This window comes from uncultured Sphingomonas sp., from assembly GCF_913777625.1.
GTDB lineage: Bacteria > Pseudomonadota > Alphaproteobacteria > Sphingomonadales > Sphingomonadaceae > Sphingomonas.
This window is the reverse complement of the sequence record NZ_CAJYTI010000007.1, coordinates 1-54,388: the sequence shown is the minus strand read 5'-3', so window position 1 is coordinate 54,388 and position 54,388 is coordinate 1. Positions and strand designations below refer to the sequence as shown.

The 54,388-nt window shown below is 67.3% G+C and carries 59 protein-coding genes and 2 tRNA genes (1 of these 61 cut by a window edge); 34 read left to right on the top strand and 27 right to left on the bottom strand.

Going from position 1 to position 54,388, the window contains the following annotated elements; genetic code table 11:
- On the bottom strand, window positions 1-1,308 hold the 5' portion of the coding sequence (locus QZ814_RS03735; RefSeq protein WP_294329750.1) for a TonB-dependent receptor. Its footprint begins 1,449 nt before the window's first position; only the first 1,308 of its 2,757 coding nucleotides appear in the window; it begins with the start codon at window positions 1,306-1,308; its stop codon lies beyond the left edge, outside the window.
- Window positions 1,309-1,525: 217 nt separating this feature from the next.
- Between QZ814_RS03735 and QZ814_RS03730 the strand changes: the two genes are divergently transcribed.
- Genes QZ814_RS03730 through QZ814_RS03720 form a run of 3 tightly spaced genes read left to right on the top strand, consistent with a single transcriptional unit; the run spans window position 1,526 to window position 5,135 of the window.
- Window positions 1,526-2,233, top strand: a complete 708-nt coding sequence (locus QZ814_RS03730; RefSeq protein ID WP_294329749.1) for a FadR/GntR family transcriptional regulator — start codon at window positions 1,526-1,528, stop codon at window positions 2,231-2,233.
- A gap of 59 nt (window positions 2,234-2,292) precedes the next feature.
- A complete protein-coding gene (locus QZ814_RS03725; protein ID WP_294329748.1) occupies window positions 2,293-3,648 on the top strand; it encodes a glycoside hydrolase family 27 protein in 1,356 nt (451 codons plus the stop codon).
- Window positions 3,645-5,135: a glycoside hydrolase gene (locus QZ814_RS03720; protein WP_294329747.1), complete on the top strand. Its 1,491-nt coding sequence runs from the start codon at window positions 3,645-3,647 to the stop codon at window positions 5,133-5,135. Before QZ814_RS03725 ends, QZ814_RS03720 begins: the two co-directional genes overlap by 4 nt.
- A gap of 198 nt (window positions 5,136-5,333) precedes the next feature.
- On the opposite strand, the gene tig is transcribed toward QZ814_RS03720, so the two are convergent.
- Window positions 5,334-6,941, bottom strand: coding sequence for a trigger factor (gene tig / locus QZ814_RS03715; RefSeq protein ID WP_294329746.1), 1,608 nt, complete (start codon window positions 6,939-6,941; stop codon window positions 5,334-5,336).
- 58 nt (window positions 6,942-6,999) lie between these two features.
- A tRNA-Leu gene (locus QZ814_RS03710) sits at window positions 7,000-7,084 on the bottom strand.
- A 112-nt stretch (window positions 7,085-7,196) separates the two neighbouring features.
- Between QZ814_RS03710 and QZ814_RS03705 the strand changes: the two genes are divergently transcribed.
- The 3 genes from QZ814_RS03705 to QZ814_RS03695 are packed head-to-tail and all read left to right on the top strand — an operon-like array spanning window position 7,197 to window position 8,334.
- The gene (locus tag QZ814_RS03705; protein WP_294329745.1) at window positions 7,197-7,379 is read left to right on the top strand and encodes a hypothetical protein; all 183 of its coding nucleotides are present in this window, start codon (window positions 7,197-7,199) and stop codon (window positions 7,377-7,379) included.
- A gap of 18 nt (window positions 7,380-7,397) precedes the next feature.
- Complete coding sequence (locus tag QZ814_RS03700; RefSeq protein ID WP_294329744.1) at window positions 7,398-7,586, top strand: hypothetical protein; 189 nt, start codon at window positions 7,398-7,400, stop codon at window positions 7,584-7,586.
- A 28-nt stretch (window positions 7,587-7,614) separates the two neighbouring features.
- Entirely contained in the window at window positions 7,615-8,334 is a 720-nt protein-coding gene (locus tag QZ814_RS03695; protein ID WP_294329743.1) for a Crp/Fnr family transcriptional regulator, read from the top strand.
- 6 nt (window positions 8,335-8,340) lie between these two features.
- Here the strand turns inward: QZ814_RS03695 and QZ814_RS03690 are convergent, their stop codons facing one another.
- Complete coding sequence (locus QZ814_RS03690) at window positions 8,341-8,958, bottom strand: peptidylprolyl isomerase (RefSeq protein WP_294329742.1); 618 nt, start codon at window positions 8,956-8,958, stop codon at window positions 8,341-8,343.
- A gap of 13 nt (window positions 8,959-8,971) precedes the next feature.
- Window positions 8,972-10,483, bottom strand: coding sequence for an Asp-tRNA(Asn)/Glu-tRNA(Gln) amidotransferase subunit GatB (gatB, locus tag QZ814_RS03685; protein WP_294329741.1), 1,512 nt, complete (start codon window positions 10,481-10,483; stop codon window positions 8,972-8,974).
- Window positions 10,484-10,613: 130 nt separating this feature from the next.
- Here gatB and QZ814_RS03680 point away from each other — a divergent pair, with 130 nt between their 5' ends.
- Window positions 10,614-11,570 carry a glycosyltransferase family 2 protein gene (locus QZ814_RS03680; protein WP_294329740.1) on the top strand — a complete coding sequence of 319 codons (957 nt, stop codon included), beginning with the start codon at window positions 10,614-10,616 and terminating at the stop codon, window positions 11,568-11,570.
- Between the two features lie 150 nt (window positions 11,571-11,720).
- Here QZ814_RS03680 and gatA read toward each other — a convergent pair whose 3' ends face one another.
- On the bottom strand, window positions 11,721-13,202 hold the full coding sequence (gene gatA, locus QZ814_RS03675) for an Asp-tRNA(Asn)/Glu-tRNA(Gln) amidotransferase subunit GatA (RefSeq protein WP_294329739.1): 1,482 nt from the start codon (window positions 13,200-13,202) through the stop codon (window positions 11,721-11,723).
- Window positions 13,199-13,486 carry an Asp-tRNA(Asn)/Glu-tRNA(Gln) amidotransferase subunit GatC gene (gatC, locus tag QZ814_RS03670; RefSeq protein WP_294329738.1) on the bottom strand — a complete coding sequence of 96 codons (288 nt, stop codon included), beginning with the start codon at window positions 13,484-13,486 and terminating at the stop codon, window positions 13,199-13,201. Before gatC ends, gatA begins: the two co-directional genes overlap by 4 nt.
- Before the next feature lie 147 nt (window positions 13,487-13,633).
- Here gatC and QZ814_RS03665 point away from each other — a divergent pair, with 147 nt between their 5' ends.
- A complete protein-coding gene (locus tag QZ814_RS03665; protein ID WP_294329737.1) occupies window positions 13,634-14,746 on the top strand; it encodes a DUF3089 domain-containing protein in 1,113 nt (370 codons plus the stop codon).
- Here QZ814_RS03665 and QZ814_RS03660 read toward each other — a convergent pair whose 3' ends face one another.
- Window positions 14,747-15,808 carry a Glu/Leu/Phe/Val dehydrogenase dimerization domain-containing protein gene (locus tag QZ814_RS03660; protein WP_294329736.1) on the bottom strand — a complete coding sequence of 354 codons (1,062 nt, stop codon included), beginning with the start codon at window positions 15,806-15,808 and terminating at the stop codon, window positions 14,747-14,749.
- Window positions 15,809-15,933: 125 nt separating this feature from the next.
- Here QZ814_RS03660 and QZ814_RS03655 point away from each other — a divergent pair, with 125 nt between their 5' ends.
- The 5 genes from QZ814_RS03655 to QZ814_RS03635 all read left to right on the top strand — a co-directional run bounded on the left by QZ814_RS03655 (window position 15,934) and on the right by QZ814_RS03635 (window position 20,655).
- Window positions 15,934-16,395: an Lrp/AsnC family transcriptional regulator gene (locus QZ814_RS03655; protein ID WP_294329735.1), complete on the top strand. Its 462-nt coding sequence runs from the start codon at window positions 15,934-15,936 to the stop codon at window positions 16,393-16,395.
- Window positions 16,396-16,434: 39 nt separating this feature from the next.
- Entirely contained in the window at window positions 16,435-16,896 is a 462-nt protein-coding gene (gene ruvX, locus QZ814_RS03650) for a Holliday junction resolvase RuvX (RefSeq protein WP_294329734.1), read from the top strand.
- 83 nt (window positions 16,897-16,979) lie between these two features.
- Window positions 16,980-18,395: a flagellin gene (locus tag QZ814_RS03645; RefSeq protein ID WP_294329733.1), complete on the top strand. Its 1,416-nt coding sequence runs from the start codon at window positions 16,980-16,982 to the stop codon at window positions 18,393-18,395.
- Window positions 18,396-18,448: 53 nt separating this feature from the next.
- Window positions 18,449-19,438: an aspartate carbamoyltransferase catalytic subunit gene (locus QZ814_RS03640; RefSeq protein WP_294329732.1), complete on the top strand. Its 990-nt coding sequence runs from the start codon at window positions 18,449-18,451 to the stop codon at window positions 19,436-19,438.
- A complete protein-coding gene (locus tag QZ814_RS03635; protein ID WP_294329731.1) occupies window positions 19,435-20,655 on the top strand; it encodes a dihydroorotase in 1,221 nt (406 codons plus the stop codon). The genes QZ814_RS03640 and QZ814_RS03635 overlap by 4 nt, the downstream gene beginning before the upstream one ends.
- A 4-nt stretch (window positions 20,656-20,659) precedes the next feature.
- Here the strand turns inward: QZ814_RS03635 and QZ814_RS03630 are convergent, their stop codons facing one another.
- Genes QZ814_RS03630 through QZ814_RS03620 form a run of 3 tightly spaced genes read right to left on the bottom strand, consistent with a single transcriptional unit; the run spans window position 20,660 to window position 22,955 of the window.
- Window positions 20,660-21,898: a tetratricopeptide repeat protein gene (locus QZ814_RS03630; RefSeq protein ID WP_294329730.1), complete on the bottom strand. Its 1,239-nt coding sequence runs from the start codon at window positions 21,896-21,898 to the stop codon at window positions 20,660-20,662.
- Entirely contained in the window at window positions 21,895-22,236 is a 342-nt protein-coding gene (locus QZ814_RS03625) for a hypothetical protein (RefSeq protein ID WP_294329729.1), read from the bottom strand. Before QZ814_RS03625 ends, QZ814_RS03630 begins: the two co-directional genes overlap by 4 nt.
- A 5-nt stretch (window positions 22,237-22,241) precedes the next feature.
- Window positions 22,242-22,955, bottom strand: coding sequence for a ParA family protein (locus QZ814_RS03620; protein WP_294329728.1), 714 nt, complete (start codon window positions 22,953-22,955; stop codon window positions 22,242-22,244).
- A gap of 133 nt (window positions 22,956-23,088) precedes the next feature.
- Here QZ814_RS03620 and QZ814_RS03615 point away from each other — a divergent pair, with 133 nt between their 5' ends.
- Window positions 23,089-24,027, top strand: a complete 939-nt coding sequence (locus QZ814_RS03615; protein WP_294329727.1) for an SPOR domain-containing protein — start codon at window positions 23,089-23,091, stop codon at window positions 24,025-24,027.
- 13 nt (window positions 24,028-24,040) lie between these two features.
- Window positions 24,041-24,835 carry a MipA/OmpV family protein gene (locus tag QZ814_RS03610; protein WP_294329726.1) on the top strand — a complete coding sequence of 265 codons (795 nt, stop codon included), beginning with the start codon at window positions 24,041-24,043 and terminating at the stop codon, window positions 24,833-24,835.
- A 4-nt stretch (window positions 24,836-24,839) separates the two neighbouring features.
- Here the strand turns inward: QZ814_RS03610 and serB are convergent, their stop codons facing one another.
- Window positions 24,840-25,718 carry a phosphoserine phosphatase SerB gene (gene serB / locus QZ814_RS03605; protein WP_294329725.1) on the bottom strand — a complete coding sequence of 293 codons (879 nt, stop codon included), beginning with the start codon at window positions 25,716-25,718 and terminating at the stop codon, window positions 24,840-24,842.
- On the opposite strand from serB, the gene miaA reads away from it, so the two are divergent.
- The 6 genes from miaA (at window position 25,711) to QZ814_RS03575 (ending at window position 31,708) form a co-directional block, all read left to right on the top strand.
- Window positions 25,711-26,643 carry a tRNA (adenosine(37)-N6)-dimethylallyltransferase MiaA gene (gene miaA, locus QZ814_RS03600; RefSeq protein WP_294329724.1) on the top strand — a complete coding sequence of 311 codons (933 nt, stop codon included), beginning with the start codon at window positions 25,711-25,713 and terminating at the stop codon, window positions 26,641-26,643. The genes serB and miaA overlap by 8 nt on opposite strands.
- A gap of 90 nt (window positions 26,644-26,733) precedes the next feature.
- On the top strand, window positions 26,734-28,479 hold the full coding sequence (locus QZ814_RS03595; RefSeq protein WP_294329723.1) for an acetolactate synthase 3 large subunit: 1,746 nt from the start codon (window positions 26,734-26,736) through the stop codon (window positions 28,477-28,479).
- A gap of 160 nt (window positions 28,480-28,639) precedes the next feature.
- Complete coding sequence (gene ilvN, locus QZ814_RS03590) at window positions 28,640-29,155, top strand: acetolactate synthase small subunit (protein ID WP_084581822.1); 516 nt, start codon at window positions 28,640-28,642, stop codon at window positions 29,153-29,155.
- 50 nt (window positions 29,156-29,205) lie between these two features.
- Window positions 29,206-30,225 carry a ketol-acid reductoisomerase gene (ilvC, locus tag QZ814_RS03585; protein ID WP_294329722.1) on the top strand — a complete coding sequence of 340 codons (1,020 nt, stop codon included), beginning with the start codon at window positions 29,206-29,208 and terminating at the stop codon, window positions 30,223-30,225.
- A gap of 96 nt (window positions 30,226-30,321) precedes the next feature.
- Complete coding sequence (locus QZ814_RS03580; protein ID WP_294329721.1) at window positions 30,322-30,921, top strand: YceI family protein; 600 nt, start codon at window positions 30,322-30,324, stop codon at window positions 30,919-30,921.
- Between the two features lie 187 nt (window positions 30,922-31,108).
- Window positions 31,109-31,708, top strand: a complete 600-nt coding sequence (locus QZ814_RS03575; RefSeq protein ID WP_294329720.1) for a TMEM175 family protein — start codon at window positions 31,109-31,111, stop codon at window positions 31,706-31,708.
- Here QZ814_RS03575 and QZ814_RS03570 read toward each other — a convergent pair whose 3' ends face one another.
- Entirely contained in the window at window positions 31,709-34,354 is a 2,646-nt protein-coding gene (locus tag QZ814_RS03570; RefSeq protein ID WP_294329719.1) for a TonB-dependent receptor, read from the bottom strand.
- Between the two features lie 220 nt (window positions 34,355-34,574).
- Here QZ814_RS03570 and folE point away from each other — a divergent pair, with 220 nt between their 5' ends.
- The 5 genes from folE (at window position 34,575) to QZ814_RS03545 (ending at window position 38,684) form a co-directional block, all read left to right on the top strand.
- Window positions 34,575-35,198, top strand: coding sequence for a GTP cyclohydrolase I FolE (gene folE, locus QZ814_RS03565; RefSeq protein WP_294329718.1), 624 nt, complete (start codon window positions 34,575-34,577; stop codon window positions 35,196-35,198).
- Window positions 35,198-35,971, top strand: a complete 774-nt coding sequence (locus QZ814_RS03560; RefSeq protein ID WP_294329717.1) for an SDR family oxidoreductase — start codon at window positions 35,198-35,200, stop codon at window positions 35,969-35,971. Before folE ends, QZ814_RS03560 begins: the two co-directional genes overlap by 1 nt.
- Window positions 35,964-36,329: a dihydroneopterin aldolase gene (locus tag QZ814_RS03555; protein ID WP_294329716.1), complete on the top strand. Its 366-nt coding sequence runs from the start codon at window positions 35,964-35,966 to the stop codon at window positions 36,327-36,329. Before QZ814_RS03560 ends, QZ814_RS03555 begins: the two co-directional genes overlap by 8 nt.
- Window positions 36,330-36,479: 150 nt before the next feature.
- Complete coding sequence (locus QZ814_RS03550; protein WP_294329715.1) at window positions 36,480-38,210, top strand: methyl-accepting chemotaxis protein; 1,731 nt, start codon at window positions 36,480-36,482, stop codon at window positions 38,208-38,210.
- 159 nt (window positions 38,211-38,369) lie between these two features.
- Window positions 38,370-38,684 carry a hypothetical protein gene (locus QZ814_RS03545; RefSeq protein ID WP_294329714.1) on the top strand — a complete coding sequence of 105 codons (315 nt, stop codon included), beginning with the start codon at window positions 38,370-38,372 and terminating at the stop codon, window positions 38,682-38,684.
- A gap of 89 nt (window positions 38,685-38,773) precedes the next feature.
- Here QZ814_RS03545 and leuA read toward each other — a convergent pair whose 3' ends face one another.
- On the bottom strand, window positions 38,774-40,432 hold the full coding sequence (leuA, locus tag QZ814_RS03540) for a 2-isopropylmalate synthase (RefSeq protein ID WP_294329713.1): 1,659 nt from the start codon (window positions 40,430-40,432) through the stop codon (window positions 38,774-38,776).
- Window positions 40,433-40,713: 281 nt separating this feature from the next.
- Here leuA and QZ814_RS03535 point away from each other — a divergent pair, with 281 nt between their 5' ends.
- A complete protein-coding gene (locus QZ814_RS03535; RefSeq protein ID WP_294329712.1) occupies window positions 40,714-41,109 on the top strand; it encodes a BLUF domain-containing protein in 396 nt (131 codons plus the stop codon).
- A gap of 261 nt (window positions 41,110-41,370) precedes the next feature.
- Window positions 41,371-41,628: an SWIB/MDM2 domain-containing protein gene (locus tag QZ814_RS03530; protein WP_010543335.1), complete on the top strand. Its 258-nt coding sequence runs from the start codon at window positions 41,371-41,373 to the stop codon at window positions 41,626-41,628.
- A gap of 123 nt (window positions 41,629-41,751) precedes the next feature.
- Here the strand turns inward: QZ814_RS03530 and QZ814_RS03525 are convergent, their stop codons facing one another.
- Both QZ814_RS03525 and QZ814_RS03520 read right to left on the bottom strand, forming a co-directional pair.
- On the bottom strand, window positions 41,752-42,552 hold the full coding sequence (locus QZ814_RS03525; protein ID WP_294329711.1) for a universal stress protein: 801 nt from the start codon (window positions 42,550-42,552) through the stop codon (window positions 41,752-41,754).
- A gap of 80 nt (window positions 42,553-42,632) precedes the next feature.
- Window positions 42,633-43,361 carry a Crp/Fnr family transcriptional regulator gene (locus tag QZ814_RS03520; protein ID WP_294329710.1) on the bottom strand — a complete coding sequence of 243 codons (729 nt, stop codon included), beginning with the start codon at window positions 43,359-43,361 and terminating at the stop codon, window positions 42,633-42,635.
- A gap of 183 nt (window positions 43,362-43,544) precedes the next feature.
- On the opposite strand from QZ814_RS03520, the gene QZ814_RS03515 reads away from it, so the two are divergent.
- A complete protein-coding gene (locus QZ814_RS03515; protein WP_294329709.1) occupies window positions 43,545-44,219 on the top strand; it encodes an OmpW family protein in 675 nt (224 codons plus the stop codon).
- Window positions 44,220-44,816: 597 nt separating this feature from the next.
- On the top strand, window positions 44,817-45,047 hold the full coding sequence (locus QZ814_RS03510; protein ID WP_294329708.1) for a hypothetical protein: 231 nt from the start codon (window positions 44,817-44,819) through the stop codon (window positions 45,045-45,047).
- Between the two features lie 322 nt (window positions 45,048-45,369).
- Here the strand turns inward: QZ814_RS03510 and QZ814_RS03505 are convergent, their stop codons facing one another.
- From QZ814_RS03505 to QZ814_RS03475, 7 genes are all read right to left on the bottom strand, one after another.
- Entirely contained in the window at window positions 45,370-46,224 is an 855-nt protein-coding gene (locus QZ814_RS03505; RefSeq protein ID WP_294329707.1) for a flagellin, read from the bottom strand.
- Between the two features lie 149 nt (window positions 46,225-46,373).
- Window positions 46,374-46,553: a hypothetical protein gene (locus tag QZ814_RS03500; protein ID WP_294329706.1), complete on the bottom strand. Its 180-nt coding sequence runs from the start codon at window positions 46,551-46,553 to the stop codon at window positions 46,374-46,376.
- A 109-nt stretch (window positions 46,554-46,662) separates the two neighbouring features.
- A tRNA-Arg gene (locus QZ814_RS03495) sits at window positions 46,663-46,739 on the bottom strand.
- A 34-nt stretch (window positions 46,740-46,773) separates the two neighbouring features.
- Window positions 46,774-47,211: a DUF1178 family protein gene (locus QZ814_RS03490; protein WP_294329705.1), complete on the bottom strand. Its 438-nt coding sequence runs from the start codon at window positions 47,209-47,211 to the stop codon at window positions 46,774-46,776.
- A complete protein-coding gene (locus tag QZ814_RS03485; protein WP_294329704.1) occupies window positions 47,208-48,032 on the bottom strand; it encodes a carbon-nitrogen hydrolase family protein in 825 nt (274 codons plus the stop codon). The genes QZ814_RS03490 and QZ814_RS03485 overlap by 4 nt, the downstream gene beginning before the upstream one ends.
- Window positions 48,029-48,286, bottom strand: a complete 258-nt coding sequence (grxC, locus tag QZ814_RS03480) for a glutaredoxin 3 (protein ID WP_264608338.1) — start codon at window positions 48,284-48,286, stop codon at window positions 48,029-48,031. Before grxC ends, QZ814_RS03485 begins: the two co-directional genes overlap by 4 nt.
- Window positions 48,287-48,320: 34 nt before the next feature.
- Window positions 48,321-49,052, bottom strand: coding sequence for a ComF family protein (locus QZ814_RS03475; protein WP_294329780.1), 732 nt, complete (start codon window positions 49,050-49,052; stop codon window positions 48,321-48,323).
- A 43-nt stretch (window positions 49,053-49,095) separates the two neighbouring features.
- On the opposite strand from QZ814_RS03475, the gene QZ814_RS03470 reads away from it, so the two are divergent.
- A complete protein-coding gene (locus QZ814_RS03470) occupies window positions 49,096-49,923 on the top strand; it encodes a methyltransferase domain-containing protein (protein ID WP_294329703.1) in 828 nt (275 codons plus the stop codon).
- A 211-nt stretch (window positions 49,924-50,134) separates the two neighbouring features.
- Here QZ814_RS03470 and QZ814_RS03465 read toward each other — a convergent pair whose 3' ends face one another.
- Window positions 50,135-50,527, bottom strand: a complete 393-nt coding sequence (locus QZ814_RS03465) for a (deoxy)nucleoside triphosphate pyrophosphohydrolase (RefSeq protein ID WP_294329779.1) — start codon at window positions 50,525-50,527, stop codon at window positions 50,135-50,137.
- Between the two features lie 77 nt (window positions 50,528-50,604).
- On the opposite strand from QZ814_RS03465, the gene QZ814_RS03460 reads away from it, so the two are divergent.
- The 3 genes from QZ814_RS03460 to QZ814_RS03450 all read left to right on the top strand — a co-directional run bounded on the left by QZ814_RS03460 (window position 50,605) and on the right by QZ814_RS03450 (window position 51,338).
- On the top strand, window positions 50,605-50,787 hold the full coding sequence (locus tag QZ814_RS03460) for a Flp family type IVb pilin (protein ID WP_294329702.1): 183 nt from the start codon (window positions 50,605-50,607) through the stop codon (window positions 50,785-50,787).
- Window positions 50,788-50,918: 131 nt separating this feature from the next.
- Window positions 50,919-51,086, top strand: a complete 168-nt coding sequence (locus QZ814_RS03455; protein ID WP_294329701.1) for a Flp family type IVb pilin — start codon at window positions 50,919-50,921, stop codon at window positions 51,084-51,086.
- An 84-nt stretch (window positions 51,087-51,170) separates the two neighbouring features.
- On the top strand, window positions 51,171-51,338 hold the full coding sequence (locus QZ814_RS03450) for a Flp family type IVb pilin (protein ID WP_294329700.1): 168 nt from the start codon (window positions 51,171-51,173) through the stop codon (window positions 51,336-51,338).
- A gap of 67 nt (window positions 51,339-51,405) precedes the next feature.
- Here the strand turns inward: QZ814_RS03450 and QZ814_RS03445 are convergent, their stop codons facing one another.
- The 3 genes from QZ814_RS03445 to QZ814_RS03435 all read right to left on the bottom strand — a co-directional run.
- Window positions 51,406-52,356, bottom strand: a complete 951-nt coding sequence (locus tag QZ814_RS03445; RefSeq protein ID WP_294329699.1) for an acetyl-CoA carboxylase carboxyltransferase subunit alpha — start codon at window positions 52,354-52,356, stop codon at window positions 51,406-51,408.
- 11 nt (window positions 52,357-52,367) lie between these two features.
- Window positions 52,368-53,267, bottom strand: a complete 900-nt coding sequence (locus QZ814_RS03440; RefSeq protein ID WP_294329698.1) for a tyrosine recombinase — start codon at window positions 53,265-53,267, stop codon at window positions 52,368-52,370.
- Window positions 53,264-54,388 (bottom strand): hypothetical protein (locus QZ814_RS03435; RefSeq protein WP_294329697.1); only part of this gene is annotated, 1,125 nt, incomplete at its 5' end. The genes QZ814_RS03435 and QZ814_RS03440, both read right to left, overlap by 4 nt.

Below are 54,388 nucleotides of genomic sequence, written 5' to 3'. Positions count from 1 at the left end.
CGCCGGGTTGTTGAGCACGCCCTGCTGCTGCACGTCCCACCGCGGATACTTGCCGCGCAGGTCGAAATCGACGGTCAGCGGGTGCGGCGTGGTCAGCGAGGTCTGGCCCGACTGGGTGTACATCGACAGCACATGGCCGTTGCGATCGGCATTGTAATAGGAATGGAGATACTGCGCGTCGAAATTGACCTTGAGCCGGTCGGTCGGCTTCCAGGCGGCGTTCAGCGTGAAGTTCTTGCTCGCGCTCCACAATTGCTGGTCGTAGCGGCCGGTTTCGAACGCGATCGGCGCCAGCGTGCCGCTGGTCGCATAGCCTTCCTTGTTGAAGGTGAAGGTCGCCCCCGGCGCCGGCGCCGTGCCGTAGCTGGTGACATTGCCGTTGGCGTCGCGGATGTTCGAGCGGTTGCTGTAATCGTAATAATAGGCGCCGGTGCGGTTGAACCAGTATTTGGTCACCTGCGCCTGCGCCGTGATCAGCAGCGCGTCGCTGGGCTTCCACTGGATCGCGCCGGCGACGCCCAGGCGCTTGCGATCGCCCTTGTCGTCGTAGATTTCGGGGCCGTAGGGGATCTGCGCATTCGCCGGCGCACCCGCGATCGAGCCCGGCGCCACCGTGTCGAACGGGCCGATCAGCAGACCGTCCTGGCGATACTGGCTCTTGGAATAGACGGCGTTGATCAGCACGCCGAGTTCGCCCTCGCCCACCTTGAAGCGGTTGCTGTACAGGCCCGACACGGCATAGCCGGGCTTGTCGGCGCGGTCGTAATAGTTGCCGCGAACGGTGGCGCTGATCACCTGGCCGGGGGAATCGAACGGCTTGCGGGTGCGCAGATTGACCGCGCCGCCCACGCCGCCTTCGATGATGTTGGCGGGCGCATTCTTATAGACGTCGATGCCCGAAAGCAGTTCCGGCGGCACGCCTTCCAGGTCGAACGCGCGGCCGCCCGACGCGGAATAGACCGCGCGGCCGTCGAGGAAATTCTGCACCTGGGTGAGGCCGCGCACGGTGATCGCCGGCTGGGTGCGGTGGTCGAAGTCGGTCGCGCCCTCGCCGTAGCGACGCTGGATCTGCACGCCGGTGATCCGCTGCAGCGCTTCGGTGGTGTTCGCGTCCGGCAGCTTGCCGATGTCCTGCGCCTGCACCGAATCGACGATCTGGTCGGCATTGCGCTTCAGCGCAGCAGCGGAGCGAAGGCTCTCGCGCACGCCGGTGACGACGATTTCTTCCGGGCCCTGGTCTCCCGCCTGCGCGCCGCCCTGTTGCTGGGCAAAGGCCGGCGCCGAACCTGCGACGGCAAGCGCGATCACGGACGCGCCAAACAACGAAATTCGCGTGTTCACCCTCATCTGATCCTCCCTCATCCCTGGCCTGCGTGCCGCGCCTTCGCGCGTGCCTCGACCAGTTGTCTGACAATATACCGAGCTTCAATTGTAAGACAAGTATGATTCGCGTTGCGTTCATTTCCTGGGTGGTGTCGAGGGCGAAGAGCGACCAAGATCGGTCGGGAAAGCAGGGGGAACAGGATTGGCAGGCGAGAAAAAGCGCAGCCCCGCACATCGATCGATCGCGCGCACACTGGGGATCGCGATCGTTACCGGCACGTACCCTCCCGGGGCTATATTGCCGGGCGAATTCGAGCTGGCGGAGACCCGCGCGGTTTCCCGCAGCGTGGTGCGCGAGGCGCTGCGCATTTTGGCAGCAAAAGGCTTGATCGAGAGCCGGCCCAAGGCCGGCACCCGGATCCGCAACCGCGGCGACTGGAACCTGCTCGATCCGGACATCCTCGCCTGGATGTTCGAGGCCGAACCGCCGGTCGCCTTTGTCGAGAACCTGTTCCAGCTCCGCATGATCGTGGAGCCTGCCGCCGCAGAACTCGCTGCGACGTGCCGCACGACCCGCCAGATCGGGCGGATGGGGCACGCGCTGGAGATCATGGAGGAAATGGGGCTGGCCACGGCGGAAGGTCAGGCCGCCGACCAGCAGTTCCACAACATCCTGCTCGAGGCGACCGGCAACGACCTGCTGGTCAGCCTCTCCGGCAGCATCGGCACCGCCGTGCGCGCGACCGCGCTGTTCAAGGCGCGTAAGGCGAAGCAGTTGCGGGACTCAATTCCGCTGCACCGCGACCTGTTCTCGGCCATCACCGATGGCGATGCCAAGGCCGCAAAGGCAGCGTGCATCACGCTGATCCTGCAGGCGCACGAGGATACCGAATTGTCGCTGAAACCCTGAGCCAACTCCGTTGACGCTCCCTCCCCGGCTGTTTAGTCAGACAAAAAAGGGAGGCACGGATGCGCGAAGGCACTCACATCGATCGGCGCGGTCTTCTACAGGGTGCGGCTGTGCTGGGAGGCTTGGCCGCTGCGCCCGCCGCCGGCGCCACTGCCAAGACCCCGCTGCTGGCCCCTACCCCGCCAATGGGCTGGAACAGCTGGAACAGCTTTGCCACGACCATCACGGAAGCGCAGGCGCTGGAGACCGCGACGATCCAGGCGCGCGAGCTACTGCCGTTCGGCTACACGATCTTCACCATCGACATCCAATGGTACGAGCCCGAGGCGAGCAGCTACACCTATAGCGCGAAGCCGGCGCCGACATTGGATGCATATGGCCGCCTGCTCCCCGCGCCCAACCGCTTCCCCTCCGCCGCGAACGGCAAGGGCTTCGCGACGATCGCAGCCAAGGTCCATGCGCTCGGCATGAAGTTCGGCGTGCACCTGATGCGCGGCATTCCCAGGCTGGCGGTGGAGCGGAACCTGCCAGTGCTCGGCACCACCGGCATCCGCGCCGCCGATATTGCCGACAGGTCGAGCATCTGCCCGTGGAACCCGGACATGTACGGCGTCGACATGCGCAAGTCCGGCGCCCAGGCCTATTATGACAGTGTCTTCGCGCTGCTCGCCGCCTGGGGCGTCGACTTCGTCAAGATGGACGACATGAGCCGGCCCTATGACGCCCATGCCCCCGAAATCGAGGCGGCGGCCAAGGCGATCAAGGCGAGCGGGCGGCCGATCCTGCTAAGCCTCTCGCCCGGCGAAACGCCCGTGCCGCGTGCCGACCATGTTGCCCGGCACGCGCAGATGTGGCGCATCTCCGACGATTTCTGGGACGACTGGAAGATGCTGGAGGCGCAGTTCACCCGGCTCGCGAATTGGAGCCCCCACGCCCGCCCCGGCGCCTGGCCCGACGCCGACATGCTGCCGCTCGGTCGGCTCGCCCTCGGGCAGCGCGACACCAAGTTCACGCCCGACGAGCAGCGTACGCTGATGACCCTGTGGTCGATCGCGCGCTCGCCGCTGATCATGGGCGGCGACCTGCGCCATCTCGATGCGCCCACCCGCGCGCTGCTCACCAACCGCGAGGTGCTCGCCGTGAACCAGGCGAGCAGCGACAACCGGCCCTGGTTCGTCGCCGACGATCGCCGGGTGTGGACCGCGCGTGCAAACACCGGCGGCCACTATGTCGCGCTGTTCAACACGGGCGAAAAGACTGGCGAGGCGGCGTTCGACCTGCGGCTGCTCGGCCTGTCAGGCAGGGTGCAGGTCCGCAACCTGTGGGAGGGCAAGGACGAAGGACCCAGCCCGCTCCGCCTCACCCGCACGCTGCCGCCCCATGGTGCCGCCCTCTACCGAGTGATCCCGGCATGATCCGTACTTTTGCCCTGTCGCTGCTGCTGGCAGCCTCCCCCACCGCGCTCGCACAGACCATCCCCCCGCCCCCTGCCGCCGAGCCGGCGGTGACGGTGACGGTGACGCTACGGCCCGATCTCCAGCGGCCGGGTCAACCCTTCGAGGGCTGGGGCACCGCGCTTGCCTGGTTCGCCCACGTCACCGGCGGCTATCCCGATCCGGTGCGCGAGAAGCTCGCCGACCTGTTCTATGGACCCCAGGGGCTCGGCTGGACGATCGCGCGGTACAATATCGGCGGCGGCGACGCACCCGAGACCAAGCCCTATCTTCGGCCTGGCGCGGATGTGCCAGGCTTCTGGCGCCGTCCCGCAGGCGCTACGGGCACGGACTGGTGGAACCCCGCCGATCCGGCGATGTGGGACTGGTCGGCCGATGCCAACCAGCGCTGGTGGCTGGATGCGATCCGCCGCCGGGTGAAGGCGCCGATCTTCGAGGCCTTTTCCAACTCTCCGCCCTGGTTCATGACCGTCAGCGGCAAGGTCTCGGGCGCCGAGAAGGGCACCGACGACAACCTCCGCCCCGGCCAGGAAGCGCGCTTCGCCGAGTATCTGGCGATCGTGGTGGACAGGCTGCAACAGGCACACGGCATCACCTTTCGCACGCTGTCGCCGGTGAACGAGCCGAACACCGACTATTGGTTCGCCGCCAATACCCAGGAGGGCGCGCACTGGAGCCCGGCGCGGCAGGCGATGATGATCGATGCCGCCGATCGTGCGCTCAAGGCCCATGGCCTGAAAACCGTGATCGCCGCGCCGGACGAGACCAATTCGCACCTCTTCGTTCGCGACTGGCAGGGCTATCCGGCGGCGACGCGGGCGCGGATCGGCCAGCTCAACGTCCACAGCTACGGCACCATCCACCAGACCGCGGTGCGCGACATCGCCCGCGCGCACGGCATCCGGCTGTGGATGAGCGAGAACGACACCCCGCTCGACAAGGACCCGGAGAATTTCGACGGCATGGCCTCGCCGCTGGCCTTCGCCGAGCATGTCGTCCACGACCTCAAGCGGCTGGAGCCGGTCGCCTGGGTGTTCTGGCAGGCGGTGGAGCGCCAGAGCAGCGACAAGGGCGACGGCAGCGCAGGCGGCAGCAACTGGGGGCTGGTGAAGATGGCCTATACCCCCGCCGACGCCAGCGCGCATCCGATCCACCTCACCCGCAAATATTGGGCGATGGCGCAGTTCAGCCGCTACATCCGGCCGGGCTATCGGCTGGTGCCGGTGGACGACGACGACACGGTCGGCGCGGTGGCGCCCGACGGCAAGCGGCTGGTGCTGGTGCACGTCAATGGCGGCGTGGTGCCGCGACAGCTGCGTATCGGCGTGGCGGGTGCGCGGGTGGTCGAGCGGATCGTGACCGACGCGACGCACGATGCGGCGGCGGTGCAGGCGGTGGCGCTGGCGGAGCCCGGGGCCATCACGACGCTGGTAGTGGCGCTGCGCTGAGTCTGAATATTCTCCCCCGGAGGAGGAGGGGGACCGCCGCCACGGGCGGTGGTGGAGGGGTGTCCCGGCTGGGCAGGTGTACGACACACTGGCGTCTACACCCCTCCGTCGCGCTTCGCGCGCCACCTGCCCTTCCAGGGGAGGATGGAAGACCCTCAAAGAAAAAGGGCCGGAACGTTCGTTCCGGCCCCTTTCAGATCACTCGGCGTCGGCCTTCTTCTTGGCCGCTGCCTTTTTCGGCTTCGGCGCGGCTTCCTCGCCCTCGCCTTCGGCCTTCGCAGCCTTCTTGGCCGGCTTCTTCACCGGTTCGGCATCGCCCTCGGCGGCCGGCTCGGCGTCTTCGGCCTTGGCCTTCTTGGCAGCCGGCTTCTTGGCAGGCTTGGCGTCCTCACCGGCCTCGTCCGAAGCCTCGGCCTTCTTGCCCTTCTTCGGCTTGTGGTTGTCGTGATCGTGGACGTGGGTGCCCGAGGCGAAACCGTCTTCGCTCTCGATCGCGGCTTCCAGCTCTTCCTTGGTCACTTCGCGATCGGTGATCTCGGCCTTGTCGAACAGGAAGTCGACGACCTTGTCCTCGAACAGCGGGGCGCGCAGCTGGGCAGCTGCCATCGGCTCCTGCTGGACATACTGGATGAAGCGCTGGCGATCCTGCGGGCCGTACTGCTGAGCGGCCTGCGCGATCAGGCGGTTCATTTCCTGCGCGGTCACTTCGACGCCGTTGGCGGTGCCGATCTCGCTGAGCAGCAGGCCCAGGCGCACGCGGCGCTCGGCGATTGCACGATATTCGTCGCGCTCGCCTTCCAGCTCGGCCAGGGCCGCGGCCGGATCTTCCTCATGCTCGGTCTCGTGGACGAGCTGGTGCCAGATCTGGTCGAACTCGGCTTCCACCATCGACGGCGGGACCGGGAAGTCATGGCCGGCGGCGAGCTGGTCGAGCAGCTTGCGCTTCATGTGGGTGCGGGTCAGGCCGTTGAGCTGCTGCTCGATCTGGCCCTTCAGCAGGCCGGTCAGCTGCTCCAGGTCCTGGAGGCCGAACGCCTTCGCCATGTCGTCGTCGATCTTGGTCTCGCCGGCGGTCTGCACGGCGGTGATCTTGACGTCGAAGGTCGCGGCCTTGCCGGCCAGATCCTTGGCGCCGTAATCTTCCGGGAAAGTGACGTTGAGCTGCTTCTCGTCGCCGACCTTCACGCCTTCGAGCTGCTCCTCGAAGCCCGGGATCAGGCGGCCCGAGCCGAGCTCGACGGCCATGCCCTCGCCGGTGCCGCCGTCAAAGGCGACGCCGTCGACCTTGCCGACGAAGTCCATGACGACCTGGTCGCCCTTGGTCGCCGCATGGCCCTCGGCCGCATCGTCGAAGCGCTTCTGCTGGTTGGCGAGCTGCTGGAGCTGCTCCTGCACTTCCTCGTCCTTGACCGGCACGGTCAGGCGCTCGAGCTTCAGGCCGTCGATCGAGGGCGTCGGAACGTCCGGGAGCACTTCCAGCTCGACCTTCACTTCCGCGTCGCCGCCCGGGGCATAGTCGCCCTCGAGGCTGACCGAGGGCTGCATTGCCGGGCGCAGCTTGTGATCGGCGATCAGCTGCTGGATGCCGTCCTGGATCGAGCTGTTGAGCGCGTCCTGCGCGAGCGCTTCGCCGTGCATCTTGCGGACCAGATTGGTCGGCACCTTGCCCGGGCGGAAGCCCGGCATGCGAATCTGCGGCGCGACCCGCTTGACCTCGGCATCGACCTTCGAGTCGATTTCCTGGGCGGTGATCTTCAGCGTGAAGGCGCGCTTCAGGCCCTCGTTCAACGTCTCGACAGTCTGCATTCTCACGCTTTCTAAAAGAATTCGGAATTGCGGTGTACCACACATCAGCCGCGAGGACTGGTGCGGGCGAAGGGAGTCGAACCCCCACATCTTTCGATACTGGAACCTAAATCCAGCGCGTCTACCAGTTCCGCCACGCCCGCAGGGGACACCGCCGGTCGGCGGGCTCTATAGCAGTCATGGGGTTGGGGGCAAGCACGAAGCAACGTTTGGGTGTCGCGAGGCGTTGGAGCTGAAACGAACAGGAGAAGTTTCATGCCGGTAGAGCCCCCCATCCAGCCTACCACGCCGCCTGCGGAAGCACCCGCGCCGAATCCGGGTCAGCCGGGCGGGCCGCCGCCCGAGATCGCTCCGCCCGGCCCCGATATCGACGTGCCTGCACCCGAGACCACGCCCAGCATCGACCCCGGCATCACTCCGGGCCAGCCCGTCGCCTGAACCCTGAAGGAAATGCATATGCCTGATCCCACCAACGACCGCGAAGATCCCCGCTCCGACATCCAGCAGGCCGTTGAGGCACGCTCCGACGCCGCCGATGCCGCCGCCAAGGACGGCCTGCCGCTGAAGCGGGCCGTGCCGCTGGGTGCCGGCGGCGAGAACGGCGCCGACGGCGTCGTGAAGAACCAGGATCTCAACCAGCAATAAGCCCCGCGACCGGAGCCGAGCCGCCACGATGATCGAACGCCATCTACTCAAACTGCGCCTTCGCGACACGATCAGCGCGGAGGAGGAAGCGGCGATCCGCGAGACGATCGTCGATACCGTCGTCCACCCCGCCGGCCGCACCATCGTGCGCGCCGGCGAGGAACTCAATTACTCCACGCTGCTGCTCGACGGACTGGTCGGCCGGTACAAGGACCTCAAGAACGGCCAGCGCCAGATCACCCATGTGCATGTCGCGGGTGATTTCGCCGATCTCCACGGCTTCACCCTAAAGCGCCTGGACCATGCGCTGCTGGCGCTGACTCCGTGCACCATCGCCCGTTCGTCGCATACGCGGCTCCGTAAGATCACCGAGACGATGCCGCACCTGACGCGGGTGATGTGGTATTCGACGAACGTCGACGCCGCAATCCACCGGGAATGGGAAGTGTCGCTGGGCCGCCGTTCGGCCATCCAGCGTGCCGCCCACCTGTTTTGTGAACTGCATGTGCGGCTCGGCGTCGTCGGTCTCGCCGAAGCGGACGGGTATGCGCTGGCCATGAGCCAGGCCGAGCTGGCCGAATGCCTGGGCCTCACGCCCGTGCATGTGAACCGCGTGCTGCGTGAACTGCGCGAGCGCGGGTTGGTCGAGTTCCGCGCCGGCCGCGTCTCGTTCCAGGACCTGTCGGGCCTCAAGCGACTCGCCGAATTCGATCCCGGCTATCTCTATCTCGACCCGCAGGCGCTTTGACGCCCCTCAACCGGCGATGCGCCGCGCCGAGGAGATCTTCACCGGTGCTTCGGGCACCTCGCCCTTGAAACTGCCCATGATCGTCTTTGTCGGCGAGGTCGGTGCGTCGAAGATCTTGAGCAGCACCTCCTTGCCCTCGATCACCCGGCCGAACGCGGCATAGCCGAGATTGTCGCCGGGCTTGCTCGGGTCCGCATCGAACGACGGCTGGTCCCCGACCATGATGGTGAACTCGCCGCGCGCACTGCCGGGGGCGAGGCGCGGCAGCGAAAGCGTGCCGTCCAGATGCTTGACGCCGGTTTCGCTGGTCGGCTCATGCTTGATCGGCGGGAACATCTTCGCGGCTGCGTTCTGGATACCGAACTGGACGAAGCCGAAATGGTCGGCCGGCTTGACCGTGCGGTAGAACACCACCCCGTCCAGCCGCTTGGTATCGACATAGCGCAGGAAGTTGCGCGCGGAGACGGGCGCCTTGTCGAGATACACCTCCACCACCATCCGGCCGGCACTGGTTTCCAGCGCGACCTTCGGGTTGGCAGGTGGGGATGCCGGCGCGGGCGCGGTCTGCGCCGAAGCGGCCAGCGGAACCAGGCACAGGGCCAGGACGACCAGTCGACGCAGCATCCCCTCGCCTCCCTTAGCTCAGCGCCTTCTTGAGCAGCTCGTTGACCACCGCCGGGTTGGCCTTGCCCGCCATCGCCTTCATCGTCTGGCCGACGAAGAAGCCGAACAGCGCCTCCTTGCCGGCGCGGTACTGCTCGAGCTGGTTCGGGTTCTTGGCCAGGATCTCGGCGATCACGGCCTCGATCGCGCCGGTGTCGCTGGTCTGCTTCATGCCCCGCTCTTCGACGATCTTGCCCGGCGCATCGCCGGTCTCGAGCATGATCTCGAACACCTGCTTGCCCAGCGTGTTCGAGATGGTGCCGTCGGCGACCAGCGCGAGCAGCTCGGCGCCCTGTTCGGGGCTGACCGGGCTTTCGTCGATGCCCTTGCCGAGGCGGTTGAGCGCCCCGTACAGGTCCGAGAGCAGCCAGTTGGCCGCCGCGCGGGCGACTTCCTGCTCGCCCTTCTTCTGGATGCGCGCGCTCTCGGCGAGCAGCGCCTCGAACCAGCGTGCCGTCTCCGCCTCGGCGGTCAGCACAGCAGCGTTATAGGCGCTGAGCCCCAGCGACTCCTCGTAGCGGCGGCGCTTGGCGTCGGGCAGCTCGGGCAGGCTGGCGCGGCATTCCTCGAGGAACGCATCGTCCAGCTCCAGCGGCAGCAGGTCGGGATCGGGGAAGTAGCGATAGTCCTGCGCGTCTTCCTTCGAGCGCATCGACCGGGTCTCGCCCTTGTCCGGATCGAACAGGCGGGTTTCCTGCACGACGCGGCCGCCGCTCTCCAGCACCTCGACCTGGCGGCGGGCCTCATATTCGATCGCCTGCATCACGAAGCGGACCGAGTTGACGTTCTTGGTCTCGGTCCGCGTGCCGAGCGGATCGCCGGGCTTGCGGACGGAAACGTTGACGTCGGCGCGCATCGAGCCCTGGTCCATGTTGCCGTCGCACGAGCCGACATAGCGCAGGATCGAACGCAGCTTCGACAGGTACGCGCCCGCCTCGGCCGGCGAGGTCATGTCGGGCTTGGAGACAATCTCCATCAGCGCCACGCCGGCGCGGTTGAGGTCGACATAGGAACGCGTCGGATGCTGGTCGTGGATCAGCTTGCCGGCATCCTGCTCGACATGGATGCGCTCGACGCCGATCGCCTTCACCTCTGCTTCGGGATCCTTCTCGTCCAGGCTGATCGTGATCTGCCCCTCGCCCACCAGCGGGTGGAAGAGCTGGCTGATCTGGTAGCCCTGGGGGTTGTCGGCGTAGAAATAGTTCTTGCGATCGAAGCGCGACCATTTGTTGATCACCGCGCCGATCGCCATGCCGCTGCGCACCGCCTGGCGGATGCACTCGCCGTTGAGCACCGGCAGCATGCCCGGCATCGCGGCGTCGACCAGGCTGACCTGGCTGTTCGGCTCGGCCCCGAATGCGGTCGCCGCGCCGGAAAACAGCTTGGCCTGCGACGTGATCTGGGCATGAACCTCGAGGCCGATCACGACCTCCCATTCGCCGGTGTCGCCCTGGATTCGGTAGCTCGATGCAGTCTTGGTCGCCATGTGCTCTTCACAAGGTAATGGGAATATGCGTGGCTCTGCCTATCGCGCGTCGTCGTCCTCAGGTCCAGCGCCCAATTGCGCGGCGTGCCCGAGTCGACTAGGCGCCGCCGATCGGGAAGCGTCGGGGACCATGACGGTGAAGGCTGGATTTCAGGAACGGGTTGCGGGTCTGCGGGTGGCGGTGCTGCTGCCCTGCTACAACGAAGAGGTGGCGATCGCCCGCACCGTCGAGGCATTCCGCACCAGCCTGCCCGGCGCGACGGTCTATGTGTACGACAACAACAGCCGCGACCGGACGATCGAGGTGGCGCAAGCCGCCGGCGCCGTGGTGCGCAGCGAGCGGATGCAGGGCAAGGGCAATGTCGTCCGCCGCATGTTCGCCGATATCGAGGCGGACGTGTACGTCCTCTCGGACGGCGACCTTACCTATGACGCCGATGCGGCGCCTGCGCTGATCGAGCGGCTGCTCGACGAACAGCTCGACATGGTGGTCGGCGCGCGCAAGTCCGAGGTGGAGCTGGCCTATCGGCGCGGGCACCGGTTCGGCAACCGGATGCTCACCGGCATGCTGGCGCAGCTGTTCGGCCGCAGCTTCAGCGACATCCTGTCGGGCTACCGCGTGTTCTCGCGGCGCTTCGTGAAGAGCTTTCCCGTGCTCTCCGCCGGGTTCGAGATCGAGACCGAGATCAGCATCCACGCGCTGGAACTGCGCATGCCGGTGGCGGAGATCGTCACCGCCTATGCAGCGCGGCCCGAGGGCTCGACCTCCAAGCTCTCCACCTATCGCGACGGCTGGCGGATCCTGAACACGATCGTCACGCTGTTCCGGATCGAACGGCCGATCCTGTTCTTCGGCGGCATCGCAGGCGTGCTGGCGCTGCTGGCGGTGCTGCTCGCCATCCCCCTGGCGATCACCTACTGGCACACCGGCCAGGTGCCGCGCCTGCCGACGGCGGTACTGGTCACCGGCCTGTCGATCGTCGCGACGCTGAGCTTCTTTACCGGGCTGATCCTCGACACGGTGGTGCGCGGCCGGCGCGAAGTGCGACGGCTGGCCTACCTCGCCGTGCCGATCGTGCAGGGGTAGAAAGATCCTCCCCGGCACGGGGAGGTGGGACCATTCGCGCCAGCGAATGGTGGAGGGGGCCCTCCACAAGCGAGTCCCTCGCTGCGATCCCCCTCCACCACGCTGCGGCGCAGCGCGGTCCCCCTCCCCGTTCCGGGGAGGATCTTTAGATTACCACCAGGCCTTCGGACGCGCTGCAAACCCCGCGCGCTGCTCGATCGCGAGGCCGGCGTTGAGCACGCCCTGCTCGTCGAACGGCTTGCCGATGATCTGCAGGCCCAGCGGCAGGCCCGCCGCGTCCAGCCCGCCCGGCACGCTCATAGCGGGCACGCCGGCGAGGCTCGCCGGCACGGTGAATACGTCGTTGAGATACATCGCCAGCGGATCGACCTTCTCGCCCAGCCCGAACGCCGCGCTCGGCGCCGTGGGAGTGAGCAGCAGGTCGCACTGGCTCCAGGCATTGTCGAAGTCGCGCGCGATCAGCGTGCGGACCTTCTGCGCCTGGGTGTAATAGGCGTCGTAGAAGCCTGCCGAGAGCACATAGGTGCCGATCAGGATGCGGCGCTTCACCTCGTCGCCGAAACCGGCGGCGCGGGTGGCGGCGTACATGTCCTGCAGGTTCTGGCCCTCGGCCAGCTCGCGCAGGCCATAGCGCACGCCGTCATAGCGGGCGAGGTTCGAGGAGGCCTCGGCCGGGGCGATGATGTAATAGGCCGGCAGCGCGTATTTGGTGTGCGGCAGGCTGACCTCGACGATCTCGGCGCCCGCATCCTTCAGCCAGTCGATGCCCTGCTGCCACAGCGCCTCGATCTCGGCCGGCGTGCCGTCCATCCGGTACTCGGCCGGGATGCCGACGCGCTTGCCGCGCAGATCGGCGGAGAGGCCCGCCTCCCAGGCCGGCACGGCCATGTCGAGCGAAGTCGAATCCTTGGGATCGAAGCCCGCCATCGCCTCAAGCAGGATCGCGCAGTCGCGCACGTCGTGCGCCATCGGCCCCGGCTGGTCGAGCGAGGAGGCGAATGCCACCACGCCCCAGCGCGAGCAGCGGCCATAGGTGGGCTTGATACCTGAAATGCCGGTGAACGCCGCCGGCTGGCGGATCGAGCCGCCGGTGTCGGTGCCGGTCGCCGCCGGGCAGAGCCGCGCCGCGATCGCCGCCGAGCTGCCACCCGAGGAGCCGCCGGGCGCGAGCGGCGTGGTGTCGCCCTCGCCCCGCCGCCACGGCGAGATCACGTTGCCGAAATAGCTGGTCTCGTTCGACGAGCCCATCGCGAACTGGTCGAGGTTGAGCTTGCCGAGCATGCCGGCGCCCGCGTCCCACAGCTTGTGCGAGACGGTGGATTCATACTCCGGCTTGAAGCCTTCGAGGATGCGGCTGGCGGCGGTGGTCTGCACGCCCTTGGTGGCGAACAGGTCCTTCATGCCGATCGGCACGCCGGCCAGCGGCTTGAGCGTCTCGCCCGCGGCCCGCGCCTTGTCGGCGGCGTCGGCGGCGGCCAGCGCATGCTCGGGGGTCTCGACGATGAAGGCATTGAGCGCCTTGGCACCGGCGACAGCCGTGTTGAACGCCTCGGCCACTTCGCGCGCGGAGAAGTCGCCGTCGCGCACGCCGTTGCGGATGGCGGCGACGCCCAGATCGGTCAGCGTGCTCATTCCACCACCTTCGGAACCGTGAAGAAGCCATGATCGCCCTGCGGCGCGTTCGCCAGCACGGCATCGCGCTGGTTGCCGTCCGTGATCACGTCCGGCCGCAGGCGCAGCGTGTTGGGCATCACCGCCGTCATCGGCGCGACATCCTTGGTGTCGACCTCGCCGAGCTGCTCGATCCAGCCCAGGATGTTGTTGAGTTCGGGCGCGAGGCGCTCGGCGTCGGCGTCGCTGATCGCGATACGCGCCAGGTTCGCCACTTTCTTCACGGTTGCGGTGTCTACGGACATGGCATTGCGCCTAACAGCCGAGCCGCGCCCCTTCAAGCGCCCCGATCGCGCTTCGGCACTTGCGGTTGCATCCTTCGCACGCAACACTGGCCGGAACGCGATTGCGTCCCCGCCTGTTTATGCTGCATTGCACAATGGAGAGGCCGATTGGCCCGGAAATTTCTCTATGCGGTTGCGATCCTGATCATGCTCGGCGTTGCTTCCATGTTCGCCTATCGGCTCTACGGCATCCAGCTGATGCGCCAGTTCATGGTGCCCGCCGGCGAGGTCGCCGCGCTGCCCCCGGTCACCCCGCGCGACTATGCCAGGGCGGAAATGTGGATCGCGCGGCCGGACAAGCCGGGCAACCCCGCGCTATGGACGCCCGCCGGCGAGAGCCCCGCGGCGAACCCGCGCGCAGCGCTGTTCTTCATCCACCCGACCTCGTTCCTCGATACGAAGCAGTGGAACGCGCCGCTCGACAACCCGGACGCCAACGCCCGGGCCGAGCTGTTCCTGCGCGGCCAGGCGAGCGCCTTCAACGCCAGCGCCGCGATCTGGGCACCGCGCTACCGCCAGGCGACCTTCGGCGCCTTCCTCACCAGCAAGGCGCAGGCACAGCAGGCGCTCGACTTCGCCTATCGCGACGTCGCTGCGGCGTTCGAGGAGTTCCTGCACGAGGCCGGCGACCGGCCGATCATCCTCGCCGGGCACAGCCAGGGCGCGCTCCATCTCGCGCGGCTGCTGGCGGAACGCGTCGCGGGCACGCCGGTCGCCGAGCGCGTGGTCGCCGCCTATGTCGTTGGCTGGCCGGTGTCCCTGACCGCAGACCTGCCCAAGATGGGCCTCCCCGCCTGTTCAGGGTCGGACCAGGCCGGCTGCATCCTCTCCTGGCAGAGCTTCGCCGAGCCGGCCGATCCGGCACTGATCGTCGATACCTTCGATGCGACCACCGGCTTCACCGGCCAGCCGCGCGCGGGCACCAAGATGCTGTGCACCAACCCGATCACCGGCAAGCCCGGCGACTCGGCGCCCGCCAGCGCCAATCTCGGATCGCTGATCCCGGACCTGCACCTGCAGTCGGCGCATCTGGAGCCTGGCCGCGTGCCCGCCCGCTGCGACGGGCGCGGCATCCTGACGATCGGCGCCGCCCCGCCGGACTTCGGCCAATATGTGCTGCCGGGGAACAACTATCACGTGTTCGACTACAGCCTGTTCTGGGCCAATGTCCGGGCGGATGCGGCGCGCCGGCTCGCGGCGTTCGAGAAGCGCGGGGGCTGATCAGGCGGCGATCGGTGTCTTCACCCGCCCCGCGGCGATCGCCGCGCGGGCGAGCGCGTCCGCCGCTGCATGCGGAGCCAGTCCCTGCGCTTCGGCATGGTCGAGCACCGCTGCGAGCCGCGACCCCGTCGCCTCGACACGGGCCGCTACCTCCTCCGGCGCCCAGCCGAGATACTCGCCCGCCACGTTGATGATGCCACCGGCGTTCACGACATAATCGGGGGCGTAGAGGATGCCGCGCCGCGCGAGTCGTTCGCCATCCTGCGGGGTCGCCAATTGGTTGTTCGCCGCGCCACAGATCACCGGCGCACGCACCGCGTCGACCGATTCGGCGTGGAACACCTCGCCCAGCGCGCAGGGCGCGAAGACGTCCGCCCGCGCCGCCAGCACCTGCGCGCTCGACGCCACCTCGGCGCCCGTCTCCACCGCCACCCGCGCGACCCGCTCCGAATCGACATCCGCAACGATCAGCCGCGCGCCTGCGGTATGAAGCAACTGCGCCAGCGCGTTCCCGACATGTCCCACGCCCTGGATCGCCACCGTGCAATCGCGCAGCTCGCGCCCCAGGCGGCGGCGCACGGCATGCTCCATCGCCACGAACACGCCGCGCGCGGTATGCGGCGACGGATCCCCGCCCGGCCGACCCTGGCGCTGGACCAGTCCGGCAACGTGCCGCGTCTCGCCGGCTACCACCTCCATGTCCGCGACGCCGGTGCCGACATCCTCTGCCGTGACATAGCGCCCCTCGAGCCGCGCCACCGCCCGACCAAAGGCGCGGAACAACGCCGCGCGATCGAAGTCACCCACCGGCCGCCGCAGCACCGCCTTGGCGCCGCCCAGCGGCAGGCCGGCCAGCGCGTTCTTGTAGCTCATCCCCTCGGCCAGCCGCACCGCATCGGCAAAGGCGGCCTCGCCATCGGCATAGTGCCAGAAGCGGCACCCGCCCGCCCCCGGCCCGAGCACGGTGGAATGCACCGCGATCACGCCGTCCAGTCCGGCCTCGGCATCCTTCAGCATCAACACTTCTTCGACCAGGCTCTCGTCCTGCACCCGCACCACCATCGTGAAACTCCCTTTTCGATGCGGCTAATGTGGCAGGGGTGACGAGGTGATGCTTGCCCTAGTTGGGGCGCCAGAGGCATGTTTTCGGGTTATTTTTACCCAATACGCCTCTATAGTCGCAATATATGACCGATCTTGATCCGCATGAACGCAAAATTCTCCGCGAACTCCAGCAGGACGCGAGCCTCACCACTGCCGAGCTGGCGGAGCGGATCGGCCTGTCCCCCTCCCCCTGCTGGCGCCGGGTCGACCGGCTCGAACGCGAGGGTGTGATCCGCAAGCGCGTGGCGCTGGTCGATCGGCGCAAGGTGGGGCTCAACGCGCACATCTTCGCGCAGGTGAAGCTGAACGCGCATGGCCGCGCCAATCTCGACGAGTTCAGCACCGCGATCCGGGGATTCCCCGAGGTGCTCGATGCCTATGTGCTGATGGGCACGGTCGACTTCATGCTGCGCATCGTCGCCGAGGATATCGACGCCTATGAGCGCTTCTTCTTCGAGAAGCTGAGCAAATTGCCCGGCATCCAGGAAATCAACTCGGTGGTGGCGCTGTCCGAGATCAAGTCGACCACCGAATTGCCGATCTGAGGCCTCGCATGGGCGTCGTCCACGCCCTATAGCCGCGCGGTGATCACGACCATCCCCAGCGACTTCCGCGCCGCCCTGCCGCAGGGCGGCCGCCTGATCGGCCTCGACGTCGGCACCAAGACGATCGGCACCGCGCTCTGCGATGCCGGCTGGAGCTTCGCGAGCCCCGCCCAGCTGATCCGGCGCTCCAAGTTCACCAAGGACAAGGCCGCGCTCGCCGAGCTGATCGCCGCGCAGCAGGTGGTCGGCATGGTAATCGGCCTGCCGCTCAACCTCGACGGCACCGACAGCCCGCGGACCCAGTCGACGCGCGCCTTTGCCCGCAATGTTGAGGACATGGGGCTGCCGATCCTGATGTGGGATGAACGCTGGTCCACGGTCGCCGTGGAACGCACGCTAATCGAACAGGACGCCAGCCGCGCCAAGCGCGCCGAGCTGATCGACAAGATGGCCGCCGCCTATATCCTGCAAGGCGCGATCGATGCGCTTGTGAATACTTGAATATATCAGAAAAAGCCCGGTTGCGGTGACATTCCATTTACTTCGTTTCGCTACCCGATGTGGGACGGAAACGGAGATAGAATATGCTCTCAGTTCTGACCAACACGGCCGCTGCTCAGGCAGTGCGGGCGCTGAATGACGCCACGGCCGACGTGACACTGCACCAGCAGCGAATCACCACGGGCCGCACGGTGAACGGCACCAAGGACGACAGCGCGAGCTACATCATCGCCCAATCCCTCCGCAGCGATGCCGGCGCGCGGCGTGCGATCAGCCAGAACATGGCAAGGGCGAGCTCGGTGCTGGACGTCGCCGCCAGCGGCGCCGAGCGTATCAGCGACTTGGTCAACCAGATCAAGTCGAGGGCGTACGGGTTGACCGGGATTACGGACACCGGCGCCCGCAGCGCGATCTACGAAGACATCAAGGGGCTGGTCTCGCAGATCGACACCGTCGCCAAGTCGGCCGACTTCAACGGCACCAACATGCTCGCCGGCCGCCTGACCCCACATTTCAGCACCAGGACGGAAATCAGAATGACAGGCAGCCAACCGCTGCCCATGTTCGCCTATATGACGGCCCTGCCCAAAAACACGTCGCAAGCCATCATCGGCAGCACCTTCGGCACCAACCAGTCTGGCATCGAACTCGACACGTCCCTCCCCGCCGATGTGGCGACGCCGCCGCCTGCGTCGCTCGATCCGGAAACAGCGATGCAACTTCAACCGGCCACCGTACAAAACGCCGCGGCCACCTTCAGCTATAGTCCGGGTGGGCAGGCAGGGCGGATAGACGTCGCTTTCGACGCGTTCGGCATCGGCGATACTATGGAGGTGCTGCAGAATGGCACGCGGATCGCTGCCACCGGCCAGTCCTATGCCGCCGGAGGCGGGGCGGTCGGACTAGCGACAGCCGTGAGCGGCAAGCAGGTGGTCAGTTTCGATTATGATCCTGCCAAGGGACCATTGACCTTCCGGTTCAACGATGGCGGCGCCGCGCCCGGTACGGCATGGGCAGTCACCGGGATGGCCTTGAGCCCGATCGGCAGCCCGATCGTGACGCCAACCATCACGACGACGCTCAACGGCCCGGACATGCGCTACGATACCTTCGACTACGACGTGACCACCAGCCTCACCGGCGACAAATCGACCGTGCGCTCTCGCGACATCACCGCGCAGGGCCTCGGCCTGGACTCGCTCGATGGGGCCGACGTCAGCACGATCGTCGATAGGGTGACGTGGGCCCAGAGTCAGATCCAATCGGCGCTCAGCCATTTCGGCAGCAAGGCGCGTGCCTTGGACGGCGCCGCGTCGTTCAACTCCAAGCTTGGCGACGTACTCGACGGCGCCGTCGGCAATCTGGTCGACGCCGATCTAGCGAAGGAGTGGGCCGCGCTCCAGGCCGCGCAGATCAAGCAGCAGCTCGCTGCCAAGGCGCTGTCGATTGCCAACGACCAGCCCAAGATCATCCTGTCTCTGTTCGACAAGGTCGCCTGATCAAGAGTCGCGGCCTTGCCTCCCGGCCGTCGCCCCTCTAGGCGGCGGCTTTAATGCAGACCTCCGATCATCGCCCCGGTGCCCAGATACAGGGCAGCGCCGTTTTCCCGCACCGGCACCTCACCGGCATTTCGGGACTCCAGCCGCACGAGATCATGTTCCTGCTCGACGAGGCGGAACAATGGGTCGAGGCCAACCGCAGCCGCGCCAAGAGCGACAAGCGCCTCGAGGGCCTCACCCAGATCAACGCCTTTTTCGAGAACTCGACGCGCACGCTCCTGTCGTTCGAGATCGCCGGCAAGCGGCTCGGCGCCGACGTCGTCAACATGCACGCCGCGCAGAGCAGCGTGAAGAAGGGCGAGACGCTGATCGACACCGCCGTCACCCTGAACGCGATGCGCGCCGACGTGATCGTGATCCGCCACGCCAGTTCGGGCGCGGTGCGGCTGATCGCCGACAAGGTCGACTGCCCGGTGCTCAACGCCGGCGACGGCTGGCACGAGCATCCCACGCAAGCGCTGCTCGACGCCCTCACCATCCGGAGACGTCGAGGCCAGGTGGCAGGTCAACGGGTGGTGATTTGCGGCGACATCCTCCACAGCCGCGTTGCCCGGTCGAACATCCTGGCGCTCACCGCGCTCGCCGCCGAGGTGCGCGTGGTCGCGCCCTCGACGCTGATGCCGCCCGCGATGGACCGGATGTTCGTCACCCCCTTCACCGATTTCGACGCCGCGCTGGAAGGCGCCGACGTGGTGATGATGCTCCGCGTCCAGAACGAGCGGATGGACGGCGGCTACATCCCTTCGACTCGCGAGTTCCACATGCGCTACGGCCTCACCCCCGAACGCCTCGCCCGGGCCAAGCCCGATGCGCTGGTGATGCACCCTGGTCCCATGAACCGCGGCGTCGAGATCGATTCGATCGTCGCCGATCATCCGGAGCGCAGCGCGATCACCGAACAGGTGGAGATGGGCGTGGCGGTCCGCATGGCGTGCCTCGACGTGCTCACCCGGCGCGCCCGCGGCGTGGAGGGCTGGGCATGAGCAGCATCCTCTTCCGCAACGCGCAATTGGTCTGCCCCAAGGGCGGCATCTCGAAGGGCGACCTGCTCGTCCAGGGCGACACCATCGCTGCCGTCGGCCAGGTCGAAGCCCCTGCCGATGCCGAGATCGTCGATGTCACCGGCAAGATACTTGCACCTGCGCTGATCGATCTGGGCGTATTCGCCGTCGACAAGGGCGCCTGCCGTTTCGGCGGGATCGCCCGCGTCGGCCTGATGCCGGACCAGTCGCCGGTGCTCGACGATCCGGGCATCGTCCGCCGTGCCGCCGTTTCAGGCAAGCCCGAACTTTGGGTGCACCCCCTCGCCGCTGCCACGCGCGGACTGGCGGGCGTCGACCTCGCCGAGATCGCGATCAACGCCTCCGCCGGTGCCCGCGCCATTGCGACCGGGCGGCGCTGGATCGCCAATGCCGGCACGATGCGCAAGGCGCTGCTCTACGCACGCGACCTGAACCTCACCGTCGTCACCCATGCCGAGGATGGCGGGCTGGCCGACGGCACCGTCGCGACCGCCGGCGAGACCGCCGCCCGACTCGGCCTGCCGAGCGCACCCGCGATCGCCGAGGCGCTCGCCATCGCCCGCGACCTGATGCTGGCCGAGGAAACCGGCGCCAAGGTCCACTTCCGCCAGGTGACGACGGCGGCCGGCTTCGACTTGATCCGTGCGGCCAAGCGTCGGGGTGTGCACGTGACCTGCGGCATCACGCCCGCCCACCTGCTGCTGTCGGACATTGCGATCAGCGACTTCCGCACCTTCGCCCGCCTCTCGCCGCCGCTGCGCGACGAAAGCGACCGGCAGGCGGCGCTCGCGGCGGTGGCGGACGGGACGATCGACGTGATCGCCTCCGGCCACGATCCCCGCGGCCCCGAGGCGAAGCGCCTCCCCTTCGCCGATGCCGAGCCGGGCATGGCGGGAGCCGAGACGCTGCTCGCCCTGTCGCTGACCCTGGTGCGCGACGGCAAGATCAGCCTCGACAAGCTGTTCACCCTGCTCGCCGCCAATCCGGCGAAGATCCTGGGGCTGGACAGCGGCGCGCTGACGCCCGGACTGCCGGCCGACCTGATCGTGCTCGATCCGGAAACGCCCTGGGTGATCGATGCGCGCAAGATGAACGCGCGCGCCGGCAACACGCCATTCGATCGCCTGCCCACCCAGGGCCGCGTGCTGCAGCTCTACAAGGGCGGCACGCTGGTCTGAGCGATCAGCGCGCTGCGAGGCCGACGCGGGACGCGGGCTTGTACCAGCTCGCCACCGCGTCGCCCGACGCCAGCCGGACGAAGCAGGTGCCGCCACCGGTCTTCACCGCGCGGCACAGCGCGTCGGCATCGTTGCGCGCGAAGCCGCCGACCGACAGGCGATAGGTCGCCACGCCGGTGACGGGCGCCGCTGCCCCCTGGGGCTTGAGACCGTTCAGGGCCGCAACCCGGCCGCTCAGCTTCTGCCAGGCGTCGCGGGCGACACCGGCATTGGCGAAGGCGCCGAGCTGGACGACATAGGGGCCGCTGGCCGCCCGCACCGGCGCGGCCTTTGTGGGGGCAGGCTTGAGGGCTGCGACACGTACCGGCGCGGGCCGCGTGGCCGGAGCAGGCTTGGCGACCGGCGCAGGCTCGGGCGCCGCGATCGGCTCCGGCGTTAGTTGGGGCATGGGCGTCGCGGTGGGCTCGGGCTGGGGTTCCGGTGCCATCGCTACCAGCGCCGGCTGCCTGGCCAATGCCAGCACCGCCGGCTGGCCGGGATCCTGCACCGCCCGCACGCCGAGCAATGCCGCCACCTGATCATAGGCATTGGCCGGCCGGGCGAAGTTCGCCCATTGCAGCATCCGCGCATTGAGCTGGTCGGGCGCCACATCCATCGCGGCGACGGCCTTGGCCTCGCCCCAGCGCCCCGCCAGCGCGAGCGCCAGCGCCAGATTCTGCCGGGTGCGCGCGGTTGCTTCCGACGTGCGGACGGCGGGCGCCAGGATCTCGACGGCCGCGCCCGGATCCCCGGCAAGCGCGGTAGCAAGACCGCGATCGGTCGCCGGGATCTGCGCGGCGTGGGTCTGGAGCAGCGTGCGGGCACCGGCCCAGTCGCCGGTACCGATGCTCGCCAGCGCCAGGTTGAGCGCGACGCGGCCATTGTCCGGATCGAGCGCCAGCGAATCGCGCAGCGCCTGTGCGGCGGCAGTGAAGCGGCCGGCGAGCAGATAGGCCTGGCCGAGCAGCGCGCGATAATCGGCACGCTGCGGGTCGTTCGCCACCGCCTCCTCGGCACGGGCGACCGCCATATCGGCCTTTCGGGCGGCGAGCGCCTTCTGGGCGGCGCGCGCAGCGTGCGCGGCTTTCTTGGCGTTGGGCGCGACGCTGGCGAAAGCCGCGCCATGCACCACCACCCCGGTGGCGGCGGTGCCGCCGAGCGCAAGCAGTGCCGCGCCGATCGTAAGCAGTGTACGCGACGTCATAGGCATTCCCGTCCCTCCGTCGCAGCAAGGTGATGCGCGAGCGGTTCCAGTTCGGCCATCTCGGCCAGCATCGTGTCGATCGCCTCGGTCACCAGTTGCTGGGCCGAGCGCCCGGTGACGGCAGCGGCCAGTCGCAGCCGAAGACGCCGCGCCGGATCGAGCCGCAGCGTGAACGCCGCTTTTTCCTTGGTCGCGCGGGCGGTGTGGGCGAGATGCTGCGCCAGCGCATCGGGCCGCGCCGCCGCCGCACCGAGGGCGAGCGCCGACTTGCGCGCCAGCCCCTTGCGGGCGAGCAGGCCCGCGCTCAGCGCGGCCGTCGGCTTGGAAGTGTCGCGCATCGCGATCAGCTTACCACCCGGCGACCGAAGCCGCCGGCGGGGCGCGCCGCCGCGAACGGAGCCGCAGCAGCCGGCGCCGCGAACACGGTGCGGCGGAAATTCTTCTCGAGCCGGTCCGAGACATAGCTCCACAGGCTCTCGACCTCGGCGGCCGACTTGCTTTTGGCATCGACCTCCATCACCGTCCGCCCGTCGATCATCGAGGCGGCGAAATCGGTGCGGTGGTGGAGCATGATCGGCGCGACCGTGCCGTGCTGCGACAGCGCCAGCGCCGCCTCGGTGGTGATCCGGGCGTTCTGGGTGGCCGCGTTGACCACGAACAGCAGCGGCTTGTGGGCGCGCTCGCAAAGCTCCACCGTTGCGCCCACGGCGCGCAGGTCATGCGGGCTGGGGCGCGTGGGGATGACGATCAGCTCGGCGAGCTGAACGACGGTGAGAATCGCCTGGGTGATGGCGGGCGGGGTATCGATCACCACCAGCTTGAAGCCCTGCTGGCGCAGCACCTCGATATCGGCAGCGAGCCGCGCCACGCTGGTCTGTGCCAGCGCCGGCAGTTCGGCCTCGCGCTCGTTCCACCAATCGGTGAGCGAGGCCTGCGGATCCAGATCGATCATCGCCACCGGCCCGGCGCCGCTCCGCTGCGCCTGCACCGCGAGATGGCCGGACAAGGTCGTCTTGCCCGATCCACCTTTTTGCGAAGCCAGCGCCAGGACGCGCATCTACCCTCTCGACATCTACGAAACCGCCCGTCTGCTTGGCACGGGTGCGGATAAGATCGAGTTAACGCAGCGCACGGAACTCGCTAAGCCACGGCGCTCGCGTCGGAACGACCGACCAAGAGGGGGATTCGTCATGCGCCTACCTGCCGCCCTGTTGCTCCTGGCGAGCCTCGGCCTGTCTGCCCCCGCCTCGGCGCAGAACGCGGCGGTGCAGGCCGGGGTGGAGGCCTATAACCGCGGCGACTATGCCGCCGCGATGCAGGCCTGGCGCCGGGCGGCCGACAAGGGCGACGCCGACGCGCAGTACAATATCGGCCAGATCTACAAGCTGGGCCGCGGCGTACCCGTCGACCTAGCCGAGGCGGAGAAATGGTATCGCCTGGCCGCGCTGCACGGGCACGAGCTGGGCGAGGCGAACTACGGCATGCTGCTGTTCGAGAACGGCAAGCGCGAGGAAGCGGTGCCGTGGCTCGAACGCGCCGTGGCGCATGGCGAGCCCCGCGCGCAATATCTGCTGGGCGTGATGCTGTTCAACGGCGACGGGGTCGCGAAGAACTGGGTGCGCGCCTATGCGCTGATGCTGCGCGCCTCGGCGGGCGGGCTCGACGCCGCGACGCGCACGCTGGAGCAGATGGACCAGTATATCCCCCTCGCCGATCGTCAGGCGGGCAAGACGCTGGCGAGCCGCTACGCGAAGGACGAGCATGCATCCGCGCCCGCCGGAAGCGCGCCGGCGCGGGGCCCGGCGCTCAGTGCCGACGCCACCCTCGACACCGCGCAGCCCGCGCGCTCCTCCGCCCGCATGCCGCGCCCGCCGCGTGCCGATCCGGCCAAGCCGGCAGTTGCGTCCGCAGGGGCCGCCGGCCCGTGGCGGCTGCAGCTCGGCGCCTTCGCCACCCCGGGCAATGCCGAGAAGCTCTGGGGCCAGGTCCGCCCGCGCTTTCCCGGCCGCCAGGCCTTCTATCCCAAGTCGGGCGCGCTCACCCGGCTGCTGGTCGGGCCGTTCGCCACCAAGGCGGACGCCGAAAAAGCCTGTGGCGCGATCAAGCCCTGCATGGCAGTCCAGCGATAGAGGGAGATCCACCATGCAACGCCACATTCTCGTCGCCGGCGCCCTGTTCGCCTTCGCGCTGCCCGCCCATGCGCAATCGGGCGAGGAGGATGACGGGCCGCGGCGCACGCGCGTCGCCATTGGCGCGCAGGTGGTGCCCAGCTACCCCGGCGCCGATCACAACGCGGTGCGGCCGCTGTTCGATTTCGCGAGCGCGCGCGGATCTGCCCAGTTCGACTATGAAGCGGCCGACGAAAGCCCCAACGTCACGCTGTATCACCGTGACGGCCTCGAGGCAGGCATCGCCGTGGGCCTGCAAAGCGCTCGCACCCGCAAGCGCGCCGGCGCGGACCTGACCAAGGTCGGCTTCACCGTCGAGCCCGGCGTCTTCGTCGGCTATTATCTGGTGCCGCAGCTGCGCGCCTATGGCGAGCTCCGCCAGGGGGTGAACGGGCACGAAGGCGCCGTCGGCTTTGTGGGGCTGGACTATGTCCAGCGCGATGGCGATCGCTGGCTGCTGGCGGTGGGCCCGCGAGTGATGCTCTCGGACACAAAGTACCGGCGTGCCTATTTCGGCGTGAGCCAGCGCGATGCGGCCGCGGTCGGCATCCCGGTGTACCGGGTCGGTGACAATCCCGTGCACAGCGTCGGCCTCGCGGCGACGGGCTTGCGCCAGCTGACCCCGCGCTGGGGCCTATACAGCTACCTCGCCTATGACCGGCTGACCGGCGACGCCGCCCGCTCGCCGATCACCCAGCGGCTGGGATCGAAGAACCAGTTCTCGGGCGGCCTCGCGCTCAGCTACACTTTCGGGCGCGGGGTCCGCTAAGTCCTCAGGCGGTGACCCACTCGGCGCGGGCGATGCCCTGGGCATAGAGCAGCGCCGTCAGGTCGCCATGATCGATCCGCGCGCCTGCCGCAGCCGCCACGATCGGCTTGGCATGATAAGCGACGCCGAGCCCCGCCTTGCGGATCATCGCCAGGTCGTTGGCGCCGTCGCCCACCGCCATGGTCTGCTCGGGCGCGAGGCCCAGCTCCGCCATCGCGCCGAGCAGGGTGGTTTCCTTGGTGCTGCTGTCGACGATGGGCTTGGTGACCGTGCCGGTGAGCTTGCCGTCCTCGATCTCGAGCACATTGGCGATGCGCCGGTCGAAGCCGATGCGGGTACCGACCGGCTCGGCAAAGCGGGTGAAGCCGCCGGACACGAGGATGGTATGGGCTCCGCGCGCCCGCATCGTCTTCACCAGCGCTTCGGCGCCGGGCATCAGCCGCACGCGTTCTTCCAGGCACTGGTCGATGGCGCTCTCCGAAAGTCCCTTGAGCAACGCGACGCGGGCATCGAGCGCGGCGGCGAAATCCAGCTCGCCGCGCATCGCCCGCTCGGTCACCTCGGCGATCTGCGGCTTGATGCCGGCATAGTCGGCGAGTTCGTCGATGCATTCGACGGTGATCATCGTCGAATCCATGTCGGCGACGAGCAGCTTCTTCTCGCGGTGTGCTGCGGGCTGGATGACCAGATCGGTCCGGTCGAAATGCGGCGCCAGGACACCGGCTGCCCAATCTGGATCTTCCGCGAAATGGATGTCGGCAGCCCGACCCTCATCGAGCCAATTCCAGCTGCGGACCTCGCAGAGCGGATGCATCTTCCCGATCGCATCCAAAATATCGCGTTCGACGATCGATTCGGCTGCTATCAGCGTCGCAATGAACATGATTTCCCCTGGGCTACCGCGCGTGGCGCTCATTGCAGGGCCGACGGCCAGCGGCAAGTCTGCGCTGGCGCTCGCGCTCGCCGAAAAGCATCGCGGCACCGTGATCAACGCGGATTCGATGCAGGTCTATGCCGATCTCCGCATTCTCACCGCCCGCCCGTCGCAAGAAGAGGAAGCCCGCGCCCCCCACCGGCTGTTCGGCCATATCGACGGCGCCGAAGCGTGTTCCGCCGCCCGCTGGGCCGCCGAGGCGCGCGCCGCGATCGCCGAGGCCCATGCCGAGGATCGCCTGCCGATCCTGGTCGGCGGCACCGGCCTCTACCTGCGCACGCTGATCGACGGCATCGCGCCGATCCCGGAAATCGACCCCGCGATCCGCGCCGAGGTCCGCGCGCTCCCCGTCGCCGAGGCCCATGCCGCCCTCACCCTCGCCGACCCGGCCGCGGCGGCGCGGCTCAACGCCACCGACACCACCCGCGTCGCCCGCGCGCTGGAGGTGATCCGCTCCACCGGCCGCACCCTCGCCGACTGGCAGGATCGGCGCGAGGGCGGGATCGGCGACAGCGTCCACCTTGCGCCGCTGATCCTGCTGCCCGACCGGGACTGGCTCGGTGAACGGATCGACCGCCGCTTCGGCACGATGCTGGCGACCGCCGAAGAGGAGGTCCGCACACTGCTCGCGCGAACCGATATCCCGTCCGACGCGCCCGTGCTGCGCGCGATCGGCGTAGAGGAAATCGGCAGAGTCCTGCGCGGCGCATGGAGCGCGGATAGGGCGCTCGCCGCGGGGGCCACCGCCACCCGCCAATATGCCAAGCGCCAGTACACCTGGTTCCGCCGCCAGCCTCCCGGGGGATGGGAGGTGACGACGGAGACAGATACATACACAAACCTGAGCCAAATTGAAAGGAAATTATTTCCTTAGGGGTTGACGCATCATTTTCGTGCGGGTAGCAGCGCCACTCCGACGGCATTGTCCGTTCTGTACACCATTTTTGATTGCGTGGAGGCAAAGGTGACCGAGAAGAGCGGCGCAGACATCCTGATCGAGGCATTGACCGACCTCGGGGTGGAAGTCGTGTTCGGCTATCCGGGCGGTGCCGTGCTTCCGATCTATGACGCCCTGTTCAAGCAGGACCGGATCAAGCACATCCTGGTCCGCCACGAACAGGCCGCCACCCACGCCGCCGAGGGCTATGCCCGCTCGACCGGCAAGCCGGGCGTCGTCCTCGTCACCTCGGGCCCGGGCGCGACCAACGCGATCACCGGCATCACCGACGCGCTGATGGATTCGATCCCGATGGTCGTCATCACCGGCCAGGTTCCCACCGCGCTGATCGGCACCGATGCCTTCCAGGAAGCGGACACGGTCGGCATCACCCGCCACTGCACCAAGCATAATTACCTGGTGAAGCGGCCCGAACTGCTGGGCGCGACCGTCCATGAGGCGTTCCACATCGCCACCTCGGGCCGCCCCGGTCCGGTGGTGATCGACATCCCCAAGGACGTCCAGGTCGCCACCGCGCGCTACGAGGCGCCGGGCCCGATCCAGCACAAGACCTATCGCCCGACCACCGAACCCGATGCGGCCAAGATCCAGGAAGCGGTCGACATGCTCGCCGCCGCAGAACGCCCGATCTTCTATACCGGCGGCGGCATCATCAATTCGGGCCCCGAAGCCACGCGGCTGCTGCGCGAGCTGGCGGCACTCACCGGCGCGCCGGTCACCTCGACGCTGATGGGCCTGGGCGCCCTGCCCGCCTCGTCGGACCAGTGGCTGGGCATGCTCGGCATGCACGGCACCTACGAGGCCAACATGGCGATGAACCAGGCCGACCTGATCATCGCGGTCGGATCGCGCTTCGACGATCGCGTCACCGGGCGGCTGGATGCCTTCGCGCCGAACAGCCGCAAGGTTCACATCGACATCGATCGCTCCAGCGTGAACAAGAATGTCCGCGTCGATTTGCCGATCATTGCGGACTGCGCGCGGGCGCTCGACGCGATGGTGGAGAGCTGGAAGGCGCGCGGCCACCCCAAGCCCGATCTCGCCGAATGGTGGAGCCGCATCCAGGGCTGGCGCGCGCGCCGCTGCCTCGACTTCCCCGAGGCGGGCGAGACGATCATGCCGCAGCGGGCGATCCGTGCGCTGTACGAGGCGACCAAGTCGCGCGCGCCGATCATCACCACCGAGGTCGGCCAGCACCAGATGTGGGCAGCCCAGCATTTCGGCTTCGAGGCGCCCAACAAGTGGCTGACCAGCGGCGGCCTCGGCACGATGGGCTATGGCCTGCCCGCCGCGATCGGTGCGCAGCTGGGCAATCCGGACGCGCTCGTCATCGATATCGCCGGCGAAGCCTCGATCCAGATGAACATCCAGGAACTGGCGACCGCGACCCAGTACCGCCTGCCGGTGAAGATCTTCATCCTCAACAACGAATATATGGGCATGGTACGCCAGTGGCAGGAGCTGACCTACCAGTCGCGCTATTCGGAGAGCTATTCGGATGCGCTGCCCGACTTCGTGAAGCTGGCCGAAGCCTATGGCTGGAAGGGCATCCGCATCGAGACGCGCGCGGAGCTGGACGACGGCATCCAGGCGATGCTCGACCATGACGGCCCGGTGCTGGTCGATTGCCGCGTGGCGAAGCTGGCCAACTGCTTCCCGATGATCCCGAGCGGCGCGGCGCACACCGAGATGCTGCTCCAGGCGAGCGAAGTCTCCGGCGAGATGGACGACGAGGCCAAAGCGCTGGTTTGATGGTACAGGAAACAATCCTCCCCGGCACGGGGAGGGGGACCGCGGCCGCAGGCCGTGGTGGAGGGGGGCCTCCACAAGCGACTAGCCCGCGGAGAGCCCCCTCCACCGTCGCTTCGCGCCGGTCCCCCTCCCCGTTCCGGGGAGGATCAAAGAGGTAACGATGCACATCAAGGAAGAAGCCATCGAGCGCCACACGCTGGCGGTCATCGTCGATAACGAGCCCGGCATCCTCGCGCGGATCGCCGGCCTGTTCACGGCACGCGGCTACAATATCTCGTCGCTCACCGTGTCCGAGATCAGCGACGACGATCTGATCAGCCGGATCACCATCGTCACCTTTGCCTCGGCCCCGGTGATGGAGCAGATCATCGCCCAGCTGGAGCGGCTGGTGCCGGTGCACAAGGTGGTCGACCTGACCACCAAGGGCGAGCATGTCGAGCGCGAGCTGGCGCTGGTGAAGGTGGTCGGCACTGGCGATCACCGGATCGAGGCGCTGCGCCTCGCCGAAGTGTACCGCGCCCGCGTGGTCGATGCGACGATCTCCAGCTTCGTGTTCGAAGTGACCGGCACGATCGACAAGATCGACAAGTTCGTCGAGTTGATGCGCGAAGTGGGGCTGATTGAAGTCGCCCGCACCGGTATCGTCGCGATCTCGCGCGGCCGAGAGCCGGCCTGACATTTTCCGCGCATCCGCGCACCGCAGATTTGAAAGGGAAGAATACCACCATGCGTGTCTATTATGATCGCGACGCCGATCTGAACCTGATCACCGACAAGAAGATCGCCATCCTCGGCTATGGCAGCCAGGGCCATGCCCATGCGCAGAATCTGCGCGATTCGGGCGTCAAGGACGTCGCGATCGCGCTCCGCCCGGGTTCGGCCTCGGCCGCCAAGGCGGAAGCCGCCGGCTTCAAGGTGCTGCCGAACAAGGAAGCGGCGGCCTGGGCCGACATCCTGATGATCCTCGCGCCCGACGAGCACCAGGCCGCGATCTACGAGAACGACCTCAAGGGCAATCTGAAGCCGGGCGCAGCGCTCGCCTTCGCCCACGGCCTCAACATCCATTTCGGCCTGATCGAGGCGCCCAAGGACATCGACGTGATCATGATCGCGCCGAAGGGCCCCGGCCACACCGTGCGCAGCGAATATGTGCGCGGCGGCGGCGTGCCCTGCCTGATCGCGGTGCACCAGGATGCCTCGGGCAATGCGCATGACGTGGCGCTTGCGTACGCTTCGGGCGTCGGCGGCGGTCGTTCGGGCATTATCGAGACCAACTTCCGCGAAGAGTGCGAAACCGATCTGTTCGGCGAGCAGGCCGTGCTGTGCGGCGGCGCGACCGCGCTGGTCCAGGCCGGCTTCGAGACGCTGGTCGAGGCGGGCTATGCCCCCGAAATGGCCTATTTCGAGTGCCTCCACGAACTCAAGCTGATCGTCGACCTGATGTATGAGGGCGGCATCGCCAACATGCGCTACTCGATCTCGAACACAGCCGAATATGGCGACATCAAGACCGGCCCGCGCATCATCACCGAAGAGACCAAGAAGGAAATGAAGCGCGTGCTGGCGGACATCCAGTCGGGCCGCTTCGTCAAGGACTTCGTGCTCGACAACCGCGCCGGCCAGCCCGAGCTGAAGGCCAGCCGCATCGCCGCCAAGCGCCACCAGATCGAGCAGGTCGGCAGCGAGCTGCGCGCGATGATGCCGTGGATCGGCGCGAACAAGCTGGTCGATCAGTCGAAGAACTGATCAGACACGGAAACCTTGGGTTGCCGGCTGCGCACTAGCAATGCGCGGCCGGCGGCCTCATTACGGGAGCGACGCAACCACCCGAAGGGAACATCCATGCGCGCTCTCCTTGCTCTCGCCCTTTTCGCGGCCGCCCCGGTCGCTTTCGCCCAGGAACTGCCCGGCCAGGCCGACGCTGCCCGCGTTCCCGCCGGCACCTATGCGGTCGATACCGGCCACACCCAGGTCGACTTCACCGTCAACCATTTCGGCTTCAGCCAGTTCACCGGCCAGGTGGGCGGCACCACCGGCTCGCTGACCATCGACCCGGCCAAGCCGAACGACGCCAAGCTCGACATCACCATCCCGACCAGCGGCATCGTCACCACCGTCGCGGCGCTCGACAAGCACCTCGCTTCGCCGGACTTCTTCGACGCGGCCAAGTATCCGACGATCCGCTTCGTCTCGACCAAGGTCGTGGTGAGCGGCACCAAGGCGCAGATCACCGGCGACCTGACGCTGCACGGCGTCACCAAGCCCGTCACGCTCGACACCACGCTGGTCGGCGCAGGCACCAACCCGATGATGAAGAAGCTGAACTTCGGCTTCGAAGCCACCACCACGATCAAGCGCAGCGACTTCGGCATGGACAAGTACGTCCCCTTCGTCTCGGACGAAGTGAAGCTGCACATCAACGCGGCGTTCTCGGCAAAGTAATCCGCACGCCCGTCATGCCAGCGAACGCTGGCATCTCCTTCCACGCGCCGTTCGGCACGTGGCGGGAGACCCCGGCTTTCGCTGGGGTGACGGATGCGGAGAACAGTCCATCTCCACCAACTAAACCCTTGGTCTAGTTGCCTCCGCCTCCTGCCTGCGCCAACAACGGGGCAGGCAGGAGGACGGAATGCAGGACCAGGAAGGCCGCGACGGTGCCAAGCGCGTCGAGGCGTTTTCCGATGGCGTGATCGCCATCATCATCACGATCATGGTGCTGGAACTGCACGCACCGGAACTGCCAGGGCTCGGCGCCCTGCTGCGACAATGGCCGGTGTTCCTCGCCTATGGGCTCAGCTACGCCTATGTGGCGATCTACTGGGTCAACCATCACAAGCTGTTCCAGTTCGCCACCCGCGCCGGCAATGCGCTGCTCTGGTCGAACATCGTGCTGCTGTTCACGCTGTCGCTCGTACCCTTCGCCACCGCGTATCTCGGCGAGCAGCATTTCAGCCGCGAAGCGACGCTGCTCTACATGCTGGTGATGCTGCTGCCGTCCTTTGCCTATAACTGGCTGCAGCGGGTGATCCGCCGCACCGGCGCGCAAAGCCCCGCCGCGCACGCCTATCATCGCCGCACGCTGCGCAAGGGCACGGTCGCCTGCCTGCTCTATCTCGGCGGCCTCGCGGTCGCGACGGTTTCGCCGACGGCAGGGCTGGCCTGCGCCGCGCTGGTCGCGCTGCTCTGGTGCCTCGCCGACGGCCCGCTCGACCGCCTGTTCGGGCGCTGATCAGAAGCCGATCTTCGCCCGCACCCCATAAAAGCGCGGCGTGCCCGGATAGCCGGCATAATTGCCGTTCTGCTCGGGGACGCCGAAGCCGGTGATGTAGTAGAACTGGTTGGTGAGGTTCTCCACCCAGAAGGTCAGGCTGCGCCGCCCGTCGGGGCTCTGCACGCCCACCGCCGCCGAAATCAGCGGATAGCCCTGGTTGTAGAGTATGTTGCGGCCGTTCGCGTCCGGTGGGCTGGAGGGGATGTTGACCTCGCTGTTGTAGCGCATGTCGACATGGAGCAGCCCGTTGATCCCCTTCGCGATCGGCGGCGTCCAGGTGCCGGCGACGGTGACCGTGTGGCGCGGCTGGTTGTCGACCTGCAGATTGCCCTTGCCGACCAGCGGCGTGCCGGCGAAGTTCCTGCCGTCGTCATCATAGCGCGCATCGATGAAGCTGTAGCCCAGCTGGAAGACCAGCGACCGCGCCGGCTGGAGCGTCGCCTCCGCCTCCACGCCCTTGCTGGTCGTTTTCGGCACGTTCTGCACCACGAAGTTGGTGCCGCTGAACACCAGGCTCTGCAGATTGTAGAACTTCGAATAGAAGCCGGCGAGGTTGAGGGTGAACTGGCGGCTGAACTGCGTCTTCAGCCCCAGTTCGAAGGCGTCCACCGTCTCCTTCGAGAAGTGCAGGTCGCCCGCCTGCGCCCCATTGCCGCCGAGCAGGACGGAGTCGAACGTCGCCTGGTCGAGATTGTAGCCGCCCGACTTGTAGCCGCGGTCATAGCTCGCATAGCCGAGCACGCGCGGGCTGAACTTGTAGGCGAGCTTCACCGTGCCGGTCAGCTGGTCCTCGCTGCGCTTGTCGGCATAGGCGCCGTTGAACTCGCTGTTCACCGCCGGATTGCAGCTGAGCAGGAACAGGTTGTTGAACAGCCCCGGCACCTGGCGGAGGATGTTGGCGTACGCTGCTGCGGCTGCGTTGCCGGTCCGCGCCTGGTTGAAGAAGCTGCAGGCGCCGGTGGTGCTGTTGATCGTGGCGGTCAGGTCCTTGGTCTCGTGGTTCCAGCGCGCGCCGAGCGTCAGCGAGAGCTTGTCGGTGAGGTTGACGATGTTGTGGGTGAACAGCGCGAAGGCGTTGGTCTTGACCCGGAAATCATCATTGTTGTTGCCCTGTCCGGGGATGTTGCCCGGCAGCGGCTGGAGCGCGAGCGCGGCAAGGCCGGGCACCACCGGAATGCCCGGGATCGGCGCGGTGCCGGCCTGGGCGCGGAACAGCGTCACCAGCGGCGCGAGCTGGCCATAGGCGGCGGGCGGTGCCGCGGGGTTGAGCAGCACCTGCCCGAAGGTCGGCACCCCTGCCCCCAGCGATCCGTAGAACTGCACCGGCGTGCCGAACAGCGGCCGCAGCTGCGCCGAGAAGATCGAGTCGACATAGCGGTTGGAGTCGTTGCCTGTCCGCACCGTATCGCGCAGGCGGTTGCTTTCGTTGAGGTAGAAGCCGCCGACCAGCCAGTCGAGCTTGCCGCCCAGCGCCGATCCCTGCAGCCGCACTTCCTGGGTGAAGTCGGTCAGCTGGTTGCGATAGCCGTCGCGATAGGCGCGATCGATGCCCGAATAGTCGATGTCCTGCGATCGCAGCACCCGCCAGCGGCGATACGCGGTGATGGAGGTCAGCTTGGCGCCGCCCAGATCCCAGTTCAGCTCGCCCGAGACGCCATAGTCGCGCACCTTCTCGCGATAGTCGCGGTTGGGCGAGAAGGCTTGGATGCGGTCGCTCGGCGCGCCGGTGTAGAGCCCCGTCAGGCCCTGCGCCGCCGCGATCCCCTGGATCACCGGCGCGAGCGCCCCCCGCGCCACCGAGACCGCGCCGCAGCAATGCTCGTCGGTTTCGTAATAGTCGCCGATCAGCCGGAAGGTCACCGGGCCGCCATCGAACAGCGCTTGCCCGCGCACCAGCCAGCGATTGAGATCGTTCAGCGCGCGGTTGCTGTTGGCGTCCGCAATATAGCCGTCGCGCTTGCGATAGGCGCCGTCCAGCCGCAGCGCGATCTTGTCGGCGACCGGACCGGTCACCGCGCCCCGCACTTCATAGGCGTTGTAGTTGCCATAGCCCGCCTCGACATAGCCGCCGGTCTCGAACCTGGGCTGGGCGGTGAAGATGCTGAGCGCGCCCGCCGAGGTGTTGCGGCCGAACAGCGTGCCCTGCGGCCCGCGCAGGATCTCCACCCGCTCCAGCTCCGGCAGCTCCGAAATCGCGACGCCCGAGCGCGAGCGGAACACGCCGTCGATGAACACGCCCACCGCCGGCTCGAACCCCGGATTGTCACCGCCGGTGGTGATGCCGCGGATATAGATGGTGGTGCCGGTCGCCGAGGACTGGCCGGTCGAGGATTGCAGCGAGGGCGCCAGCTGTTCGAGGTCCCGGACATTGTCGACGCCGGCATTTTCCAGCAGTTGCGGGCTGATCGCGGTGATCGCCACCGGCACGTCCTGCACCGTCTCGTTGCGGCGGGTGGCGGTGACGATGATCTCGTTGGCCGAAACATATCCCTGATCCTGTGCCGCCGGGGGTGTGGCCCCCTGCCGGTCCTGTGCCGCTGCGGAATAAGGTGCGGCCAGCGCCAGCATCACTGCCGACGCGCCGAGCAGATCGCCCTTCGTCATGGTCCTTGCTCTCCCTGGCCGCCCCGATCTTGCGCCGGTCGCGACTTTGCTGTTTTTGCAGGTTCAAGCTAACGCCGGGCTTTTCCGGAGGTCAACGAGCAAACGTTGCCAAAGCGGCGGGAAATCAAGGTCTTCCGCGGCTTTCGGCGAACCGGTCTCAAGGTCTTCGGACGAAGCACGCTTGCCGTAAGGGAAAGCGAACCGGCGATCGAAAGGACGAATGATGCACGATCACGCCAATGATCCCGACGACGGCGATCTCGTCGCCCCTGCGCCCAAGATCCCGGTGCCCGAGGACGTGGCCGAGGCGATCCGCACGCTGCTCCGCTGGACCGGCGACGATCCCGCGCGCGAGGGCCTGCTCGACACGCCCCAACGCGTTGCCCGCGCCTGGAAGGAATATTGCGCCGGCTATGCCGAGGATCCCGCGCACCACCTCTCGCGCGTGTTCGAGGAAGTGGGCGGCTATGACGAGATCGTGCTGTTGAAGGACATTCCCTTCCAGTCACATTGCGAGCACCACATGGCACCGATTACCGGCAAGGCTTCGATCGCCTATCTGCCCAGGAACCATGTTGTCGGCATTTCCAAACTCGCGCGTGTGCTCCACGCCTTCGCTCGCCGACTGCAGGTGCAGGAACGGCTCACCTCGCAGGTGGCCGACTGCATCTGGAACAACCTGCACCCGCAAGGGGTCGCCGTGGTGATCGAGGCGCAGCATGGCTGCATGACCGGACGCGGCGTACGCACGCCCGGCGTGGGCATGGTCACCAGCCGGATGATGGGCGTGTTCCGCGAGGACGAGCGCAGCCGGGCCGAAGTGCTCAAGCTGATGGGCTATTGATGCCGGGGCGGGTGCTGGTAACCGGCGGCGCGCGCCGTATCGGCGCGGCGATCTCCCGCGGCCTCGCCGCACGCGGCTGGGCCGTCGCCGTCCACCACCATCACTCGCCGGCCGAAGCGGAAGCGTTCGTCGCCGATCTGCGCGGGACCGGCGCGACCGCGGCGATGGTCTGCGCCGAACTCGCGGATCCCGCCGCACCGGTTGCACTGGTGGCGGCCTGCCGCGACGCGCTGGGCGGGCCACTGGATGCCGTGGTCAACAACGCCTCCCTGTTCGCCTATGACCAGCCGCCGATCGCGGACTATGCCCTGCTCGATCGGCACATGCACGTGAACCTGGCCGCCCCCGTCGGGTTGGCGATGGCCCTCGCAGACCAGCCGGACCTGGCAGAGGGGGCCGTGGTCAACCTGCTCGACCAGAAGGTGGGCAATCTCAACCCGGACTTCTTCAGCTACACCTGCTCGAAGCTGGCCCTGCAGGGCGCGACGCACATGCTCGCGCAGAAGCTGGCGCCGCGGGTGCGGGTGAACGCGGTGTCGCCCGGCCTCACCCTCCCCAGCCTCGACCAGACCGAGGAGGAGTTCGCCCGAACCGGCACCCAGAACCTGCTGCGCCGCACGGTCGACCCGGCGGACATCGCGGCGACCATCGCCTATCTGCTCGAAAGCCGAAGCGTGACCGGGCAGAACATCTTCGTCGATTGTGGCCAGCATTTTCTCGCGCGCGACAGCGACGTGATGTTCGAAGGACGAGAGTACCGCCCCGATGCCTGACTATATGATCCACCTCGACGCGCTCGAAGTTTCGATGGGGCTCGGGATCCACCCGGAGGAGCGCGCGAATCCCCAGCGCGTGCGCATCGACGTGTCGATGACGTGTCGCTATGCGGCCGTCCCCGAAGACCGTATCGACGCCGTCGTCGATTACGACTTCCTGCGGACCGGCATCCACGCCCTTGTGCAGTCTCGGCATTTCGAATTGCAGGAAGTGCTGTGCGAGGACGTTGCTGCGCTGGCGCTGCGGGACCCGCGCGTCGTGCAGGTGCGCGTCCGCTCGATGAAACAGGATGTTTACCCGGACGCGCGCGTCGGCTGCGAAATTATACGTACTCTTACGAATATGCAGGAATAATCCTGAATCGGGGCGCTCGCCCCAATCCTCTCCCCTATAATCTAGCGAAGGACCTTCCTTGGCGGACGTCCAGTGGGGATCGGTGTGCCTGTCACCAGAGGATCGTGAATGTCGATTGCAAGCTTCGTTCGCAACAGCGCCTTGGCCATGATGGCGATCCTGCTCGCGGGCGGGCTGCTGGCGGCGTGGCGCCTCGACCGTATCCGCATGGGTGGCGAAATGCCGGTGCGGCAGCAACTCAACGCCGATCTGATCGCGGACATCCTTCCCCCGCCCGAATATATCATCGAGCCCTATCTCGAAGCGACGCTGATTGCCCGCAACCCGGAGACCGTCGGCCAGCATGCCGAACGTCTGGCGGACCTGCACAAGCAGTATGACGAGCGCAACCGCTTCTGGCAGACCGCCCCTGTCGGCGAGGATCTGCGCGGCCAGCTGCTGCAGCAGGCGCATCCCGCCGCACAGAAGTTCTGGGCCGAAGTCGAAACGGGACTGTTGCCCGCCGCGCAAAAGGGCGATCGCGCCGCCATCGAGAGCAGCTATGCCAAGCTGAGCGCCCTCTACACCACCCACCGCGCCGCCATCGACAAGCTGGTGGCGATGGCGAACGACGCTCAGGTGCGGATCAAGGCCAAGGGCGATTTCGAATTCTATCTGGCGATCACCATCGTGGCGGTGCTGGCGCTGATCGTCGCCGGCCAGGCGGTCCATTTCTACGTGACCATGTATCGGCGCGTGCTGGAGCCGATCGGCACGCTCTCCGCCCTCACCGATCGCCTCGCCCGCGGCGAGGTGGCGGCGATCCCGTACCAGGACCGGACCGACGAAATGGGCCGTATCGCCTGCGGTCTCGAGCATTACCGCGCCGCCGCCGCCGCGCAGACCGAGGCCGACGCGCGCAAGCTCGCCGAGCAGCGTGAAGTTACCGAGGTGCTCGGCAACGGCCTGCTCGCGCTGCGCGAAGGCGACCTGACCCGCACGATCGATCAACGCTTCCCCGTCGAATATGAGGTGCTGCGCGAGAGCATCAACGAGGCGATCGCCTCGCTGCGCGCCCGCATCCAGCTGGTCAGCGAAAGCGCGGAGAATATCCGCTCGACCTCGAGCGAGATCGCGCACGGCTCCGAGGATCTGGCGCAGCGCACGGAAAAGAGCGCGGCGAATCTTGCGCAGGCGACCGAGGCATTGACCAAGATCGAGGAGCGCCTGCGCGCGACGATGATCGCGGCCGACAATACGGTGAAGCGCGCCGGCGAAGCCACCACGGCGCTGCGCGAAGGCCGCGGCACTACCGCCCGCGCCGTGCAGGCGATGGATCGCGCCAGCGGTAGCGCCAAGAATATCGACGGTGTGATCGAGGGCCTGGACAAGATCGCCTTCCAGACGCGCGTGCTTGCGATGAACGCCGCGGTCGAGGCCGGCCGTGCCGGCGAGGCAGGCCGCGGCTTCATGGTCGTCGCCGACCTCGTCGCCGCCCTCGCCCTGCGCGCCGAGGATCAGGCCAAGCAGGCCCGCGACATGCTGAGCGAAACGCAGGTCGACATCATCCAGGCCGCCGATGCGGTGCACGACACCGATACCGCGCTCGACACCATCTCGGGCGATGTCGAGGCCGTACACGACCTGATCGCCGCGATCGACCATGACAACCATGCCCAGTCGGCAGCGGTCACCCAGGTCGCGACCGCGATGAAGTCGATGGATCTCGTCACGCAGCAGAACGCGGCGATGGTGGAGGAAACATCGGCAGCGATCCGTAATCTCTCCGGCGAGGTGAACGCGCTTGCCCAGCGCGCCGGCGCCTTCCGTTTCCAGCGGACCGGCGGGCGCGGTCGCGGCGTCGCGCCCGCGCCCGAGCGCGAATTCGCCACGATGCACTGACCGGCCGTCCGAACGGTTTGACCTGCAGGGCGTGCATCCGCAGCATGGGACGATCCGGGAGGGATCGCCATGCTCATCATTCTACCCCTGCTCGCGCAGCTGCAGGATGTCACCGCACCTCCGGCCGGTACGTCTGCGCCCCCGCAGGATGAGATTCGCGTGATCGGCCGCAAATTGCGCGACTGGCGCGGTGCGATCAGGTTGGGAGACCATGCCGCGGGGTGCGTCACCAAACGCTCGACCGGAGACCGCGACATCGATCAGATCGGCCGCGACGCCATGACCACATGCGTGCCGATGTTCGAAGCGGCGTTGAAGGACGCCTATGCCCGCACGACCGACAAGGCCGTTCGGGAACGAAGCGCGGCCGACATCACCCAGCGGATGACCGCGTGCTTCGAAGCGCAGCACGACATGCGCATCACGGCCCTGGCCGATCGCCGCGCCGCACAGCGCAGCGACTCCACGCACTGAGGCGGCCCCTGCGGCCGCAGAAATCTGCATGGCGGAGTCGTACCCCGGTCCGGCGGCACGTCGTGGTACCGGACCGGGGATGGCACATGTCAGGCGCGGTTGGCGGCGCTCAGCACGGCGCGAACCGAGGCCGTCGCGATATCGGCGTCGATGCCGACGCCGAACACCGTCCGCCCATCCTCGGTGCGGCACTCGACATAGGCTGCCGCCTGCGCGTCCGCGCCGCCGCCGATCGCATGCTCGCTGTAATCGACCACGTCGAAGCGCGGGCCGGTCGAGCTGGCCAGCGCGTCGACCACGCCCGAGATCAGGCCGTTGCCGCGCCCCGAGATCGACTGCGCTGCGCCATCGATCGAGATCCGGCCGACGAACACGCGGCTGCCCGCGCTGCCGCTCTCCTCATAGTCGACCAGCGCGATCCGGTCCTTGTCACCGGGCAGATACACGCGCTCGAACAGGCCCCAGATATCGGCGGCGTTGAGCTCGCGGCTGGTCTCGTCGGCGAGCGCCTGGACGTGCTTCGAGAATTCGGCCTGCATCCGCTTGGGCAGCTTCAGCCCCTTGTCCTGTTCGATCACCCAGGCGACGCCGCCCTTGCCCGACTGCGAGTTGACTCGGATCACCGCTTCATAGTCGCGGCCGAGATCCTTGGGATCGATCGGCAGGTATGGCACGTCCCAGACCTGATCGTTGCGCGCCGCCTGCGCGGCGAAGCCCTTTTTGATCGCGTCCTGGTGACTGCCCGAGAAGGCCGTGAACACCAGATCCCCCGCATAGGGGTGCCGCGGGTGAACGGGCAGCTGGTTGCAATATTCGACCGTCTGGATCACCTCGTCGATGTCCGAGAAGTCGAGGCCCGGGTTCAGGCCTTGCGTGTACATGTTGAGCGCCAGCGTCACGAGATCGACATTGCCGGTCCGCTCGCCATTGCCGAACAGGCAGCCCTCGACGCGGTCCGCACCCGCCAGCAGGCCCAGCTCGGACGCCGCCACGCCGGTGCCGCGGTCGTTGTGCGTGTGGAGGCTGATGACGACGCTCTCGCGGTTGCGGATATTGCGGCAGAACCATTCGATCTGGTCGGCATAGACATTGGGAGTCGCCGCCTCGACCGTCGCCGGCAGGTTGAGGATCAGCGGGCGCTCCGGCGTCGGGCGCAGGATGTCCATCACCGCCTCACAGACCTCGACCGAGAAATCGAGCTCCGCGGTGGAGAAGGTCTCCGGGCTATATTCGAAATGCCAGTCGGTATCGGGCTGCTTGGCGGCCTCGTCGCGCAGCACCTTGGCGCCGTCGATCGCGATCTGACGGATTTCGTCCCGGCTCATGTTGAACACGATGCGGCGCCAGGCGGGCGATACCGCGTTGTAGAGGTGCACGATCGCCTGCTTGGCGCCCTTGAGCGACTGGAAGCTGGTCTCGATCAGGTCGCGGCGCGACTGGGTGAGCACCTGGACAAGGACGTCGTCGGGTATCTTCTCCTCGCGGACAAGCCCCGAGATGAAGTCGAATTCGGTAGCGCCGGCGCTCGGGAAGCCGACCTCGATCTCCTTCACCCCCACCTTCAGCAGGAGCTCGAAGAAGCGCGTCTTCTTCTCGCCGTCCATCGGGTCGATCAGCGCCTGGTTGCCGTCGCGCATGTCGGTGGAAAGCCAGCGCGGCGCCTTGGTGATGGTGCGGCCGGGCCACTGCCGATCGGGCAGATCCACCTGGGGGAACGGACGATATTTGACGCTGGGGTCGCGCAACATGGGACGTGTCTCTCTTCAAGGTCTGGCCGCGCCTAGCGCAGCCGTGATGCGGTAGGAAAGGTCCAGTTTGCCCTTAGGGGAGACGCGCGCAGGCGAGATCGGCCCCTAAGGGCGGATAAGTCGCAGGGTAAGGCGCAGGGCGTCGATCACCGCCTTCTAGTGCCGGAATTATACGATCTTGTCCAGCGGGCACGAAGTCCCTGTAAAACAACGGAGCTTCCGTGGCGTTGAACCATTGTTAACCAGACGGTGCCGAAAAGCATGCTCAGGAGAGGAATCCCATGCTGCAGCTCGTCTATATCAGTTCCGCCAACCCGGCCGCCCCCTGCCCCACCCAGGATATCCTCACGGTATCCCGCCGCAATAACGCGCGCGATCGGATTACCGGGCTGCTCTATGCCGATGCGGGTCGCTTCCTCCAGGCGCTGGAGGGGCCGGAGGACGCCGTCGAGGCCGCGTTTGCCCGGATCCGGCAGGATCCGCGTCACCGCGCGATCGTGATGCTGTCGCGCCGGGTGGTGGATCGCCGCGCCTTCGGGCATTGGGAAATGGCCCATCGCGCCCCCGGCGCGGATGCCGCCGGCTTCCTTTCCGACGTTCAGCGACTGACCGCGGAGGCGTCGCCGGAGGTGCGCGGCACCTTCGAGGGGCTGGTGCAGGCGCGCGCGCTCGCCTGACCGCGCAATATTCGATCAATCGACATCAAAACTGTTGCGTGCATGCACCACCGCAACGCCGCAAAATGACGGTTTGGCGCATGGCGATGCTGTCTGTGCTGGACAGACGCCCTTTCCCGCGATCAAAGGCGTACAGGGGCGTGCATCACCGCACGAACCGCAGTACATCGTTGGTTGCGACAAGGGGGAGGAAGCCTCTCAATCCCGAGGCGCTGACGAAGGAATAGCCCCATGAAGGGGCACGAACAGGAGTTAGACACGATGGCCGAGACCAAAGCACGCGGCGGCATTGCCAAGCCGGTTACCCCTTCGCCCGAGCTCGCGAAGATTGTGGGCACCGCCGATCTGCCGCGCAGCGAGATCGTCAGCAAGGTTTGGGAATACATCAAGAAGAACAACCTGCAGAATCCCGCCAACAAGCGGGAAATCCTGGCCGACGATACGCTGAAGCCGATCTTCGGCGGCGACAAGGCTACCATGTTCGAGATGAACAAGCACCTCGCCAAGCACGTCAAGTAAGCGGGGCGCGCCGCCCTGTCGGGCGGCATGCACAACAAAAGGGGCAGGTATCTCGCGATGCCTGCCCCTTTTCTTTTGCGCCGATCCGTACCCGCCCGGGCGAGCGGGACGATTCGCGTCGGCTCAGTGCGCCAGCACCAGCGGCACCGGGCATTCCGCCAGCATGCGCCGCGTCACGCCGCCAAAGGCAGCCTCCAGGAAACGGCTATGGCCAAAGCCGCCCATCACCAGATAGGCCGCGTCCAGCGCCTTCACCGTGTTCAGGAGCGCCCCGCCCACCGTGTCCGTCTTAGGCACCACCCGCACCTCCGGCCGGATGCCGTGGCGGGAGAGATATTCCGCCGCCTCCGCCGCGGGCAGTCGCAGCGTCCCTTCGTCGACCACGACGATCGAGACCGTCCCGGCATGCTTGAGCAGCGGCACGGTCGCCTGCAGCGCCGCCTCCGCCGTTCGCGACCCGTCCCAGGCGACCACCGCATGACCATAGAGGTCGAACGCCAGCACGTGCTCCGGGACCGCTACGATCGGCTTGCCTGTCTTCAGGATCGTGTCGCAGATCAGGTCGCGCATGTCCGGATAGTCGACCTTGTCGAGTTCGCGGTTGAGCACCACCAGATCCGCCAGCGCCGTCGCGTCGCGCAGGCATTCGCGGGCGAAGCCGGTCGCGTCGACCCAGGTATAGGGGACGTCTTCCGTCTTGAGCCGCGCTTCCATCCGCACGCGATTGGCCGCCTCGCGCACCTGCTCGTCCGCCATCAGCGCTGCGCCACCGCCGAACTCGACATAATCGCCGACATAGGCGGGTATCATCGCAATATCGACGCAGCGAAGATGCCCTTCCAGCCCACGCGTCAAATCCAGCGCCGCCTGGAACCGCGCTTCCTGCCCGGCGTCATCATGCATCAGAACGAGAACATTCTTCATGGTCGCCTCCGTTTTCCTTCCCGGAATTTCCAGGATGCAGGCACGGTAGGCAGCGCCGGGGAACGGCGACATGCGGTTAGTTACGGAGTCTCGGCGGCAATCACCGCCAGCGCGGCACGGTCGAGGATCACGAAGCTGCGCAGATCCGGCAGCGCGATCACGCCGTCGCGCTTCATCGCCGTCAACTTGCGGCTGACCGTCTCGATGGTGAGCCCCAGCAATTCGGCCATCTGCTGGCGGGTGAGCGGGAGCGAAACCGGCGCGCCGGTGCCGCACGTGCCCCGCGCGGCGAATTGGAGGAGCAGGCTGGCGACGCGCTCCCCCGCCGACTTGCGGCCGAGCAGCAGCATCCAGCGCCGCAGCTGGTCCAGCTCGTCATAGGCGCGGGTCAGCAGCGCCTGGCCGATCTCGGGATGCGCCTCGACCAGCGCAGGCAGCGCGCTGCGCGGGAAGACGCACAGCTCGCTCTCGGTCAGCGCGGTGACGCAGTGGCTCGACGGCCGCTCGCCGATCGCGCCGACGAAATCGGCGGGGAACGCCAGGCCCAGCATCTGCTCCCGGCCGTCCTCCAGCGAGGCGGAAAGCTTGACCAGCCCGTGATGGAGAATCCCCACCTGCTCGGCCACGTCGCCCTGCCAGATCAGCGCCTCGCCCCGACGCAGCACGCGCTTGCGCCCGATGCGGTTGAGGGCTTCCAGCGCCGCGGCCGAGATGCCGCCGCACAGCGACGCCATCCGCACCCCGCACGCGGCACAGCGTGCCGGCAGCGCCCATTCCGCCGCGCCCAGTTCTGGTTGGTTCCGGTCCATGTACATATCCGCCTCCGCGCGTTGCATGCGGCGGCGGCGGCGGCATGTCGTTACGTAGAGCTACGCAGCGGCCCGACCGATCTCCTTGGGAACATTACCTACGCTCGACGTTGCGCGGGATCAAAACCGTGCGCTCGCCTTGGCGCTAGTCGGTGCCTCGTCGAACACGAGGAGAATTACATCATGCGTACGTCGCTTTTTGTCGGTCTGGCTGCTGCCAGCCTGCTCGCCTCCACCGCGAGCGCCCAGGCTCAGGACCAGGCGGGCATCGCGGCCGGCGACTGGCTGGTGCGCCTGCGCGGCATCGTCGTCGCTCCCAACGAGAAATCGGACGGCCTCACCCCCGGCATCCCCACCGCCCGCGTGGGCGTGACCAATTCGGTGATGCCGGAAGTGGACTTCACCTACATGGCGACGGACAATATCGGCGCCGAGCTGATCCTCTCGAGCACGCGGCATGACCTCCAGGGCCGCGAGGCGATTTCCGGCCTCGGCAAGGTGGGCCATACCTGGGTGCTGCCGCCGACGCTGACGCTGCAATATCACTTCCTGCCCAAGACGGCGGTACGCCCCTATGTCGGCGCCGGCATCAACTACACCACCTTCTATTCGGCGAAGACCAGTGACTCGCTGAACAAGGCGCTTGGCCAGACCAGCCTCTCGCTGAAGGACAGCGTGGGCTATGCGCTGCAGGCCGGCGTCGACATCGACCTCAACAAGAAGTTCTTTCTGAACCTCGACGTCAAGTACATCGACATGGGCACCACCGCGCGGCTGAACACCGGCGGCACGATTAATCAGACCCATGTCGAGCTCAATCCGCTGGTGTTCGGCTTCGGCGTCGGCACCCGCTTCTGATCGCCTCGCCCTCCGCATCGCACCGCCCATTCCCGTTGCGGAGGGCATGACTGGGGAGCCGCACTCTAGGGGTGCGGCTCCCCTTCCTCTTTGGGGCCTGGTGCAGCGCGCGCCGCGACGTTGCGCTTGGTAAAGACGGCTTGGCTTCAGCAGGCATCATGCGCCGAGAGGGCGAAAAACCTCGACGCGCATGGCTGCCCCGCCCCGCCTTGCGTGCCATCAGCCCCTATCGATCGCATCTCGGGAGGGCGGCGCAGCCGCCGGGTGGCGGCATCACAGCAACCGGAATGTTTAAGGGGTGAACTGCACGCGGTCGCCTGCACCTCGATCTCCCGATCACCGAGTCCGTTATTGCGCGGCGTACAAGGCGACGAACGTTTTCCGCCTGCTCGAACGCCGTGCCGAGACCGTTCCAGCGATTTGAAGCGACACCGGCGGAACCAAAGCCTTTCTGAAACGTACGTTAACAAAGCGTTTCGCTCGGCGGTCGTCGCCCCGCACCTCTAGCGCGAGAAGTGTATCGCAATGCAACATCGAGCCTCTTTCCGCCCGAATTATGGTTTTGCAAGCGCGAACACATTCGAATATGATTTCAAAATGACCCATATGCGCCAACCGGGTTACTATTGGGTCGTGTTCCTCGGGGAATGGGATATCGCATCCTGGGCGGGGGAATGGTGGGAATTTGCCGGCCTGCCCGACTCGACCTATGACGACAGCGACCTCGAGCGGATCGGACCGCGCATTCCCCATCCCGAGGAGGAGATCGCCCCAGCGGCAGGAATCGCGACGGAGCGGTTCGCGCCTCGGCTCGTCCGGCAAGGCTGAAGCCAAAGGCGCTCGAGACAGCAACGCGTAGCGCACGCAACGCCGTGCCAAGCGCTTCGGCCGCGCTTTCGCATTGGCGAAATCGAAATGAAGCTTGCAGTCGAGGCCGGCGCGTTGCGCAGGATGCATACCCGATCGGAATGCTCTTCCTGATCTGTGCCGAGGAGGTCGGAGCCCGATCACGCGGTGCCACGATGGTTGGCTGGGAATTGGCCTGCCGGTAGCATGCAGGGCCGGACGCCGCCCCGATGCAGAAAAGGTCGGGATGGCAAACCATCCCGACCCCTTCATGCCGTTGGCCCCAGGGTTGGGCCTTGGGCTATTAGCGGAACAGCGACGTGATCGTCTGCGGCGCCTGGTTGGCGATCGACAGCGCCTGCACACCGAGCTGCTGCTTGACCTGCAGCGCCTGCAGCTTCGCCGATTCCTTCGCCAGGTCGGCGTCGACGAGATTGCCGATGCCGCTCTCGATCGTGTCGGAAAGCTTGCTGGTGAACGCCTGCTGGGCGTCGATCTTGCGCGACGCCGCGCCGAGCTTGCCGAGCACCGAGGTCAGGTTCGACTGGGTGGTGGTGATCGTGTCGATCATCGACTGCGCGGTCGCCTGGGTGCTGATCGTCGCGGTCGACGAGATCGTGATGTTCGAGCCGCCCAGGTCGAGGCCCTGGTTCGCCACCGAGAGCGAGTCCGGGTTCCAGGCCGTGGTCGCGGTGTTCGAGTCCTGCAGCGACTGCAGGGCCGTCACGGTGCCGCCGCCGGTCTTCAGCAGGTTGGTACCGTTGAAGTTGGCCGAGTTCACGATCGTGGTGATCTGGTCACGCAGCGCGGTGAAGTCGTTGTTCAGCTGGGTGCGGCTGTCGGCGGTCTGGCCGGCGTCCGCCGCCTGATAGGCCTTGGCCTTCATCTGGTTGACGATATCCGAGATCTGCTCGGCACCGGCAACGGCGACGTCGGTCACGCTCTTGGCGCGGCTGAGCGACGACGAAACCGACTTGAGGCCGCCCAGATCGCTGCGCAGGCCCTGGGCGATCGTGTAGGTCGCCGAGTCATCCTTGGTCGAGGAAACCGCGAGACCGGTGTTGATCCGGTTCTGGGTGGTCGACAGGTCCTTCTGCGTCGAGCTCAGGCTCTGCAGAGCCGCCATCGCGCCGACATTGGTGTTCACGGAGAAAGCCATTAATATTTCCTTCTGGAAGTTAGCCGCTTCTGCGAGCTACGTCGGATCGCCGACGCACGACCAAGTGCTGCTGCACCTGGCCAGCCCCTTCTCCAATCAAATCATTAAAATAATACCATCAACATCATGGGCTACAACGCTAACGGACGTTAACCATAGTGCCGACTATCTACGGTCCCGGCGGACATCACCTCGATCGTGTCTTGGGCACCCGTCCCACCAGCTGCCATTTTGGCAGCGTGACCGACCTCGCCTTCGCGCACGTCGATGCCCGTGCCGTTTCCGGGCAGTTCGAGATCAGGAAAGCGAAGATGTTCGACAAGCCCCATCGGGCGAAGATCCTGCGACTCGTCCGGTCCGCTCACGAACCGATTGCAGGGGGCAGCCGGGAGCAGGAGACGCGCCCCGGGCGGCGCGTGATCTGCAAGCGGCTTTGGGTGGTGACCCGGAGAGGATTCGAACCTCCGACCTCTCGATTAGGAATCGCTTGCTCTATCCTGCTGAGCTACCGGGCCACGAAGCTGCTCGTACCGGCCAATGCGGGGCAAATCAATTGCGCGCCTCGGGCGGCACGACCGGGACCAGCAGCGGCGCGATCGGCACCCCTTCTTCCACCAGCGCCTTGGCTTCCTCGAGCGTAGCCCGGCCATGGATCGGCGCCTCGGGCGCGTCGCCCGCATGCATGGCGCGTGCTTTCTCGGAGAAGGCGCTCCCGACCCATGTCGAGGTTTCGAGCTGCTTCACCTGAAGTTGCGCGATCGCGGCAAGTGCCGCCTTGAACGCCTCGGGCGTGACCGGTGCCTTCTCCGCCACCTGGTTGCCCTTCGCCCCCACCGCCGGCGCCATGACCGCCTTGGTAACCGTGACGTCGCCGCAATAGGGACAGGCGATCAGCCCCTGCGCCCGCTGCTCCTCATAGGCGCTGCTCGACTTGAACCACACCTCGAACACATGATCGCCGCTACACTTGAGGTCGAAGACGATCACGCCTGCGTAGCCTCCGGAATCGCGCGGCGGTGACGCAGCACGGGCACGCGGCTCCGCACCTCCGCGATCCGGGCGGAGTCGATCTCCGCGAACCCGAGACCGGCCGCCTCGCCCATGTCGAGCAGTACGTCGCCCCAGGGGCCGATCGCCAGGCTGTGGCCATAGGTGGCGCGGCCGTCCGCATGGACGCCGGTCTGCGCTGCCGCGATCACGAACGCCGCCGCCTCGATCGCGCGGGCGCGCAACAACACATGCCAGTGCGCGGCGCCTGTCGGCCGCGTGAATGCCGCCGGCACCGCGAGGATCGTCGCCCCGGCATCGCTGAGCGTGCGGAACAGATCCGGGAAGCGCAGGTCGTAGCAGATGGCGAGCCCCAGCTTCCCCAGCGGCGTGTCGACCACCATCGGCGCCGGGCCCGCCGTGTAGCTGTTCGATTCACGCCAGCTCTCGCCGGTCGGCAGATCGACGTCGAAGAGGTGCATCTTGTCGTAGCGCGCGCGGATCGCGCCGCTGTCGTCGATCACGAACGCGCGATTGGCGAGCTTGCCGTCCTCGCGCAGCACCGCAATGCTGCCCAGATGGACCCAGATGCCGTGCCTGGCGGCTGCATCGCGCACCGCCGCCAGCACCGGATCCTCGGCCTCGGGCCGATAGTGCGGCTGGGCGCGCTCGCGATTGCCGTCGAGCAAGCCGGACATTTCCGGCGTGAACAGCATCGCCGCCCCGCCCGCCTTGGCCTGTGCCACCGCCTCGACCAACGTCGCGGCATTGGCGGCGGGATCGATCCCGCTCGTCATCTGGAGCAGCGCGGCGCGGGTCATGCGGCGAGGAGCGGGTCCAGGCCGCCCTGGCGATCGAGCGCGGCGAGATCGTCGGATCCGCCGATATGCTTTCCGTCGATGAAGACCTGCGGCACGGTGGTGCGGCCGGGTGCGCGCTCCAGCATCTCGGCGCGCTTCGGCCCGCCCATGGTGATGTCATATTCCTCATAGTCCGCGCCCTTGGCGGAGAGGAGGTTCTTGGCGCGCGTGCAATAGGGGCAGAACGCCTTGGTGTAGATTTCGACCTTTGCCATAGTCCTCCAGAGGTGTGCGCGGGGGTCCCGCTTGTCAATCCAGGGTCTCGTCGGGGAGAACGCGCGCCCAGCATAGCAGGATCACCTTCGCCGCCCCGCCGCGCTTGAGCAGCCGGGCACAGGCATCGCCGGTCGCGCCGCTGGTATGGACATCGTCGACCAACAGCACGGTGCGCCCCTTCAGCCTTTCGCGCGCTTCCGGCGCGAGCGCGAAGGCCCCCGCCACTGCCTTGGCGCGCGAGCGCCTGCCCAGCCCCTGCAGCTTCGGCGTCGCCTTCACCCGACGAAGCACGTCGCGGTCGACCGGCAGGCCGGTGCGTCGCGAGACTCCCTGCGCGATCAGCAGTGCCTGGTTGAACCCCCGCGACCAGAGCCGCCAGCGGTGCAGCGGCACCGGCACGAGCAGGTCGGCGCCCTCCGGCATCAGCCGCACCATCGCCCGGGCCATCGTCTCCGCCGCGGCAAGCCTGCCGCCATATTTCAGCTTGAGCGCCAGCCGCCGCGCGATGTCGCCATAGGCCACCGCGGCACGCACCCCGTCATGCGGCGGCGGGTTGGCGAGACAGTCGCCGCAGCGCGCGCCTTGCCCTCGGTCGAACGCGAACGGCAGGTGGCAGCAAGCACACCAGGGGGGGCCGAGAAAATGCAGGTGGTCCCAGCAGTCGGCACAGAAGCGATGATCGGCCTCGACGATCGCGCCGCAGCCCGGGCAGCGCGGCGGCAGCGCGAGGTCGATCAGCCGGAGGAAGGGCGCGCGAACATCCACCACGCTCTTGTTCCAAGCGCCGCGCCGCTGCACAAGCGCGCCTGTGTCCGACTCCGAAATCTTCGATCGTTCGCTCCGCCGCAAACGCCGCGACCGCGCCGCCCGCAGCTATGAGGGCTTTCTGCGCGATCATATGCTCGACGGGCTGATCGAGCGGCTGGAAGGCGTGAAGCGCGAGTTCCGCACCGTGCTCGACCTGGGCAGCGCCGACGGCAGCTTCTATTGGCCGGGTGCCACGATCACCCGGCTGGAGGCGGGCGAAGCCTTCGCTGCCAAGACCGGCGCGGTCCAAGCCGACGAAGACCTGTACCCCTTCCCCGAAGCCAGCTTCGACCTGGTGATCTCGGCGGGCGTGCTCGACACGGTGAACGACGTGCCCGGCGCGCTCGCCCTTGCCCGCCGCGCGCTCAAGCCGGACGGACTGTTTCTCGGCGCCTTCCTCGGCGCGGGCACGCTCTCGACCCTGCGCGCCTGCCTGCTTGCCGCCGAGGCCGACAGGCCGGTCGCCCGCTTCCACCCGCAGATCGACGTGCGGGCGGGCGGCGACCTGCTGTCGCGCGCCGGCTTCGCCCTGCCGGTCGCCGATGTCGAGACGCTGACCGTGCGCTATGGCGGCCTGGGCGGACTCATCCGCGACCTCCGCGGCATGGCGGCGACCAATTTGCTGCCGAATACGCCGCCGATGCGCCGCGAGACGCTGCTCGGCACCGCTGCGGCCTTTGCCGAGCGCGCCGAGCCGGACGGCCGCACGCCGGAGCGCTATTCGATCGTCTACCTGACGGGCTGGGCCCCAGATCCCTCGCAGCCCAAGCCCGCGCGGCCGGGCAGCGCCACTGCGTCGCTGCTCGATGCGTTGAAGCCGAAGCAATAGCGGCAATCCAGCCGGTTCTTCGGTCGTCGCTTCGATGCAGCGATCGCCATCGGGCTGATCTTCCTGCCGGACGGGACGGACCGCACCCGGGCGGCCGCTTCCTATCGCTTGGCGCCCTCATCTATCGGGCGGCGCTGGTGGAAGCAGGGTTCGAGCGGTGCCACGACTTGGCCGATGCGGGCGGCAATCCCCGTTTCGCTGCGACCGCGGTCTAGACGAGCAGCTGCTCCAGCACGGTCAGGAAGGGAAGGTCCGCCGGCGGCATCGGCAGGCTGCGGAGCATGGCGAGGTCCGCCCAGGCCAGCGCGCTGGCGTGGCGCGGTTCGGGCGTGCCCTGCCAGGTATCGAGCCGGTAGAGCAGCAGCACGAGGTGCCGATCTGCCAGAGGCGCGCTCGCGAAGGTGAGCGGTGCCAGGGTGGCGGGATCGACCCCCACGCCCAGTTCCTCGTCCAGTTCCCGCGCGAGCGCTGCCTCCGGGCTCTCGCCGGGCTCGATCTTGCCGCCGGGAAACTCCCACAGGCCTGCCAGCGAACTGCCCTCGGGTCGTTGCTGCACCAGCACGCGACCGTCCAGAATCATGGCTGCGGCGACCACCGGCAGCAGCGACCTTCTCTCGCTAAGCACTTTGCAACCAAATCCTGCAATGTTTCAGACTGCTTTCTGAACGAGATGGATTGCCGATGCGAGCCCTGATCCACCTGCTGCGCGCGCTTGCTTGCACCCAACGCGGTGCGACCGCGGTCGAATATGGACTGATCGTGGCGCTGATCGTGCTCGCGATGATCGCCGGCCTCACCAGCCTGGGCAACGGCACCGCCCAGCTGTGGGGCAACATCTCGCAAAAGGTCCAGGATGCTGGCTGAATGTCGCTGTAAACCTCTCGCTAAGCACGCGATTTAGCCGGTTCTTAACCCCTCTTCCCTAGGGTCGACCTGCCTCTTCGGGTCTGCCGCCGGGGCCGGTGTTTGAAGTTTCTGGGACGATGGAGTCGGGTATGCAGAAGATTCGCAAGTTTCTGAAGAATTCCAAGGGCGCGACGGCGATCGAATATGGCCTGATCGCAGCCCTGATCGCGGTTGCCGCGATCGCCGCCATGCAGGGTCTGGGCAACCAGCTCAACAAGACGTTCGGTAACGTCACCTCGAACATGAAGGCCTCGTAAGCCTTTAATCGCTCGCCGGTTTCGGGGGCGGTGGCGCTGCCGGGCATCACCGCTCTCCCTGGCAACTGCTTGGGAGCCCGTCCGATGACGACGCTTCGTAGTCTGATCGCCAGCCGAAAGGGCGCCACGGCGATCGAATATGGATTGATCGCGGCTCTGATTGCCGTCGCCGCGATCGCCGCCATGCAGGGTCTGGGCAACCAGCTCAACACGACCTTCGGGAACGTCAGTTCCAATATGAAGGCGTCCTGAGCGACGTCCGGACGAAGAAAAAAGGGGCCGTCACCCGGTGTGACGGCCCCTTTTTTCGTTCCGTGAATCAGACCCGGCCCATCGCCAGGAACTTCGCCCGCCGCGCCTGGCGCAGCGATTCCGGCGACTGCCCGGAGAGACCGGCGAGCGCCTTCTCGATCGCGTCCCCCAGCGCCTGGATCGCCTGGCCGGGGGCACGGTGCGCCCCGCCCAGCGGTTCCGGCACGATGCCGTCGATCACCTTCAGTTCCTTCAGATGCTGTGCGGTCACCTTCATCGCTTCGGCCGCGTCGGCAGCCTTGTCGGCAGTGCGCCACAGGATCGAGGCGCAGCCCTCGGGCGAGATCACCGAATAGACGGCGTGCTCCATCATCAGCACCTGGTTGCCCGCCGCCAGCGCCACCGCGCCGCCCGAGCCGCCCTCGCCTACGATGGCCGAGACGACCGGCACGCCCGCCGCCAGGCAGGCCTCGGTCGAGCGCGCAATGGCTTCCGCTTGGCCGCGCTCTTCGGCCTGGATACCGGGGAACGCGCCCGACGTATCGACCAGCGTCACGATGGGCAGGCCGAACCGGTCGGCCAGCTCGACCAGGCGAATCGCCTTGCGATACCCCTCCGGCTTGCCCATGCCGAAATTGTGCCGCAGGCGGCTGGCGGTATCCTCGCCCTTTTCATGGCCCAGCACCATGACACGCTGGCCGCGAAACTGCGCGAAGCCGCCCATGATCGCCTGGTCGTCACCGAATGCACGGTCGCCTGCCAGCGGCACGAACTCGTCGAACAGCCCGGCGACATAATGCTTGAAGTGCGGACGCTGCGGATGGCGCGCGACCTGCGTCTTCTGCCACGGGGTCAGCTTGGTGAAGGTATCGCGCAGCAGCTTGTCGGACTTGGCCTGGAGCTTGGCGATCTCCGCGCCGATATCGACCGTCCCTTCGGCGGTCGTGTCGCGCAGCTCGTCGATCCGGCTCTGGAGCTCGGCGATCGGTTTCTCGAAATCGAGGAAGGTCGTTGACATGGCGCTATCGCCTAAGGGCGCTTGTCCCGAAAATCAACGAGCGGGTGTTTTGCATTGACGAGTTCGACCAGTCGGCTCGCCTCGACATGGGTGTAGATTTCGGTCGTGGCGATGTCGGCATGGCCCAGCATCGCCTGCACCGCGCGCAGATCGGCCCCGCCGCCGAGCAGATGGGTGGCAAAGGCATGGCGCAGGACATGCGGGCTGACCCGGTCGGGTGGAATGCCCGCCTCCGCCGCCAGCGCCTTGATCAACTGATAGAGGCGGATGCGGGTCAGATGCTTCTTGCCGCCGGGGAAGAGCCAGGGCTTGTCGGCCGGGACATGCACCCGCCACGCCGCCACCGCCGCACGCGCCTGGTCCGAGATCGGCACCATCCGTTCGACACCGCCCTTGCCCTTCAGGATCAGGAAAGGGCGGTCCGGATGGACGGCATTGCGCGGCAGGGCGACCAGTTCGCTCGCGCGCAGGCCCGAGCCATAGAGCAGCTCGACCAGTGCCGCGAGCCGCAGATCGTTCGCGCTGGGATGCGCGGTGCCCGTCCGCTCGGCGATGGCGGCGAACAGCCGATCGATATCGGCATGGCTGAGTATCTTGGGCAGCGCCCGCCGCTGGCCCGGACGGGGCAGCACTGAAGAGGGATCATCGCCGCGCAGCCCCTCTTCATGCAGAAAGGCATAGAAACGCCGCAGCGCCGCCGCCTTGCGTGCCACGGTGGCATTGGCCAGCGACGCCCAGCCATCGGCCAGCCGCTGGAGCGCGCCCTCATCGGCATCAGCCAGCCCGTCCATCGCCTCGGCGGCCAAGCGCAGGTCGGAGCGATAGGCCGCCAGCGTATTGCCCGCCGCGCCAGCCTCCGCCGCCATCATCTCCAGAAAGCGGTCGACCAGCGCGGCGTCGTGCATCTTCATGTCCGGGCGATCGCCTCCGCCGCGATCATCCGTGCCTCGGCGTCCAGCCCGACCGAGCGCAGCGCCTCGACGATGCGATAGAGCGCCTGAGGGGGCACGCCTCGCCAATCGCTGGTCTGCATCCCGACCGCGCAGAGCAGGACGACCATGCCCGTCTGCTCGTCCGCCACCGCCTGATCGAGCGCCTCGGTCCAGGCATTGCGCTGGCCGACCCGCACGTCGAGCGCTTCGGCGCCCTTTTCGATATCGGTGCGCGACAGCCGCCCGAGCCCGGCCAGTCCGGCAAAGAACATACGCTGCTTCAAGGCGTCGGCGCTATAGTTGGAGACCCGGTCGTACGCCAACTGGCCTTGCCGGTCGGGATCGCTCAACTCGATCATCGCCCAGGCGTCGCTATTCTGCTTCGCGACATCGCGCCAGCGCGCTGCGCTGCGATCCAGCCCCGCCGACAGCATCGAGGCGACCAGCCGGTCGGCCTCGCGCCCGTCGCTCGTCACCGGCAACCGCGCGGCGGCGCGGGCGGTCAGGATCAGTCGGCCATAGGGGGTAGGCTTATCATCGCCCCAGAGCGAGAGCATCGCCGACAGCCGCTGTCCCTCGTCCCCGGCGGCATAGGCGTTGCGCAGATCGTTGCCGATCGCCGACTGGGCCCGGCTCGCCTGATCGTCATCGCTCAGCCCGGAATAGAAATCGACCAGCGCGGCGTTGGAGAGAACGCCCAGCGTCGCCGCCTGATCGACCACGCCTGCCCGCTCGATCGCGGGCACCGATGCCGAGGTCGCCAGCCAGCCACGCACCTGCGGCCCGACATAGGAAAGATAATCCGGCGGTACCGTCACGCCCGTCGCCGTGGCCAGGCCGAACCGCCAGACCGTGAGGCGGTCTGCCCCGCCCCAATCGACGCTGACCGCCTTGCGTGCGGATCCTGCCCCCATCAGCTTTTCGGCGAGCTTCAGGTCGAAGTCGTCGGCGACCCGCTGACGGCGCATCTGGCGAACCGTCGCGGTGGCGCGTGCGCCATCCCCCGTCAGCGCCGCGCACCAGCCTTGCGCCAGTCGATAACCGCCCAGTCGCGTCACCGCACTGCCGCGATCGGCCAGCGGGCACAGCCCCGCCGGATC

Bases quoted from the DNA above. Each gene is read 5' to 3' on its own strand.
- QZ814_RS03725 (WP_294329748.1), top strand. From the start codon at position 2,293: ATGCGCGAAGGCACTCACATCGATCGGCGCGGTCTTCTACAGGGTGCG.
- QZ814_RS03720 (WP_294329747.1), top strand. From the start codon at position 3,645: ATGATCCGTACTTTTGCCCTGTCGCTGCTGCTGGCAGCCTCCCCCACC.
- tig (WP_294329746.1), bottom strand. From the start codon at position 6,941: ATGCAGACTGTCGAGACGTTGAACGAGGGCCTGAAGCGCGCCTTCACG.
- QZ814_RS03705 (WP_294329745.1), top strand. From the start codon at position 7,197: ATGCCGGTAGAGCCCCCCATCCAGCCTACCACGCCGCCTGCGGAAGCA.
- QZ814_RS03700 (WP_294329744.1), top strand. From the start codon at position 7,398: ATGCCTGATCCCACCAACGACCGCGAAGATCCCCGCTCCGACATCCAG.
- QZ814_RS03695 (WP_294329743.1), top strand. From the start codon at position 7,615: ATGATCGAACGCCATCTACTCAAACTGCGCCTTCGCGACACGATCAGC.
- QZ814_RS03690 (WP_294329742.1), bottom strand. From the start codon at position 8,958: ATGCTGCGTCGACTGGTCGTCCTGGCCCTGTGCCTGGTTCCGCTGGCC.
- gatB (WP_294329741.1), bottom strand. From the start codon at position 10,483: ATGGCGACCAAGACTGCATCGAGCTACCGAATCCAGGGCGACACCGGC.
- QZ814_RS03680 (WP_294329740.1), top strand. From the start codon at position 10,614: ATGACGGTGAAGGCTGGATTTCAGGAACGGGTTGCGGGTCTGCGGGTG.
- gatA (WP_294329739.1), bottom strand. From the start codon at position 13,202: ATGAGCACGCTGACCGATCTGGGCGTCGCCGCCATCCGCAACGGCGTG.
- gatC (WP_294329738.1), bottom strand. From the start codon at position 13,486: ATGTCCGTAGACACCGCAACCGTGAAGAAAGTGGCGAACCTGGCGCGT.
- QZ814_RS03660 (WP_294329736.1), bottom strand. From the start codon at position 15,808: ATGGTGGTGCGGGTGCAGGACGAGAGCCTGGTCGAAGAAGTGTTGATG.
- QZ814_RS03655 (WP_294329735.1), top strand. From the start codon at position 15,934: ATGACCGATCTTGATCCGCATGAACGCAAAATTCTCCGCGAACTCCAG.
- QZ814_RS03645 (WP_294329733.1), top strand. From the start codon at position 16,980: ATGCTCTCAGTTCTGACCAACACGGCCGCTGCTCAGGCAGTGCGGGCG.
- QZ814_RS03640 (WP_294329732.1), top strand. From the start codon at position 18,449: ATGCAGACCTCCGATCATCGCCCCGGTGCCCAGATACAGGGCAGCGCC.
- QZ814_RS03635 (WP_294329731.1), top strand. From the start codon at position 19,435: ATGAGCAGCATCCTCTTCCGCAACGCGCAATTGGTCTGCCCCAAGGGC.
- QZ814_RS03630 (WP_294329730.1), bottom strand. From the start codon at position 21,898: ATGACGTCGCGTACACTGCTTACGATCGGCGCGGCACTGCTTGCGCTC.
- QZ814_RS03625 (WP_294329729.1), bottom strand. From the start codon at position 22,236: ATGCGCGACACTTCCAAGCCGACGGCCGCGCTGAGCGCGGGCCTGCTC.
- QZ814_RS03620 (WP_294329728.1), bottom strand. From the start codon at position 22,955: ATGCGCGTCCTGGCGCTGGCTTCGCAAAAAGGTGGATCGGGCAAGACG.
- QZ814_RS03615 (WP_294329727.1), top strand. From the start codon at position 23,089: ATGCGCCTACCTGCCGCCCTGTTGCTCCTGGCGAGCCTCGGCCTGTCT.
- QZ814_RS03610 (WP_294329726.1), top strand. From the start codon at position 24,041: ATGCAACGCCACATTCTCGTCGCCGGCGCCCTGTTCGCCTTCGCGCTG.
- miaA (WP_294329724.1), top strand. From the start codon at position 25,711: ATGAACATGATTTCCCCTGGGCTACCGCGCGTGGCGCTCATTGCAGGG.
- serB (WP_294329725.1), bottom strand. From the start codon at position 25,718: ATGTTCATTGCGACGCTGATAGCAGCCGAATCGATCGTCGAACGCGAT.
- ilvN (WP_084581822.1), top strand. From the start codon at position 28,640: ATGCACATCAAGGAAGAAGCCATCGAGCGCCACACGCTGGCGGTCATC.
- ilvC (WP_294329722.1), top strand. From the start codon at position 29,206: ATGCGTGTCTATTATGATCGCGACGCCGATCTGAACCTGATCACCGAC.
- QZ814_RS03580 (WP_294329721.1), top strand. From the start codon at position 30,322: ATGCGCGCTCTCCTTGCTCTCGCCCTTTTCGCGGCCGCCCCGGTCGCT.
- QZ814_RS03575 (WP_294329720.1), top strand. From the start codon at position 31,109: ATGCAGGACCAGGAAGGCCGCGACGGTGCCAAGCGCGTCGAGGCGTTT.
- QZ814_RS03570 (WP_294329719.1), bottom strand. From the start codon at position 34,354: ATGACGAAGGGCGATCTGCTCGGCGCGTCGGCAGTGATGCTGGCGCTG.
- folE (WP_294329718.1), top strand. From the start codon at position 34,575: ATGATGCACGATCACGCCAATGATCCCGACGACGGCGATCTCGTCGCC.
- QZ814_RS03560 (WP_294329717.1), top strand. From the start codon at position 35,198: ATGCCGGGGCGGGTGCTGGTAACCGGCGGCGCGCGCCGTATCGGCGCG.
- QZ814_RS03555 (WP_294329716.1), top strand. From the start codon at position 35,964: ATGCCTGACTATATGATCCACCTCGACGCGCTCGAAGTTTCGATGGGG.
- QZ814_RS03550 (WP_294329715.1), top strand. From the start codon at position 36,480: ATGGCGATCCTGCTCGCGGGCGGGCTGCTGGCGGCGTGGCGCCTCGAC.
- leuA (WP_294329713.1), bottom strand. From the start codon at position 40,432: ATGTTGCGCGACCCCAGCGTCAAATATCGTCCGTTCCCCCAGGTGGAT.
- QZ814_RS03535 (WP_294329712.1), top strand. From the start codon at position 40,714: ATGCTGCAGCTCGTCTATATCAGTTCCGCCAACCCGGCCGCCCCCTGC.
- QZ814_RS03530 (WP_010543335.1), top strand. From the start codon at position 41,371: ATGGCCGAGACCAAAGCACGCGGCGGCATTGCCAAGCCGGTTACCCCT.
- QZ814_RS03525 (WP_294329711.1), bottom strand. From the start codon at position 42,552: ATGAAGAATGTTCTCGTTCTGATGCATGATGACGCCGGGCAGGAAGCG.
- QZ814_RS03520 (WP_294329710.1), bottom strand. From the start codon at position 43,361: ATGGACCGGAACCAACCAGAACTGGGCGCGGCGGAATGGGCGCTGCCG.
- QZ814_RS03515 (WP_294329709.1), top strand. From the start codon at position 43,545: ATGCGTACGTCGCTTTTTGTCGGTCTGGCTGCTGCCAGCCTGCTCGCC.
- QZ814_RS03510 (WP_294329708.1), top strand. From the start codon at position 44,817: ATGACCCATATGCGCCAACCGGGTTACTATTGGGTCGTGTTCCTCGGG.
- QZ814_RS03505 (WP_294329707.1), bottom strand. From the start codon at position 46,224: ATGGCTTTCTCCGTGAACACCAATGTCGGCGCGATGGCGGCTCTGCAG.
- QZ814_RS03500 (WP_294329706.1), bottom strand. From the start codon at position 46,553: ATGGGGCTTGTCGAACATCTTCGCTTTCCTGATCTCGAACTGCCCGGA.
- QZ814_RS03485 (WP_294329704.1), bottom strand. From the start codon at position 48,032: ATGACCCGCGCCGCGCTGCTCCAGATGACGAGCGGGATCGATCCCGCC.
- grxC (WP_264608338.1), bottom strand. From the start codon at position 48,286: ATGGCAAAGGTCGAAATCTACACCAAGGCGTTCTGCCCCTATTGCACG.
- QZ814_RS03460 (WP_294329702.1), top strand. From the start codon at position 50,605: ATGCGAGCCCTGATCCACCTGCTGCGCGCGCTTGCTTGCACCCAACGC.
- QZ814_RS03455 (WP_294329701.1), top strand. From the start codon at position 50,919: ATGCAGAAGATTCGCAAGTTTCTGAAGAATTCCAAGGGCGCGACGGCG.
- QZ814_RS03450 (WP_294329700.1), top strand. From the start codon at position 51,171: ATGACGACGCTTCGTAGTCTGATCGCCAGCCGAAAGGGCGCCACGGCG.
- QZ814_RS03445 (WP_294329699.1), bottom strand. From the start codon at position 52,356: ATGTCAACGACCTTCCTCGATTTCGAGAAACCGATCGCCGAGCTCCAG.
- QZ814_RS03440 (WP_294329698.1), bottom strand. From the start codon at position 53,267: ATGAAGATGCACGACGCCGCGCTGGTCGACCGCTTTCTGGAGATGATG.